At 65.6% G+C, this 57,126-nt stretch carries 46 protein-coding genes, 1 other RNA gene and 2 pseudogenes (1 of these 49 only partly in view); 26 read left to right on the plus strand and 23 right to left on the minus strand.

Translation table 11 applies throughout. The annotated features are described in order from the left end of the window. Positions 1 to 37: 37 nt before the first annotated feature. A complete protein-coding gene (locus RBB46_RS18075; RefSeq protein WP_306030423.1) occupies positions 38 to 295 on the minus strand; it encodes a hypothetical protein in 258 nt (85 codons plus the stop codon). A 213-nt stretch (positions 296 to 508) separates the two neighbouring features. On the opposite strand from RBB46_RS18075, the gene ettA reads away from it, so the two are divergent. Further along, positions 509 to 2,158 carry an energy-dependent translational throttle protein EttA gene (ettA, locus tag RBB46_RS18080; protein WP_306030424.1) on the plus strand — a complete coding sequence of 550 codons (1,650 nt, stop codon included), beginning with the start codon at positions 509 to 511 and terminating at the stop codon, positions 2,156 to 2,158. 197 nt (positions 2,159 to 2,355) lie between these two features. Then, positions 2,356 to 2,973, plus strand: coding sequence for an MOSC domain-containing protein (locus tag RBB46_RS18085; protein ID WP_306030425.1), 618 nt, complete (start codon positions 2,356 to 2,358; stop codon positions 2,971 to 2,973). A gap of 45 nt (positions 2,974 to 3,018) precedes the next feature. Here the strand turns inward: RBB46_RS18085 and RBB46_RS18090 are convergent, their stop codons facing one another. The 4 genes from RBB46_RS18090 to RBB46_RS18105 form a co-directional block, all read right to left on the minus strand. After that, positions 3,019 to 3,816 carry a hypothetical protein gene (locus tag RBB46_RS18090; protein ID WP_306030426.1) on the minus strand — a complete coding sequence of 266 codons (798 nt, stop codon included), beginning with the start codon at positions 3,814 to 3,816 and terminating at the stop codon, positions 3,019 to 3,021. A gap of 125 nt (positions 3,817 to 3,941) precedes the next feature. Then, positions 3,942 to 4,262: a DUF2293 domain-containing protein gene (locus RBB46_RS18095; RefSeq protein ID WP_306030427.1), complete on the minus strand. Its 321-nt coding sequence runs from the start codon at positions 4,260 to 4,262 to the stop codon at positions 3,942 to 3,944. Beyond that, entirely contained in the window at positions 4,259 to 4,906 is a 648-nt protein-coding gene (locus RBB46_RS18100; RefSeq protein ID WP_306030428.1) for a PAS and helix-turn-helix domain-containing protein, read from the minus strand. The genes RBB46_RS18095 and RBB46_RS18100 overlap by 4 nt, the downstream gene beginning before the upstream one ends. Continuing rightward, on the minus strand, positions 4,899 to 5,864 hold the full coding sequence (locus RBB46_RS18105; protein ID WP_336623177.1) for a LysR substrate-binding domain-containing protein: 966 nt from the start codon (positions 5,862 to 5,864) through the stop codon (positions 4,899 to 4,901). Before RBB46_RS18105 ends, RBB46_RS18100 begins: the two co-directional genes overlap by 8 nt. Before the next feature lie 136 nt (positions 5,865 to 6,000). Here RBB46_RS18105 and RBB46_RS18110 point away from each other — a divergent pair. Both RBB46_RS18110 and RBB46_RS18115 read left to right on the plus strand, forming a co-directional pair. After that, positions 6,001 to 7,437: pseudogene (locus RBB46_RS18110) on the plus strand (catalase); the annotation flags it as partial. 262 nt (positions 7,438 to 7,699) lie between these two features. After that, a complete protein-coding gene (locus tag RBB46_RS18115; protein WP_306030430.1) occupies positions 7,700 to 8,770 on the plus strand; it encodes an acyltransferase in 1,071 nt (356 codons plus the stop codon). A 75-nt stretch (positions 8,771 to 8,845) separates the two neighbouring features. Here the strand turns inward: RBB46_RS18115 and metH are convergent, their stop codons facing one another. The 5 genes from metH to RBB46_RS18140 form a co-directional block, all read right to left on the minus strand. After that, positions 8,846 to 12,577, minus strand: coding sequence for a methionine synthase (gene metH / locus RBB46_RS18120; protein ID WP_306030431.1), 3,732 nt, complete (start codon positions 12,575 to 12,577; stop codon positions 8,846 to 8,848). Between the two features lie 8 nt (positions 12,578 to 12,585). Next, positions 12,586 to 13,503, minus strand: a complete 918-nt coding sequence (metF, locus tag RBB46_RS18125; RefSeq protein ID WP_306030432.1) for a methylenetetrahydrofolate reductase [NAD(P)H] — start codon at positions 13,501 to 13,503, stop codon at positions 12,586 to 12,588. 1 nt (position 13,504) lies between these two features. Continuing rightward, entirely contained in the window at positions 13,505 to 14,515 is a 1,011-nt protein-coding gene (locus RBB46_RS18130) for a metalloregulator ArsR/SmtB family transcription factor (RefSeq protein WP_306030433.1), read from the minus strand. Positions 14,516 to 14,848: 333 nt separating this feature from the next. Beyond that, positions 14,849 to 17,152, minus strand: a complete 2,304-nt coding sequence (locus tag RBB46_RS18135) for a mechanosensitive ion channel family protein (RefSeq protein WP_306030434.1) — start codon at positions 17,150 to 17,152, stop codon at positions 14,849 to 14,851. 124 nt (positions 17,153 to 17,276) lie between these two features. Beyond that, on the minus strand, positions 17,277 to 18,359 hold the full coding sequence (locus RBB46_RS18140; RefSeq protein ID WP_306030435.1) for a DUF2336 domain-containing protein: 1,083 nt from the start codon (positions 18,357 to 18,359) through the stop codon (positions 17,277 to 17,279). A 308-nt stretch (positions 18,360 to 18,667) separates the two neighbouring features. On the opposite strand from RBB46_RS18140, the gene tsaA reads away from it, so the two are divergent. The 3 genes from tsaA (at position 18,668) to RBB46_RS18155 (ending at position 21,837) form a co-directional block, all read left to right on the plus strand. Further along, a complete protein-coding gene (gene tsaA, locus RBB46_RS18145) occupies positions 18,668 to 19,171 on the plus strand; it encodes a tRNA (N6-threonylcarbamoyladenosine(37)-N6)-methyltransferase TrmO (protein ID WP_306030436.1) in 504 nt (167 codons plus the stop codon). Between the two features lie 196 nt (positions 19,172 to 19,367). Then, positions 19,368 to 19,982: an FMN-dependent NADH-azoreductase gene (locus RBB46_RS18150; protein WP_306030437.1), complete on the plus strand. Its 615-nt coding sequence runs from the start codon at positions 19,368 to 19,370 to the stop codon at positions 19,980 to 19,982. Between the two features lie 769 nt (positions 19,983 to 20,751). Further along, the gene (locus RBB46_RS18155; protein ID WP_306030438.1) at positions 20,752 to 21,837 is read left to right on the plus strand and encodes a DUF2336 domain-containing protein; all 1,086 of its coding nucleotides are present in this window, start codon (positions 20,752 to 20,754) and stop codon (positions 21,835 to 21,837) included. Between the two features lie 77 nt (positions 21,838 to 21,914). Here the strand turns inward: RBB46_RS18155 and RBB46_RS18160 are convergent, their stop codons facing one another. From RBB46_RS18160 to RBB46_RS18175, 4 genes are all read right to left on the minus strand, one after another. Next, positions 21,915 to 23,177, minus strand: a complete 1,263-nt coding sequence (locus tag RBB46_RS18160; protein ID WP_306030439.1) for an amidase — start codon at positions 23,175 to 23,177, stop codon at positions 21,915 to 21,917. A gap of 196 nt (positions 23,178 to 23,373) precedes the next feature. Then, the gene (locus RBB46_RS18165; protein WP_306030440.1) at positions 23,374 to 23,853 is read right to left on the minus strand and encodes a BA14K family protein; all 480 of its coding nucleotides are present in this window, start codon (positions 23,851 to 23,853) and stop codon (positions 23,374 to 23,376) included. Positions 23,854 to 24,060: 207 nt separating this feature from the next. Continuing rightward, complete coding sequence (locus RBB46_RS18170) at positions 24,061 to 24,564, minus strand: BA14K family protein (RefSeq protein ID WP_306030441.1); 504 nt, start codon at positions 24,562 to 24,564, stop codon at positions 24,061 to 24,063. Positions 24,565 to 24,744: 180 nt separating this feature from the next. Then, a complete protein-coding gene (locus RBB46_RS18175) occupies positions 24,745 to 25,260 on the minus strand; it encodes a BA14K family protein (protein ID WP_306030442.1) in 516 nt (171 codons plus the stop codon). Between the two features lie 196 nt (positions 25,261 to 25,456). Here RBB46_RS18175 and RBB46_RS18180 point away from each other — a divergent pair, with 196 nt between their 5' ends. From RBB46_RS18180 to RBB46_RS18190, 3 genes are all read left to right on the plus strand, one after another. Further along, positions 25,457 to 26,266 (plus strand): HugZ family protein, encoded by an 810-nt coding sequence (locus RBB46_RS18180; protein ID WP_306030443.1) that lies wholly within the window; start codon positions 25,457 to 25,459, stop codon positions 26,264 to 26,266. Between the two features lie 69 nt (positions 26,267 to 26,335). Next, complete coding sequence (locus RBB46_RS18185; RefSeq protein WP_306030444.1) at positions 26,336 to 27,304, plus strand: alpha/beta hydrolase; 969 nt, start codon at positions 26,336 to 26,338, stop codon at positions 27,302 to 27,304. A gap of 73 nt (positions 27,305 to 27,377) precedes the next feature. Then, on the plus strand, positions 27,378 to 27,764 hold the full coding sequence (locus RBB46_RS18190) for an MAPEG family protein (protein ID WP_306030445.1): 387 nt from the start codon (positions 27,378 to 27,380) through the stop codon (positions 27,762 to 27,764). A 57-nt stretch (positions 27,765 to 27,821) separates the two neighbouring features. On the opposite strand, the gene RBB46_RS18195 is transcribed toward RBB46_RS18190, so the two are convergent. The 7 genes from RBB46_RS18195 to RBB46_RS18225 form a co-directional block, all read right to left on the minus strand. Next, complete coding sequence (locus tag RBB46_RS18195; protein WP_306030446.1) at positions 27,822 to 28,856, minus strand: TIM44-like domain-containing protein; 1,035 nt, start codon at positions 28,854 to 28,856, stop codon at positions 27,822 to 27,824. A gap of 196 nt (positions 28,857 to 29,052) precedes the next feature. Then, a complete protein-coding gene (locus tag RBB46_RS18200; protein ID WP_306030447.1) occupies positions 29,053 to 29,397 on the minus strand; it encodes a hypothetical protein in 345 nt (114 codons plus the stop codon). A gap of 92 nt (positions 29,398 to 29,489) precedes the next feature. Then, on the minus strand, positions 29,490 to 33,092 hold the full coding sequence (locus tag RBB46_RS18205; RefSeq protein WP_306030448.1) for a hydantoinase B/oxoprolinase family protein: 3,603 nt from the start codon (positions 33,090 to 33,092) through the stop codon (positions 29,490 to 29,492). A 159-nt stretch (positions 33,093 to 33,251) separates the two neighbouring features. Further along, on the minus strand, positions 33,252 to 34,559 hold the full coding sequence (locus tag RBB46_RS18210; RefSeq protein WP_306030449.1) for a TRAP transporter large permease: 1,308 nt from the start codon (positions 34,557 to 34,559) through the stop codon (positions 33,252 to 33,254). Positions 34,560 to 34,565: 6 nt separating this feature from the next. After that, positions 34,566 to 35,099 (minus strand): TRAP transporter small permease, encoded by a 534-nt coding sequence (locus tag RBB46_RS18215; protein ID WP_306030450.1) that lies wholly within the window; start codon positions 35,097 to 35,099, stop codon positions 34,566 to 34,568. Between the two features lie 226 nt (positions 35,100 to 35,325). Then, entirely contained in the window at positions 35,326 to 36,315 is a 990-nt protein-coding gene (locus RBB46_RS18220) for a TRAP transporter substrate-binding protein (RefSeq protein WP_306030451.1), read from the minus strand. A 103-nt stretch (positions 36,316 to 36,418) separates the two neighbouring features. Next, complete coding sequence (locus RBB46_RS18225) at positions 36,419 to 37,681, minus strand: FAD-binding oxidoreductase (protein ID WP_306030452.1); 1,263 nt, start codon at positions 37,679 to 37,681, stop codon at positions 36,419 to 36,421. A gap of 221 nt (positions 37,682 to 37,902) precedes the next feature. On the opposite strand from RBB46_RS18225, the gene RBB46_RS18230 reads away from it, so the two are divergent. Together RBB46_RS18230 and RBB46_RS18235 are read left to right on the plus strand one after the other, a co-directional pair. After that, on the plus strand, positions 37,903 to 38,616 hold the full coding sequence (locus RBB46_RS18230; RefSeq protein WP_306030453.1) for an aspartate/glutamate racemase family protein: 714 nt from the start codon (positions 37,903 to 37,905) through the stop codon (positions 38,614 to 38,616). Positions 38,617 to 38,687: 71 nt separating this feature from the next. Further along, entirely contained in the window at positions 38,688 to 39,242 is a 555-nt protein-coding gene (locus RBB46_RS18235) for a winged helix DNA-binding protein (RefSeq protein WP_306030454.1), read from the plus strand. A gap of 35 nt (positions 39,243 to 39,277) precedes the next feature. Here RBB46_RS18235 and RBB46_RS18240 read toward each other — a convergent pair whose 3' ends face one another. Beyond that, complete coding sequence (locus RBB46_RS18240; protein ID WP_306030455.1) at positions 39,278 to 41,548, minus strand: bifunctional diguanylate cyclase/phosphodiesterase; 2,271 nt, start codon at positions 41,546 to 41,548, stop codon at positions 39,278 to 39,280. 89 nt (positions 41,549 to 41,637) lie between these two features. On the opposite strand from RBB46_RS18240, the gene fumC reads away from it, so the two are divergent. The 6 genes from fumC to RBB46_RS18270 all read left to right on the plus strand — a co-directional run bounded on the left by fumC (position 41,638) and on the right by RBB46_RS18270 (position 46,771). Then, positions 41,638 to 43,047: a class II fumarate hydratase gene (gene fumC, locus RBB46_RS18245; protein ID WP_306030456.1), complete on the plus strand. Its 1,410-nt coding sequence runs from the start codon at positions 41,638 to 41,640 to the stop codon at positions 43,045 to 43,047. Between the two features lie 128 nt (positions 43,048 to 43,175). After that, positions 43,176 to 43,877 carry an SDR family oxidoreductase gene (locus RBB46_RS18250; protein ID WP_306030457.1) on the plus strand — a complete coding sequence of 234 codons (702 nt, stop codon included), beginning with the start codon at positions 43,176 to 43,178 and terminating at the stop codon, positions 43,875 to 43,877. Between the two features lie 15 nt (positions 43,878 to 43,892). Then, positions 43,893 to 44,591, plus strand: a complete 699-nt coding sequence (locus RBB46_RS18255; protein ID WP_306030458.1) for a DnaJ family molecular chaperone — start codon at positions 43,893 to 43,895, stop codon at positions 44,589 to 44,591. Positions 44,592 to 44,628: 37 nt separating this feature from the next. Beyond that, on the plus strand, positions 44,629 to 45,255 hold the full coding sequence (locus tag RBB46_RS18260; RefSeq protein WP_306030459.1) for a LysE family translocator: 627 nt from the start codon (positions 44,629 to 44,631) through the stop codon (positions 45,253 to 45,255). 22 nt (positions 45,256 to 45,277) lie between these two features. Continuing rightward, on the plus strand, positions 45,278 to 46,033 hold the full coding sequence (locus tag RBB46_RS18265) for an N-acetylmuramoyl-L-alanine amidase (RefSeq protein WP_306030460.1): 756 nt from the start codon (positions 45,278 to 45,280) through the stop codon (positions 46,031 to 46,033). 237 nt (positions 46,034 to 46,270) lie between these two features. Then, positions 46,271 to 46,771 (plus strand): transglycosylase SLT domain-containing protein, encoded by a 501-nt coding sequence (locus RBB46_RS18270; RefSeq protein WP_336623178.1) that lies wholly within the window; start codon positions 46,271 to 46,273, stop codon positions 46,769 to 46,771. 20 nt (positions 46,772 to 46,791) lie between these two features. Here the strand turns inward: RBB46_RS18270 and RBB46_RS18275 are convergent, their stop codons facing one another. Further along, on the minus strand, positions 46,792 to 47,478 hold the full coding sequence (locus RBB46_RS18275; protein WP_306030461.1) for a pyridoxamine 5'-phosphate oxidase family protein: 687 nt from the start codon (positions 47,476 to 47,478) through the stop codon (positions 46,792 to 46,794). A gap of 90 nt (positions 47,479 to 47,568) precedes the next feature. Here RBB46_RS18275 and RBB46_RS18280 point away from each other — a divergent pair, with 90 nt between their 5' ends. The 8 genes and pseudogenes from RBB46_RS18280 to RBB46_RS18315 form a co-directional block, all read left to right on the plus strand. Beyond that, positions 47,569 to 49,026, plus strand: a complete 1,458-nt coding sequence (locus tag RBB46_RS18280) for a PLP-dependent aminotransferase family protein (protein WP_306030462.1) — start codon at positions 47,569 to 47,571, stop codon at positions 49,024 to 49,026. A gap of 32 nt (positions 49,027 to 49,058) precedes the next feature. Further along, positions 49,059 to 49,456: RNase P RNA component class A (rnpB, locus tag RBB46_RS18285), an RNA gene on the plus strand. A gap of 461 nt (positions 49,457 to 49,917) precedes the next feature. Beyond that, positions 49,918 to 50,376 carry a division/cell wall cluster transcriptional repressor MraZ gene (mraZ, locus tag RBB46_RS18290; protein WP_306030503.1) on the plus strand — a complete coding sequence of 153 codons (459 nt, stop codon included), beginning with the start codon at positions 49,918 to 49,920 and terminating at the stop codon, positions 50,374 to 50,376. Beyond that, complete coding sequence (rsmH, locus tag RBB46_RS18295; protein WP_306030463.1) at positions 50,373 to 51,404, plus strand: 16S rRNA (cytosine(1402)-N(4))-methyltransferase RsmH; 1,032 nt, start codon at positions 50,373 to 50,375, stop codon at positions 51,402 to 51,404. The genes mraZ and rsmH overlap by 4 nt, the downstream gene beginning before the upstream one ends. After that, the gene (locus RBB46_RS18300; protein WP_306030464.1) at positions 51,401 to 51,757 is read left to right on the plus strand and encodes a hypothetical protein; all 357 of its coding nucleotides are present in this window, start codon (positions 51,401 to 51,403) and stop codon (positions 51,755 to 51,757) included. Before rsmH ends, RBB46_RS18300 begins: the two co-directional genes overlap by 4 nt. 10 nt (positions 51,758 to 51,767) lie before the next feature. After that, on the plus strand, positions 51,768 to 53,480 hold the full coding sequence (locus RBB46_RS18305) for a penicillin-binding protein 2 (protein ID WP_306030465.1): 1,713 nt from the start codon (positions 51,768 to 51,770) through the stop codon (positions 53,478 to 53,480). Between the two features lie 79 nt (positions 53,481 to 53,559). Beyond that, positions 53,560 to 55,011 (plus strand): annotated as a pseudogene (locus RBB46_RS18310) (UDP-N-acetylmuramoyl-L-alanyl-D-glutamate--2,6-diaminopimelate ligase); the annotation flags it as partial. A gap of 606 nt (positions 55,012 to 55,617) precedes the next feature. Beyond that, positions 55,618 to 57,126, plus strand: partial view of a UDP-N-acetylmuramoylalanyl-D-glutamyl-2,6-diaminopimelate--D-alanyl-D-alanine ligase gene (locus RBB46_RS18315; protein ID WP_306030504.1) — the 5' portion only. The gene runs 39 nt beyond the window's last position; the window shows 1,509 of its 1,548 coding nt (coding positions 1–1,509); it begins with the start codon at positions 55,618 to 55,620; the stop codon falls past the right edge of the window.

A 57,126-nucleotide genomic window follows, 5' to 3' on the forward strand; every position in this document is an offset into this window, starting at 1 on the left:
TGGAGACGCCGCGCCGCGTTGAACGCGTTCATCGCCGTCAGCAGTTGTTGGGGCGCTGCGGACCAAGGTCGATCTGGCATTCGTTGGTGAGAGCGCCGATCGCGGCACCACCGGCGACGCCGACGGCCGCGCCAAGAAGGACGGGCCCTCCGGCCAACGCCAGTGCGCCGGCGCCGGCCGCGCCGCCGATGGCGCCGCCCGTGACGCCGCGTTCGAAGCGGTTGGAACCGCAAGCGGCAACCAAGAGTGAAAGTGCGAGAATGCCGGCAAGGCCGGCCGGTCTCGGGATACGCATGTTACATTCCTTCCTGAGCACCCAGCCAGGATCAACATGCGCTGTCATCGTGAACGGGGGGTAAACGCGGCTGGCTGCTGCGTCTCGACGCGGCCCGCTGGAAAGTGTCGGGTGAAGCGCGCCAAAGTCCGGAGTTTTCCTTGCCCCGGACGCTGCCATCGACTAAGAAGCGGCCAGTTCCCCCTCATTTCAAGCATGGAGCGGCAGGCACCTATGGCGCGCCAGTTTATCTATCACATGCACGGTCTGTCGAAGGCCTATAACGGCAAGAAGGTCCTCGACGACATCCATCTGTCCTTCTATCCGGACGCCAAGATCGGCATTCTGGGTCCCAACGGCGCCGGCAAGTCGACCCTTCTGAAGATCATGGCCGGCCTCGACAAGGAATATTCCGGCGAGGCCTGGGCCGCAGAGGGCGCCAAGGTGGGTTATCTGCCGCAGGAGCCGCATCTCGATCCGACCAAGACCGTCCTGGAAAATGTCACCATCGGCGTTGCTCACAAGCAGGCGATTCTCGATCGCTACAACGAGCTGATGATGAACTATTCCGACGAGACGGCGGACGAGGGCGCCAAGCTCCAGGACATCATCGATGCCGAGGATCTGTGGAATCTCGAGAGCAAGGTCGAGATGGCGATGGAAGCGCTGCGCTGTCCGCCGTCGGACAGCCCCGTCGACAACCTGTCGGGCGGCGAGCGCCGCCGCGTGGCGCTGTGCCAGTTGCTGCTGTCGGAGCCCGACCTCTTGCTCCTCGACGAGCCGACCAACCATCTCGACGCCGAGACCGTGCACTGGCTTGAGCGGCACCTGCGCGAGTTCAAGGGCTCGGTGCTGATCATCACCCACGATCGCTACTTCCTCGACAATGTCACGGGCTGGATTCTGGAGCTCGACCGCGGTCGTGGCATTCCCTACGAGGGCAACTACTCCGCCTATCTGGAGAAGAAGACCAAGCGCATGGAGCAGGAGGGCCGCGAGGACATGGCCCGCTCCCGCGCCATCGCCCGCGAGCGCGAGTGGATGGGCATGTCGCCGAAGGGACGGCAGACCAAGTCCAAGGCGCGTATCCGGGCCTATGACGACCTGCTTGCCAAGCAGGAAGAGCGCATGCCCTCGATCGAGCAGATCCTCATTCCGGTGGGCGAGCGTCTGGGCAACAACGTCATCGACCTGCAGAACGTGTCGAAGGGCTTCGGAGACCGGCTGCTCATCGACGACCTGACGTTCAAGCTGCCGCGCGGCGGCATTGTCGGCGTCATTGGCCCGAACGGCGCCGGCAAGACGACCCTGTTCAAGCTGCTGACGGGGCAGGAGACGCCGGATTCAGGCGAGGTCGTCGTCGGCGACAGCGTGCATCTGGGCTATGTCGACCAGTCGCGCGATGCGCTCGATCCGAAGAAGACCGTGTGGGAGGAGATTTCCGACGGTCACGAGATCATTTATCTCGACGGCAAGGAGATCAACTCGCGGGCCTATTGCTCGTCCTTCAACTTCAAGGGCCCGGCCCAGCAGGCCAAGGTCGGCGATCTCTCCGGCGGCCAGCGCAACCGGGTGCATCTGGCCAAGGTCTTGAAGCAGGGCGCCAATGTGCTGCTGCTTGACGAGCCGACCAACGACCTCGACACGGAGACGCTGGCGGCGCTCGAGGACGCGCTGGAGAACTATGCCGGCTGCGCCGTCGTGATCAGCCACGATCGCATGTTCCTCGACCGGCTCGCCACGCACATGCTCGCCTTCGAGGGCGACAGCCATGTCGAGTGGTTCGAGGGCAACTTCGAGGATTACGAGAAGGACAAGGTGCGCCGCCTCGGTGCCCATGCGGCCGATCCGCGTCGCATCAAGTACAAGCCGCTGACGCGCTGATTTCGTCAGGTCTTGCGACAAAGGACGGCGGTGCCTTCGGGCGCCGCCGTTTTTGTTTGCCGAACCGGGAAAGGCGGAGGTTGCACGAGGAAAGCCAAACCGGCCGCTCTTTCCCCGGGCACGGACTCGTTGTAAGCCTCGGTTGCATGGTCGGTCGGACCGCAAGCCGGCCGCTGAAGAAACAGGAAGACCAGGCGATGGCAACGGATCTGTTCGGACGCGAACACATGGACGAACTTCAGATCGTGCCGGCACGCAAGATCGCGGCAACCGCGGTCAAGGTGTTTGCCACCAAAGATCCGGAAGATTTCCGCACCACGTGGACGGCGGCCTTGAAGCTCGGCTTCGAAGGCGTCCCGGGCGGCCGTCATGCCGGCCACACGCGTCGGTCGGGTGCGCGCGAGCCCTGGTATCCGCGCGGCACGGAGATGTGCAACGAGCGGCAGGTGTCCATCCTGTCGGTGGAAGAACTCGCCGAGGTTGCCGCCGACATGGATCTGCCGCGCATCGAAGCCGAATGGATCGGCGGGAACGTCCTGACCGAGGGCCTGCCGCGCCTTTCGCTGGTGCCGCCGCGCACGCGGCTCGTGTTCGCCGGCGGCGCGGTGCTGCGGGTCGACGGCGACAACGTGCCCTGCCGCATCGCTGGTGCCTCCATCGGCGAGCACTATCCCGAACGCGAGGGCATCGACCTGCTGTTTCCCAGGACGGCGCGCCGCCGCCGCGGTCTCGTCGCGTATGTCGAGCGCCCCGGGGTCATCCGCCCCGGTGAGGCGATCACCGCCCATGTCCCCGAGCATTGGCTCTATCGCTGAGGCGGTGACCTGCCGCCTGTCTCTGGCCGGTTCCCCGGATCGTGGCTACTCGCGTCCCGACAGCAGGTTGTTGGCCGCCGACCACACATTCGGTGAGATGTCGCAACCGAGCCCGGAAAACTGCGAGAGATTTTGGCCGACCTGGTAGGGCCCTTCCTCGATCGGGCATTTGCAGGTGGTCAGTCCGTCCTCGTTGGTGGTGCAGGGCGCGGTCATGCAGCCGGCGTAGCGACCACTCGATTGCGGGCAGTCGGTCGAGGCGAACGGGTGATTGAAGGAATAGACGAAGCTGAAGGTCGAGATCAGCTTGGTCTCCGGCTGGTCCGGATAGAGCGTCTGGGTGGTCCCTTTCGCGATACTGCCGAGATAGTCGCAGACCGGAGCCGGCTTGCACGAAGGGTCGTTGCCCAGAACCGCGCATTTCTGCTGATTGACCATGTTCAGGCAGTTGCGCCCGAGTTCGCCGCATTGCGCGACCGTTTCCCGTCGCACCTGCGGGTTGAGGATAGAGTGAATCAGCACGTAGTTGTATTCGGCCGGGCCGATCGCCTTTTCGGTGATCGCGTAACAGGTACAATCGGCTCCCTTCGCATCGCTGCCGGATACGGTGCAGGGCAGGGCAGGCGAGGCGACGTTGCCGTAGCGCGGTGTCGGCTGATCCGGGCCTGAATAATAGCACAGTGCGTAAGGATTGCCCTTGCAGGCGAGGAAGGCCGTCGGACTGGCGAAATCATCGGCCCAGGGTGGGGGCAGGTTCTGGGCGGCGGCCCCGGGCGCGGCAAGCGCAAGAACGAACAACGCCGGCAGGATGGCCGGTATTCGGACGAGGTATCGCAGCAGCATGAGAAAACACCCCCGGGTTCCGAACGGCCAGGATGGCCGAAGTCCTTCCCAGGATACACGTTTTCGGGTGATGTCATAATAAAACACCCTCATTGGTTGTTTTGCCGGGGCCGCCCTCAGGTCTCTCAATCCTCGCTGATCTCCTCTTCGTCCGCGCTAACCTGGCGTGTCGCCCCCCAGGAAAGCAGTGTCTCGTTGATCGCATCGAGCGCGAAAAAGCGCGCAGCGTCGCGCTCGTATCCCTCGTCGAGCAGCGCGTCATAGTCGCTATGGGCATGGCGGACATGGGCAACGAGGGCCAGCCACAGGGCGGTGGAAGGGGGCAGGTGACGCAGATGCGGGGCCTGTGCATCGGCCAGGACCGGCTCGGCATCGGCGAAGGGGATGCGCGGCACGAAGAGCCGCAGTGCCTTGCGGATTTTCTTCTGGCGCTGTGTCCCGCTCACGGCAGGCGGCCGGCAAGGGTGGCGAGCCCGGCGCGGCTGGTGACGCCGAGCTTGGCATAGACGGCCTTGCGATGGGTGCGCAGGGTGTTGGTGCTGATGCCCAGGCGAGCGGCGACCTCCTCCTCCGCACGCGCCGGCATGGCAAGTTCGGCGGCGACGGAGGCCTCGCGGGTGGTCAGCCGGAAGGCGAGCCTCAGCCTGTCGCGAAGTGACGCGATGCGGGCATCGGGCAGCGCCGGATCGAGCAGGGTCAGCACGAGCAGCAGGGACGGCTGCGCTGCCCGCTCTCCCTCCTTGCCCTCGCCCGGCACGCGCTGCAGTTCGGCATAGACGGGATGGGCGGGGCCGCACCCGGCGGGAATGGCGAAGGCGACCGGCTCGCCCGTCCCGCTGTGCAGCTGCCTCCAGGCGGAGGCGAAGGCCTGCTGGGCCTGCGGGTTAGTGAATTCCAGTCGCCGACCGGCCGGCTCGTCCGTGGCGGGCAACCCGCTGGACATGCGTGTCAGCTTCTCGGCGGCCGTGTTTGCGGCGATGATCCGGGCTTGCGGGTCGATGATGAAGGCGGCGCGGTCCTGCCGGTCGAGCAGTGCAAGGACGAGTGCGAGCCCGGTGTTGACAGTGTCGACGGGCGCGATGTCAGGCATTGATGCCGATCGCCGCCGTGTCGTCGGGCTGCGGGCCGGTTTCGGGCACGGGTGCGATGGCCGGCGCTTCCGTCGCGGCCGTGATGCAGGCGCCCAGTGCCTCGAAATCGTGTCCGCGCGGTGATGACTTGCGCCAGGCCAGGCCTACCGTACGCTGCGGCTGTGGATCGGCGAAACGCAGCAGCGCGACACGGTCGTCGCGCACCTCGACGGACGCGCACAGTTCGGGCAGCAGCGTCACGCCATAGCCGGCCGCGACCATCTGCATCACCGTCGAAAGGCTGGTCGCGCCGAAGCCGGCACGGCCCGACGGGCGCAGGCCCTCGCAATAGTTGAGCGCCTGGTCACGCAGGCAGTGCCCTTCCTCGAGCAGCAGCAGCGCCGATCCCTCGACCGTGGCGGGATCCACCCGGCGGCGCTCGTCAAGATCAGAGGTGGACTGGACTGCGAGCAGGAACCGGTCCTGGAAGAGCGGCAGCGTTTCCAGGTCGGCGCCGTCAATCGGCAGGGCGGCGAGGATGACGTCGAGATCGCCCTGCATGAGTTCCTGTACCAGCGACTGGGTCAGGGTCTCGCGCACCTGCAGTTCGACGCGTGGATGGGCCCGGTTCAGCGTCGGCAGGATACGCGGCAGCAGGTACGGGGCGATGGACGGGATGATGCCGAGGTTCAGAGGCCCGCTCAAGACCTCGCCAGTGCTGCGGCCGTAGTCGACAAGGTCTCGCGTCTGCGACAGGATGTTGCGTGCGCGTCGAGCGATCTCGCGCCCCTCCGCCGTCAGCCGCAATGCGTTCGGCCGCCGTTCGAACAGGGCGACGCCAAGCGTTGCCTCGAGTTCGCGGATCTGCATCGACAGCGCAGGCTGCGACACGGCGACCGCATTCGCGGCACGGCCGAAATGCAGGTGGCGGGACAGGGCCTCGAAATAGCGCAACTGGCGAAGGGTGATCATCGACATTAGATAAACTTATCGGGAACAACTTTCAATGCGATTGGCCCTGATCGTCATCCTTGTGGCATGGTTCGCGCGTTGATTCCAACTGACCGTCGGCGAGATCGGCGCTGGCGGGATTTGATTTAGAGGGAGACTGATCATGAGTGGCAAGAAGCCCGTTTTGACGACGACGGCCGGCGCGCCGATTACGGACAACCAGAATTCCCTGTCGGCAGGCCCGCGCGGTCCGCTGCTGCTGGAAGACTACCAGCTGCTGGAAAAGCTGGCCCACCAGAACCGCGAGCGCATTCCCGAGCGCGTGGTGCATGCCAAGGGCTGGGGCGCTTTCGGCACGCTGACGATCACCAACGACATCAGCAAGTATTCGCGGGCCAAGATCTTCTCGGAAGTGGGCAAGAAGACCGAGATGATCGCGCGCTTCTCCACGGTGGCCGGCGAACAGGGCGCCGCCGATGCCGAGCGCGACGTGCGGGGCTTTGCGCTGAAGTTCTACACCGAGGAAGGCAACTGGGACCTCGTTGGCAACAACACCCCGGTGTTCTTCGTCCGCGACCCCTACAAGTTCCCGGACTTCATCCACACGCAGAAGCGCCATCCGAAGTCGAACCTGCGCTCGCCGACCGCGATGTGGGATTTCTGGTCGCTGTCGCCGGAGAGCCTGCACCAGGTCACCATCCTGATGTCGGACCGCGGCCTGCCGCCGAGCCCGCGCTTCATGAACGGCTACGGCTCGCACACCTACAGCTTCATCAATGCGGACAATGAGCGCTTCTGGGTGAAGTTCCACTTCAAGACCATGCAGGGTCACAAGTTCCTCACCAACGAGGAAGCCTCCCAGGTGGTCGGCGAAACCCGCGAGAGCTATCAGGAAGACCTGTTCGGCTCGATCGAGAAGGGCGATTACCCGAAGTGGCGCATGTGCGTCCAGATCATGCCCGAGGCCGATGCCGACAAGCATGACTACAACCCGTTCGACCTGACCAAGGTGTGGCCGCATGGCGACTACCCGCTGATCGAGGTCGGCATCATGGAGCTGAACCGCAACCCGGAGAACTATTTCGCCGAGATCGAGCAAGCGGCCTTCTCGCCCTCGAACAAGGTTCCGGGCATCGGCTTCTCGCCCGACAAGATGCTGCAGGCGCGCGTGTTCTCCTATGCGGATGCGCATCGCTACCGCCTCGGCACCCATTACGAGGCGCTGCCGGTCAACCAGCCCCGTTGCCCCGTCCACCACTACCACAAGGACGGCAACATGAACTTCATGGGCCAGCAGACCGGCAATGTGGATGCCTATTACGAGCCGAACACGATGAACGGCGCGGCCGAGGCGCCGGAATACCGTGAGCCGCCGCTCACGATTTCCGGAGATGCCGACCGCTTCAACCATCGCGAGGGCAATGACGACTACGTCCAGGTGCGGGCGCTGTTCAACCTGTTCGACGATGGGCAGAAGGCGCGCCTGTTCTCCAACATCGCGGCCGCGATGGGTGGGGTGCCGCAGGCGATCGTCGACCGTCAGCTCGTCCATTTCGACAGGGTTCACCAAGACTATGGCGACGGGGTGCGCGCCGCGCTGGCGGCCGCTGCCGGTGCCCGCGACGCGGCTGAATAAACCGAGCCTCGCCATCATGGCGGGGTGAGACGAGAACAGGGCGCAACGGTTCCGGCCGCTGCGCCCTTTTTTGTGGCAGACGGGTGACAAGGGCCGGACCGCCGACCGGCCGAACGTCGGGGGAACCGGGTGGTACGAGCGCGCAGGGCGTTTCAACTCCCCTTAACCGCATGAGGCCATACTCGTCTCGAGTGCGAGGGACCTGAAGCAAGGGGAGGCGAGAGACATGAGCGATGCCGCGCGCAGGCCGGGGCTCGACCTGATGCGGGTGCTGGCCGTCGCCGCCGTCGCCTGGTTCCATTTCGGCTTCCGCATGCAGGCCACCGGCGAGGCGGGGCCGCTGGTCACCGGCGATCCCGGCATCTTCGCCCGCTATGGCTATCTCGGCGTTTCGGTCTTCTTCGCCATTTCCGGCTATGTGATCTCGATCTCGACCGAAGGGCGCGACCCGTTCGGCTTCGCCGTTGCCCGCGTTGCCCGGCTATGGCCGACCTTCATTCTTTGCATGAGCCTGACGGCACTGGTCACGCTCGCCGTGCCGGGGTTCGCCTTTTCGGTCACCCTGCCGCAGTATCTCGCCAACCTGACGATGCTGCCGCCTTTCCTCGGCCAGCCCTATGTCGACGGCGCCTATTGGTCGATCGTCGCCGAGATCCTATTCTACGCCTGGGTCGGGCTGTTGATGACGGTCCGGCTGTGGGCCCGCTTCCAGGTGCAGGTGGCGCTGGTCTGGCTGGCCATTGCCGCGCTCGACCAGGCGCTGATCGGCAGCGACCTTCTGCGGCGCCTTTTCCTGACCGATTTTGCCGGTTTCTTTGCCTTCGGCATGATGTTGCGCGCACGTGAGCGCGGTGCGGCGGGCGCGTCGGTCGTGCTCGTCGCCGCCTTTGTGCAGGCAATCGCCGGAGCGGCCGTCTTCGCCGAGGGGCTGGAACGTCTCTACGAGGGCGAACGCTTTTCGCAGCCGCTCATCGCCGTCGCGGTCGCGGTTGCGCTGGTGGCGCTTGCCCTGGCCACACGACCGTCGCGCGTCGGACTGCCCGCCGGCCTCGTCGCGATCGCCGGACGGGCGACCTATCCCTTCTACCTGTTGCACCAGCATATCGGCTATGCCGCCTTCCTGCTGCTGATGCCGTTGCTGGGCTTCGCGGGCACGGCCTTCATCCTGCTTGCCGGCGTGGCGCTGGTCGCATTTGCCGTCACGCTTGTTGTCGAGACGCCTGCGGCTCGCCTCGTCCGCCGGCTCGGGGAGGGCGTCCGGGCCCGCACGCTGGCTCTGGTGCGCCGCCCGGCCTGACGGTTCTCGTCTAGCGGCGAAAGAAAAAGGGCGCACCCGAAGATGCGCCCTCTCGCGTCGCGGAGACGATGCAGCCTATTCGGCCGCCTCCATCTGGTGCGGGTCGTAGTTGAGGATCGGTGCCAGCCAGCGCTCGGCCGTTGCCAGGTCCCAGCCCTTGCGCCGCGCATAGTCCTCGACCTGGTCGCGTTCGATCCGCCCGACGCCGAAATAGTGGCTGTCGGGATGGGCGAAGTAGAGCCCCGAAACCGAAGAGCCGGGCCACATGGCGTAGCTTTCGGTGAGCTCGATCCCGGCATTGGCCGTGGCATCCAGAAGGTCGAACAGCGTGCCCTTTTCCGTATGGTCGGGCTGCGCGGGATAACCCGGCGCCGGGCGGATGCCCTGATACTTCTCCCCGATCAGGTCCTCGACCGAGAGCGCCTCGCCTGGTGCATAGCCCCAGAACGAGGTGCGAACCATCTGGTGCAGCTTCTCGGCGAAGGCTTCTGCCAACCGGTCGGAGAGTGCCTGCGCCAGGATCTTGTTGTAGTCGTCGCCGGCCGCGACATAGCGGGCGATGATGTTGTCCTCGCCATGGCCGGAGGTGACGGCAAAGCCGCCGACATAGTCGGGGATGCCGCTGTCTTCGGGTGCGACGAAGTCGGCCATCGCCACATTGGCGCGGGCGCCTTCGGCGCGGGCCATCTGCTGGCGCAGCGTGTGCAGGAGGGCACGCTCGTCGGACCGACTCTCATCGCCGAACAGCACGATGTCGTCGCCTCGGCCTGCCGCCGGCCAGAAGCCGATCACGCCCCTTGGCTGCAGCAGCTTGTCGCGCACGATCTCGTCCAGCATCTGGCGGGCGTCGTCGAACAGGGCCTTGGCCGCCGGGCCGTAGCGGTTGTCGGTCAGAACGGCCGGATAGCTGCCCTTGATCTCCCAGGTCGAGAAGAACGGCGTCCAGTCGATGACCGCGGCAAGGTCTTCCAACGCGATATCGTCGATCACCTTCGTCCCCAGGAACGACGGCGCTTTCGGCCGGTAGGTCTCGAAGGACGTCCGGAAGCGGTTCTTGCGCGCCTCGGTGATGCTGGTGCGGCGTGCATTGCCGCGCGAGCGGGCGTGTCCTTCGGCGGCACGGGCGTAGTCCGCCCGGATCTCGCCGATATAACTGTCGCGCTGGCTCTCGCCGAGCAGCTTGGAGACCACGCCGACCGCGCGGCTCGCGTCGGTGACATAGACCGCCTGCGAGCGCTTGTAGTTCGGGTGGATCTTCACCGCCGTGTGGATCAGGCTCGTCGTCGCGCCGCCGATCAGCAGCGGCAGGTCGAAGCCCTCGCGTTCCATCTCGGCCGCCACGTGGCACATCTCGTCGAGCGAGGGCGTGATCAGCCCGGACAGGCCGATGATGTCGACCTTTTCCTTTTTCGCGGTCTCAAGGATCTTCGCCGCCGGCACCATGACGCCGAGGTCGATGACGTCGAAATTGTTGCACTGGAGCACGACGCCGACAATGTTCTTGCCGATGTCATGGACATCGCCCTTGACGGTGGCCAGCAGGATCTTGCCGGCACTCGGCATGTCCTCGATGCCCTGCTCGCGCTTCTCGGCTTCCATGTAGGGCATCAGGTAGGCGACCGCCTGCTTCATCACGCGCGCGGATTTCACCACCTGCGGCAGGAACATCTTGCCGGCGCCGAACAGGTCGCCGACGATGTTCATGCCGGCCATCAGCGGCCCCTCGATGACATGCAGCGGGCGCTCGGCCTTGGCGCGCGCCTCTTCCACATCGGTCTCGATATAGTCGGTGATGCCGCTGACCAGCGCATGACTGAGGCGTTCCTCGACCGGCAGGTCGCGCCAGGCCAGGTCCTTGACGGTCTGCTTGCCGCCCTGGCCCTTGTAGCGTTCGGCCGCCTCCAGAAGCCGGTCGGTCGCATCGGAGCGGCGATTGAGGACGATGTCCTCCGAAAGTTCGCGAAGCTCCTTGTCGAGATCGTCATAGACGGCCAACTGGCCGGCATTGACGATGCCCATGTCCATGCCCGCCTGGATGGCGTGGTAGAGGAACACCGAGTGCATCGCCTCTCGCACGGACTCGTTGCCGCGGAACGAGAAGGAGAGGTTCGACACGCCGCCGGAGACATGCGCGTGCGGCAGGTTCTGCCGGATCCAGCGGGTCGCCTCGATGAAGTCGACGCCGTAATTGTCATGCTCGGCAATGCCGGTGGCAACGGCGAAGATGTTCGGGTCGAAGATGATGTCTTCCGGGGGGAAGCCGACCTCGTTGACGAGGATGTCGTAGGAGCGCTGGCAGATCTCGGTCTTGCGCGCCTGGGTGTCGGCCTGGCCCTTCTCGTCGAAGGCCATGACGACGACGGCCGCCCCGTAGCGGCGTACCAGCTTGGCCTGGGCGACAAAGGCTTCAACACCTTCCTTCATCGAGATCGAGTTGACCACGGCCTTGCCCTGGACGCATTTCAGGCCGGCCTCGATCACTTCCCACTTGGAACTGTCGATCATCACCGGAACGCGGGCGATGTCCGGCTCGGCGGCGATCAGGTTGAGGAAGGTGACCATCGCCTCCTTGGAGTCGAGCAGGCCCTCGTCCATGTTGACGTCGATGATCTGGGCGCCGCTCTCGACCTGCTGGCGGGCGACATCGAGGGCGGTCGGATAGTCGTCGTTCTTGATCAGCTTGCGGAAGCGGGCCGAGCCGGTGACGTTGGTGCGTTCGCCGACATTGACGAAATTGGTCTCCGGCGTGAGCACGAAGGGCTCCAGGCCGGAAAGCCGCATGTGGCGCGGCGGCGCGGCGACCGTGCGCGGCGGATGCGCGGCGACGGCGTCCGCGATTGCGCGGATATGGTCCGGCGTTGTGCCGCAGCAGCCGCCGACGATGTTGACAAGGCCGCTCCGGGCGAATTCCCCGACCAGCGCCGACATTGCCTCCGGGCTCTCGTCGTACTCGCCGAACTCGTTCGGCAGGCCGGCATTGGGATAGGCGCAGACCAGAGTGTCGGCGATGCGGGCGAGCTCCGCCACATGGGCGCGCATTTCCTTGGCGCCGAGCGCGCAGTTGAGGCCGATGGAGAACGGCTTCGAGTGCCGCACAGAGTACCAGAACGCTTCCGGCGTCTGGCCCGACAGCGTGCGGCCCGAAAGGTCGGTGATCGTGCCGGAGATCATCACCGGCAGCTGGACGCCCTTCTCCTCAAGCACTTCGTCGATGGCGAAGAGGGCGGCCTTGGCATTGAGCGTATCGAAGATGGTCTCGACGAGCAGCAGATCGGCCCCGCCGTCGATCAGGCCGCGCACGGCCTCCGCATAGGCCGTCTTCAGCTCGTCGAAGCTGACCGCCCGGTAGCCCGGATTGTTGACGTCCGGGGAGATCGACAGGGTCCGGTTGGTGGGGCCGAGCGCGCCGGCGACGAAGCGCGGCCGGTCCGGCTCGCGGGCGCTGACGATGTCGCAGGCCTCGCGCGCCAGGCGGGCACCTTCCAGGTTCAGCTCGTAGGCGATCTCCTCCATCGCATAGTCTGCCTGGGCGATGGTGGTGGAGGAGAACGTATTGGTCTCGACGATGTCGGCGCCGGCTTCCAGATAGGCGACATGGATGTCGCGGATCGCGGGGCCTTGCGTCAGGTTGAGAAGGTCGTTGTTGCCCTTCACGTCCTGGTGCCAGTCCTTGAAGCGGTCGCCGCGATAGCCGGCCTCGTCAAGCCGCAGGTCCTGGATCATCGTGCCCATGGCCCCGTCGAGGACGAGGATGCGTTTTGCTGCCGCGGCCTTGAGTGTCGCCGCAGCGTTGGTCTTGCTGGTCATGATGTCTCTCAGGCCGCCTGCTGTTCCAGGGGAGCCGGGCGCAGGCCCAGCATGTGGCAAATCGCGAAAGTCAGGTCTGCACGATTCATCGTGTAGAAATGGAAGTCGGTGATGCCGCGGTCGACCAGATCGAGCACCTGCTCGCAGGCCACCGCCGAAGCGACCAGCTTGCGGGTTTCCGCATCCTGGTCGAGGCCGGCGAAGCGCCTGGCCAGCCAGTGCGGGATCGAGGTGCCGCATTTGGCTGAGAACACCATGGTCGTCTCGAAATTGACGATCGGCAGGATGCCGGGAACCACCGGGATGGAGATGCCGGCCGCACGCACCTTTTCCAGGAAGGTCTCGAACAGGTTGTTGTCGAAGAAATACTGGGTGATCGCCCGGGTCGCGCCGGCATCGACCTTGCGCTTCAGGTTGTCGATCTCGGACGCCCAGTCTGGGCTTTCCGGGTGGCGCTCCGGATAGGCGGAGACGGAGACCTCGAAATCCTCTGAGACGCGGCGGATGCCGGCGACAAGGTCCGAACCGTAGGCATAGCCCTGCGGGTGCGGATTGTAGATCGCGCCCAGCCCCTCGAGCGGGTCGCCGCGCAGCGCCACGATGTGCCGCACGCCAAGCTCGTGATAATCGCGCACGACGGCGTCGACCTCCTCGCGCGATGCACCCACGCATGTCAGGTGGGCGGCCGGGGCAAGGCCGGTCTCCTTGATCAGCCGCTCGACGGTGCGATGGGTGCGCTCGCGGGTGGAGCCGCCGGCGCCGTAGGTGACGGAGACGAAGGAGGGCGACAGCGGCTCAAGCCGCTGGACGGCTGCCCACAGCGAGGCTTCCATCTTTTCGCTCTTCGGCGGGAAAAACTCGAAGGAGACGGAAACCCCCGCACCTTCGTCCAGCTCGAAGCGGCGGAATTTGTCGATGGAAGACATGTCAGGCGACCTCCTGGGTCAGGTTCAATTCGGGTAGATCGGAAACGATGCGCGGATCGCGGGCGAGCCAGATCGTCACGGTGAGCCGGTCGGTCTCGCCGGCCTCGGCGTTGAGATCGCGGACCTCGACCACGTCGAGCCCGGCCTCGTGCAGCCAGCGATCCATCTGCTCGTGCGAAAAGCCGAGACGGCGATGGGCGTGGGCGTCACGCAGGAATTCCAGCTCGTGCGGGGCGAAGTCGACGATCAGCAGACGTCCGGCGGGACGCAGAACGCGGGCGGCCTCCTCGATGGCCCGGCCGGGATCGTCGAGGAAATGCAGCACCTGGTGCAAGGTAATGAGGTCATGACTTTCGGCGGGCACGTTGAGCGCGTAGATGTCGCCCTGGCGAACCTGCACGTTCCTCAGACCCTGGCGGGCGAGGTTGGCGCGCGCCACCGTCAGCATGTCGTGGCTGGCGTCGAGGCCGACAGCCTGCTCGTACTGGCCGGCAAACAGGGAGATCAGGCTGCCGGTGCCGGTGCCCAGATCGAGAAGCGAGCGGAAGGGGCGATCGCCGACAAGCTCGCGAATCGTCGCCTCGACGGCCGCCTCCGGCACGTGCAGCGAGCGCTCCTGGTCCCAGGTCTGGGCACGGGAGGCGAAGAAGGCCGCCGCGGCTTCCGCCTTGGCGCGGCGCGTGGCGGCCAGGCGCACCCGATCGCCGGCGAGCACCGTATCGTCCGGGTCGAGCCGCGACAGGAGCAGGCGGGCGAGATCGCCCATGGCACCGTCGCCGAGCCGATAGAAAACCCAGGCACCTTCGGGAAAACGCTGGACGAGGCCGGCCTCGGTCAGGAGCTTCAGGTGGCGGGAAATGCGTGGCTGGCTCTGGCCAAGGATGACAGTCGCGTCCTTGACCGTCAGCTCGCCGTCGGCCAGCAGCGCCAACAGGCGCAAGCGCGTGTCCTCGCCGACCGTGCGCAGGCCTGCAAGAAGCTGTTCGGCGCTCAGGAGCGGCTCCCTGGTCATTGGTGTCCTCGCTGCCCGGGTTTCGGGGTTGATCTCCTAGGAAGATATAAAGATATCTTTATACCTGTATTCGACGAAAATCAAGAGTCGATCCGGTCGTCACTGGGGACAGTCAGGATGAGCCTGTCGTGGAACGATGGCGCGCGCGCTCGAAAGCGGGGGGAGGGTATGCGTTCACGCAGGCGGCGCGATGGGTGTTCCGCGGCAGCAAAGGCTCGCGTCCTGACGGTGCGCGGGGCACACGCCCCGGGGTGGCGCGCCGGGCGGAACCATGGTGGACGCTTGCGGGAATGAGGCGTGAGGCTGTGGCGTGCTCCGAAATCGGAAATCCTGCTACCGTCCGTCGGCGGCTCCCGCCCCGGAGGGGGCCTGGCCCTGCTGCGGGTCGAGGGCCGGCAGCACGGCTCCGGCGATCGCTTTTTTCTCCGCTTCGGAGAACTGGCGCGTGTCGCCGGGCTCCTGGGCGACGCGCACCGTGACTTCGCGGTGGGCGAAGTGGATGCCGGCGGCCTCGCACAGATCGCGGATGCCGGAATAGACCACCTTGCGAAGTTCGAACTGGTCGCCCGGCCGGGTCATGAACTTGACCCGGACGATCATGGCGGAGTCCTCGAGCGCGGTGACGCCCTGCGATTTCACTGGCTGCAGGAATTTCGGGCCGTAGTCGGGATGCTCGAGCAGCTCCTGGCCGAATTTCTTGATCAGCTTGCGCATCTTTTCCACGTCCGTGTCATAGGTGACACGGAAGGCGAGCTTCATGACAGCCCAGTCGCGGGAGAAGTTCTTGACGAACTTGATCTCGCCGAAGGGCACGGTGTTGAGCGGGCCATTGTGGTGGCGCAACTGCATCGAGCGGATGGAGATCTTCTCGACCGTTCCCTTCACGTCGCCGATGTCGATGTACTCTCCCTTGCGGAAGGCATCGTCGATCAGGAAGAAGGCACCGGAGAAGATGTCGCGTATCAGCGTTTGCGCCCCGAAGCCGACGGCGAGGCCAACGACGCCGGCACCGGCGAAGATCGGCGCGATGTTCACGCCGAGCTGCGACAGCGCCACCATTCCGGCGATGACGACGATCGAGATCAGCAGGAAGTTGCGGAAGATCGGCAACAGGGTGGCGAGCCTGCTTTCGCCGGCCCCGCCCACTTCCGCGTCCTCGCTGGGAGCCGCGTTTCCGCCCTCGAGCCGGATCTGGTGATCAATGGCGATCTCGACCGCCCGGTAGGCCATGTAGCCGAGGAAAACGATAACGCCGATCTCGAACAGGTTGGCGACGATCGAACTGTCGTCGGAGATGCGAATGCCCCAGCGCAGGATCAGGTAGCCGAGCGCGATCACCAGCGACAGGATCATCGCACCATGGTCGAGCAGGTCGCGATAGGGCGAACGCCGGTCTTCCGCCTCGATCGCTTCGGCCGCGGCCTGGGCGCGGTTGGCGTCCTGGTCGGGCATTTCGCCAGCGGTTTCATCGGCCCGGGCGATATCGTCCAGGAGCTTTTGCCGGCCGGTGTCGCTGTCGAGGCGGGGCAGGAGCATCCGGTCGATCAGCAGGAGAAGGACGCCGTAGGTGGCGGCCCAGATCAGCACGGAGATCACGGGCGCGCCGACCAGTCCCAGCGCGGCCGGCTTGTCGAGGAGGACACGGCTGCCGGAGACGAGGAAGGCAGCGAGGAAATAGACCAGGAGAGCCGGCAGCCAGACAAGCGAGACGATACGCCGGGCAAGGCCGGTGCCGCCGCCTTGCCCGGCATCGTCGTGAATCAGCCGGTTGAAGGCGGCCCGGTAGACGACAATCACTCCCGACAGGGTCAGGCAGGTGAGGCCGACCGTGGCAAGAACCACCAGCCTGTGGGCGTTCTCGTCGAGGCCCATGGCTTTCATCCACTCGCACAGGGCGACCATGGCGGCCGTCAGCGCGCCGACCCCGAGGATCGAACGGTAGAGGCCCATGGCCTCCCGGTCCGTGAGATCGAACATCCTGAATGCCGGGCTGCGCGGCGCCAGAACGGCGTGGAGAACGAGCCGCAGGCCGAGAACCAGCACCACGGATTCCAGCGCGATGAAGACCGAGACGCGGGCGGCCGGATGCCCGGAAACGAAGATCAGCGTGACCATCGTGGCGGCCGCCGCGAAGGCGAGCACCGCGAAAGCCATCAGCACGGCCGTGGCAAGAAGGCAGGCAATCCTTGCCGACCGGTCGCGGGGGGGCGTTCCGTAGACGGTGCGGAACTTCTGTCGTCCCCAGCGCTCTGTCAGCCGCAGCGCGCCGAAGCCGGCAACGATCGCCAGGGCAAGCACGATGGCAACGGTCCAGAGCCAGTCGGTCGTTCCGTCGGGGGAACGACTGGCCAGCATCTGGCGGGCAAGTACGGGAAAGTCGGAAAGGGAGGCAACCGCACGGCCCAGTGCGTCGCGCACCTGCAGGGCCAGGCGGACATGTTCGCGATCGCCGGCCATTTCCATCATGGAAACGGCGTTGTCCTGGGCGGTGACGGGTGTTGCCAGGAGACAGAAGAGCAACGCCCAGGCAGCGCGCGCACGGCGTGAAAGGGAAAGGAGGCGTCCCCGGAGGCGCAGACCCTGGGCCCCGCCTGCGGCGCGCAGGACCGGTGCCGATGTGCCGCGATGTTCCTGCATGTGCCATTCCCCCGAACCAGCCGCGCCGGCCCAAGCGGGTCGGCGAGGCGAATTCGATCCCAGACGCGCCGCGAAGGCAAGCGGCAAGTCCGGGTGGGACGGTTCAATTTGTCTGGCGGGTGCCTCAGCAGGCGACCCGGCTGTGCCACTGGTTCACCAGCATCCGTGCCGACTGCGGATTGATGCCCTTGAAGCGGGCAACGATCCGGGCACGGTCCGGCTCGCGCAGGCGGTAGCGCCAGGGACCGACCTTAAGCAGTTTTTCCACTGTCGATACATCGAGGTTTGCGGCCTTGGCGACGATCAGGAACGGATCGGTGTCGGATCGCACCATCCAGTGCTTGGCTTCCTCGATGCCGATGTCACCGATCATCGCGAACGTCGCGACGGCCTCCGCGAAGCGGTCTTCCTCCGCGAAATGAACCAGCGTGTCCTCATCGATGCCCGGCCCCCGGGCGAGCGTCATCACGCGCCCCATTGCCGTTTCGAAGTCGTAGCGCCCCAGCCAGAAGTCGTTGGAGAGTTTCTGGGCCGCCACGCGCGCTGCCTGGGGCACTTCTCCATCCGCGCCCGTGTTCGCCTCGAGGAGGCGCATGCGGACCCGTTCGCTGGCAAGGGACGCAAGCGTCGAGACGGCCTGCTCGTCGAGATCGGAACGGTTTGCAAGGGCCATCTGCAGGTCCTCGTCCAGGCCCGATGCCTGGATAAGGCCAAGCACACCCTTGCTCGACAGGCTCGCGCCGCCGTTGCGCGCGACCGTCTGGTGCACGGCGGAGCCGCCGGTTTCGACCAGGACGTCGGTGACCATGTCGGAGAGGATTTCGCGAGCGGCGATCGCCACGCGGTGGTCCTCGCTCCGCTTCATCGAGATCTCGACAAGGTCGGTGTCGCGCAAGATGGTCGAGTTTTCCAGAACCGGCTTGGCCACCTCGATTTCGTCATTGGCGAGGCGGCGGATCGTTGCCTCGGGGGCGCGGCGCAGGGATGCCAGGCGGCCCGCGATGAACGCACGGGCTTGCATCTCGACCATGTCGGACAGGCGCACGAGGACGGAATCGTAAACCTCGATCTGCTCCTCGGAGCATTTTTCGGAGGTCAGCGAGAACAGGGTCGCCACGTTGCGCGCCAGCTCGTTGCGGCGCGACATGTCGTTCTCGTTGGCCAGTGCCTCGAAGTTCACGAGCTCCGTAGTAGACATGTTTGACATTGCTATTTCCCTGAGCGATTGGCTTCGTCGGTCTGAGGTAGCATGAGTCGAATAAACAAAAATTCAGAGCGACATCTAATTAATTATCTTTATTTTCAAAGACTTTAGATAAATTTTGAGCCTGTTTTGATTAAAATGCCGAGGACTGGAAAATTGCCCGGACTGCACTTGTCGTTGTCCCTCGGCCAGTCGTGACGGCAGGCCGTTTGAACCCTATCCGGGACACGGGAACTACGTGCTGCAACGGACCCTGAAAAAATGCGAGCGAACCATGCGACATTGCCGGCAGGGGCCGGGAAAGAGGTATCATGAGCGACAAGACGGCAATGCCGGCGCGCGCCGGAGAGATCGAACTTGAGAGGGATCCGGCGGGGCTTGCCGCGGATGCCGGTATCGTTTTCATCGGCCATGTCGAGACCCCCTGGAAGACGCGCGGGGAGTGCCCGCGCAATGGCCGCCAGAGCCGCGAGATCTGCCGGGTGGTGCTGAAGCCGGATTATCTGGAGGGACTGACATCGGTCGAGACCTGCAGTCATCTCTTCCTGCTCTACTGGATGCATGAGGCGCGCCGCGATCTCATTGTCCAGGCGCCGAGATTCGCCAGCCGGGCCCATGGTTGTTTCGCGCTGCGCACGCCGGTCCGGCCGAACCCGGTCTCGCTTTCCGTCGTCGAGCGTCTGGACATGACCGATGACGGTTTCCTGGTGCGTGGTCTCGATTGTCTGCACGGTACGCCGCTGGTCGACATCAAGCCGTATTTCGCCACCACCGACAGCGTTCCGGGGGCGGAGGTGGGCTGGCGCAAGGACTGAGCCGGCATCGCTTTATGCCGGCGTCCGACTTCTGCCATCGTCATCCGTTGACGCTGGACTTCCCTGCCTTCGGCCCGAAGACGCAGGACGCTGAAAGGTTCGTTCACAAAAAGAGGCCTAATCGCAGTTCCTGCATCGACATATCTTCGGTTTCACAGAACGGCGCATGCCTGCGCCCCCCTATCCGGAGAATGTCATGAGCAAGTCCCTGACCGTCCTGAACGTCGAATCCTCCGCACGTCGCGACGGTTCGATCACCCGCCGGCTCGCCGATCGCGTCATTGCCGGCCTTGCCGAGGGAAGCGTATCGGTTACCACCATCTCCCGCGATGTCGCGGCGGGCCTTCCGGTTGTCGACGAAGCCTGGGTCGGCGCCAACTTCACGGATCCCTCCGAGCGCTCACCCGAACAGAAGGCGCGTCTTGCCCTGTCCGATACGCTGGTGGCCGAACTCAGGGCCGCGGATGTGCTGGTCCTCGGCGTTCCGGTTTACAATTTCGGTATTCCGGCGGCGCTGAAGGCCTGGATCGATCTTGTTGCCCGTGCGCGTGAGACGTTCAGCTACAGCGAGGCAGGTCCTGTCGGCCTGCTGAAAGGCAAGAAGGCGATCATCGTGCTGGCTTCGGGCGGCACCCAGGTCGGGTCGGAGATCGATTTCGCCTCGGGCTATCTCAAGCATGTGCTCGCCTTCATCGGCATCACCGACGTCTCCGTGGTGGCCGCCGACCAGCTTATGGTTGCCGGCGAGACCCGCGTCCACGAGGCGGAGCAGCAGGCGGATGTGACCGCCAACCGGCTGATCGCAGCCTGAGGCCGCCGGCCATCGCGGCACGAACTCAAGCAGTGCGGAGTCAAAAAGCCCGGGCAGGGATCTGCCCGGGCTTTGATATTGGTTGCGCCCCGATCCGACACCGACACAATCGGGTTGCAGGCGTGCCGTCGTGCCTGCGCGGTCAGGTGCGTCCGTTGCTGCGTCGATATCGCAGCAGACAAAATTCCGAAAATTCCTGCCTCGGGTTGTTCTTTTTGTTGGCAAGCGGCTCGAATCTACGCAGGAGCCGCCTTGTCGCGCCGGGGCTTCCGGCGCTTGTTGTTCTGTCCTAGATCGCGCCAACCACAATGGCTGCGACAAAGACGAAAGCCGCGCATACGGCGAAGAGATTCATGTTGCGGACAAGTGTCATTTCGTGGCCTCCCGCAGTCTCTCGATACGTGAACAATAAGTTACCGCGCCAAGCCGGCAAAGCGAAAAAGATGCTGCGTTGCATCGTGGCCGCGAAAAGGTTTTGCGGCCCTGTCAGGATTCGCAGTGGAGCGGGGGATTTGCAGGCTGCCGGCGCCGTTTCGATTGCCGATATGTCGCAAGGGCGATCGCAGGGGACAAGTGCTGCGCCAACAAGTTGTTGTGCGGTGCAATATCAGACCTACGTAAACTTCCGTAGGATGAAGGTTCAAAAAGGGACGAAAACTCATGTACTTACGGCTTTCGTGGCGGAAAACTGCGGTTTCTACGGACGGGTTAACGGGAGAGAAACCGGTTCGACCTATGTTTTCTTGTAGATGAACGAGAAGGGTCGACGATGAACGCTGTGCAACTGACAGAGTTGGCACGCGAGGGTTCCGCGGAAAGCTCAGGTGAACTGGTGACGGCGCTGACCGATCTTTTCCTGCGTGCCGGCGAGGACGAGCGCGATCGCGTCAGCCTGATCTTCGGCGATGTGGTCCTGCGGGTGCTGGACAGACTTCAGGTCGAGGCCCGGACCGGCATGTCGGAAAAGATCTGTGTCGAGGCCGGTGCGCCGAAAAATCTCCTGAAGGCGCTTGCCGCCGACGAGGACATCGGGGTTGCAAAACCCGTTCTGGAGCGCAACCGGACACTTGCGGACGATGAGCTCGCCGAAGTGGCGGGCACGGTCTCCGGTGCGCATCTGTCGCTGATCTGCAAGCGCCAGGGACTCAAGCCCGTCCTCACCCGCGTCATCGCCCAGCGTGGCGATCCGGCGATCCTGTGCCAGATGCTGGGCAATGCCGGTGCGGCGATCGGCGCGGACAGTTTCGACCTGCTGGTCGCCCGGGCCCGCAAGGACAGCGACCTGCAGAATGCCTTGTGCGAGCGCAAGGACCTGCCCGAGACCGCGGCCGAGCGCCTGGTGCCGTTCCTGTCGAAGGAGCAGGCACAGCGTATCCGCGAGCAAAATGCCAACCCGACGCTGGTCAAGGCGATTGCCGAGCGGACGAAGAACGAGGTCGAGATACAGCTGCGCGAGTTCCAGGGCGCCAAGTCGAAGACGGCGACGCTCATTGACGGGGCGATCGACGGATCCGTCCCCATGGACGTAGCTGTAGGGGCGTTCGCCGACAAGGAACGGGCCTTCGATCTCGGCCAGCTTCTCGCCCGCAAGGTCGGCTGGCCGGAGAACGTGGTGGTGCCGCTGGTCTATCGTGAAGAGGAGCAGCCGCTGTTCTTCCTCTGCCGGCTGAGCGGTGTCTCGGACGAGGCCTATGTGAAGATTGCCCGCATGCGCGGCAAGCGGATGCGACTGTCATCTGCGGCAGCGAGCGAATCCTCGCGCAAATACGCAGCTCTCTCGCTCGAGGAGGCGGTCGCCTCGTTCAAGGCGATGGCGAAGAAGCTGAAGCTTCCCGTCGCGCCGCCGGGCGCCTGAAGCGCCTGGCTGCAGATGCAAGGACCCCTCGTGCCTTTCCGAAGCGTTGCGATGATCGTCCTTGCGGCGGGTGCCGGTCAGGCGTCTCCCCTGGCGACGAAATTCCCTTCCAGCCAGTGCGCGGCTTGTAGTGTCGCACGATCGCGGCCGTAGGCCCCGACAAGCTGGATGCCCAGCGGCAGGCCCGCCGCATTGTGCAGGCCGGGCACATTGACCGCGGGCGCGCCCATCAGGGTCCAGACGCGGTTGAAGACGGACGAGCCGGTCGAGGCCAGTCCGGCTGGGGCGGCGCCGGGTGCAGAGGGCATCATCAGCACATCGACCTGGGACATCAGGTCTGCCTGGGCCCGACGCGCTTGCGCGGCGATTTCCTGGGCCGCGTCATAGGCCTCGGCGTCGATCGTTGCTCCTTCCTGCAGCGTCTCGCGCAGGACCGGGCTCAGCATCCCGCTTGCCTTGTCGAACTCGGCGGCGAGCGCGCGCGTCGCCTCGTAGTCCTGGATCACCTTGTGAGCGGCGAAGGCCTCTCGGAAAACCGGCGGCAGCGATACGCGTTGCAAGGGCGCGCCGGCACGCTCCGCCAGCGCGCGCGCCGTGTCAAGGGCGGCGAGCATGTCGTCGTCGGCCTGTGCCCAGGGTTGGGGCTCGATCAGCCCGATCCGGGGCGGCGTGGGCACCATCGTGTCGACCCGCCAGTCGCGGCCGGCCAGGATACCGGCGCCGAAGGCAACATCGGCAATCCCCTTGCCGAACAGGCCCAGCGTGTCGAGCGTCCAGGAGAAGATCTTCACCCCGACCACCGGCAGGTGGCCGAAAGACGGCTTGAAACCGGCGATGCCGCAGAACGCCGCCGGCCGCACCACGGAACCGCCGGTCTGGGTGCCGAGCGCCAGGGGGAAGAACCCCGCAGCGATACCGGCGGCCGAGCCCGAGGACGACCCGCCCGGCGTGTGGTCGAGATTGCCGGGATTGCGCGTCGGTCCGGGTTGAAAGAAGGCGAACTCCGTCGTCACGGTCTTGCCGATGATGGCGGCGCCGGCGCGGCGCGCCAGCGCGACGATGGCGGCGTCGACGGCAGGCCGATGGTCCTTGTGGATGGGCGATCCGTAGGCCGTCGGCATGTCGCCGGTGTCGATATTGTCCTTGATCGCCATGGGCAGGCCCATCAGCGGACCGGTTGCCGCCTGTCCCGCCCGGAGTGCGGCCTCGACATCCCGAACCACGAAGGCGCGGACGTCCGGCTCGCGGATCTCGACCCGCTCCGCGATTTCCCGGTAAACATCGTCGAGTCGACGGCTTCCGGAATGGAGGGCTTTCGCGAGTTCAAGGGCTGACAGCATTGGATTCTCCAGATCGCGGAACCGTGATCTTGCAACTAAATGCCGGTGTTTCAAGTGGTTTCGCCGTCAGGTCGGCCGTGCGAGAAACAGGTTGTGCCCGCAATGCAATCTTGTCGCGAAGAAAAGCGTTCACGCAACGAAACAGACCGGCACGCATGCGTGCCGGTCTTCCGGTCTTTGCCGCAAGGCTGTGCCCTCACCTGCAAAGGCGCTGCTGGCCCGAATAGGTGGTGTAGGTGCCGGTGCGGGGATTGAAGCTGCGATACCGCGAGGAACAATAGGCATACCACGCCGGGGTCCAGGGCCGCAGGCCGCCGCGATTGACGACCGGAGGCGGTGCGGGTCGGTAGCGCCGGTCACGATAGTCCCGGCGATCGCGATAGCGCCGGTCATTGCGGTACCCCCGGCGATCACGGTAGCTCCAGCCGTCGCGGTAGTTGCGACTGTTCTTGCGAATTCCGCCACCCGGCATCTCGTGCGGATAAAGGTAATCCGGATCGGCATGATCCTCGCGGCCGGGCACCGTCTGGGCGAGGACCACGCCGGCCGGAAGGCCTGTCGCGACACTGCTGCCGTAGCTGCCCCCGGCGGGGCTGGCAAGGGAAGCTGCCGGCAGAACCATCGCGCCGGCGAGGACGGCTGCGAAGACGTGAAACGCGAGATGCTTGAAAACCATGTTTCGGTTCCCTTCAGGACTGCGAGGCGGTTTCGCCATGGAGGCGATGCCAACGTTCAGCTTTGGCCGCTGCCGGCGATGCCAGTCGAACTGGTATTCGGTCGCCGACTGCCATGGCCCGAGGGAATGCCCGGGATGCCGGTTCGGCTTTAGCTTCAACGGACCAGCAGCCAGGAAGGTTCCATCCTTCCTGGCCGTTCGGTCTGATTACCGGCAGACGCGCTGTTCGCCGGAATAGGTGGTGTAGGTGCCGGTCCGCGGATTGAAGCTGCGGTACTTCTCGGCGCAGTAGCGATACCATTCGCCCGAATAGGGCGCGGGATAGGCATCATACTCGACGACCGGTGCTGCCGGGCGGTAGCCGGCGCGTCGGTCGGCCGGGTCGAAATACTCGACGCCGCCACCGTAGTGACGGGGATAGCGCGGATCGTAGATGATCTCGGGCTCTGCCCGCGGGGCGCTCAGCGCGCCGCCGATGATGGCACCGGTGGCAAGGCCGATGACACCCAGGGCGACCGCCGCGCCGACGTCGTTGCCGCGGTGGTTGCCGCCGCGATGGCGACGGTGGCGGAAGGTCTTGTGATGGCCGCCGTGGTTGCGCCAGTTGCGGTGACCGTCACCGGCCTCCGCGACGGAAACCGCCGCCGGCAGAGCCATCGCGCTGGCCAGGGCAACTGCGAGAACGCGGGAGGTGAGACGCTTGAAAGCCATGGGTCAGGTCCCTTCGGGGCTGCGAGAGTGTTTCAGTATCGCGACAATGCCATGCTCAGCTTGAACCCTTCATGAGATGCCCGTTCATCTGGCGTTCAGGTTCGAATTCCCTCCTCGCCGCAGGAAAATCCCCGTCACCCCGGCCCGAAGCCCGTCTCGTGCATCCGGCGGATGCCGAGGCTAGCGACAGAACCGGTAGCGACCCGAATAGGCCAGGAAGTATCCGGTCTCGGGATTGAAGCTGCGGTACTTGCGTGCGCAGTAGCTGTACCATGCTGGCGTCCAGGGGGCGTATCGGCCGCGATAGACACGGCGAACAGGCGGGTCGATGTATTGGGGGCCGCCAAGCGCCTGACCGAGGATGGCGCCGGTCGCGAGACCAAATACTGCCGCCGCGCCGTTGCCGCCATACCCGAAATAGACGCCGCTGCGACGATAGGGGCGGTATCGGCGATGATGCCTGTAGCGCCAGTCCCTGTGCCCCCAATGGCGGGGACGATAGTGCCTGTGGCGGTAATGGTGCCGGCGTCCGCCAACATAGACGAGCGATGCGCCGGGGAGGGCGGGGCGGATGTGGTCGGCCGCTGCAGCCGTGGGCGTTGCCATGTTTGCCGCCAGCGCCATCGCGGTGGCAAGCGTGCCGCCAAGGAGCCAGCGGGCGAGTTTGTGCGGCACAAGGCCGGTTGCCCTTTTCATCGGGATTCCTCCTTCCAGGCCGGTTGACAGTGACCCTTAACGATTGCCTCCAATGTGGCGAGAGGATGACCCGCCATGTCGAGGTGGAAGGCGTGTCCGCGTTGCAAAGACCGCGGTTGCAAGGCAAAAGTCGGAGCAGCCACGCACCCGATGCGCAAGCCAGAAACACGATGACCTGACAATGCCGAGGTGTTCCATGGCCGCATCCGACCGACCGACGACAGACAATCCCGAGGTGGGGTCCGCTCCGGCAGACCGTCCCCAGACGATCCGGCCGACGGATGACGAGGCACGGGGCCTTGCCCGCAAGCTGATGCGGACGGCCCGCTACGGAGGGCTGGCCGTTCTCGATCCGCAGGACGGCTCGCCCTTCGTCTCTCGCGTGGCTCTGGCCACCGAGATGGACGGCACGCCGGTGATGCTCGTCTCGACCCTGTCGCAGCACACCAGGGCCCTGGCCGACGACCGACGTTGCTCGCTTCTCGTCGGGGAGCCGGGCAAGGGCGACCCGCTCGCCCATCCGCGCCTGAGCATCGTGGCCGAGGCGGAGAAGGTGGACGCGGGCGATCCGGCCCTTGCCGATATCCGCCGCCGCTACCTGGCCCGGCATCCGAAGGCGAAGCTCTATGTCGATTTCCCCGATTTCGCGTTCTACCGGGTGCGCCCGGTGCGCGCGAACCTCAACGGCGGCTTCGGCAAGGCCTATCTGCTCTCGCCACGGGATCTTCTGGTCGAGAGTGCGGGGCTGGCCGGGCTCGCAGCGATGGAGGCCGGGGCAATCGCGCATATGCACGAGGACCATCTTGATGCCGTGCAGCTTTATGCCGAAAGGCTTGCCAAGGCCGGCGAGGGGGCATGGCTACTGTCGGCGATCGATCCGGAGGGGCTCGATTTCGTCGACGGCGACAAGGTCGCCCGGCTCGTTTTCTCACCGCCGCTGGAAAGCGCGGGGGACCTGCGTCCTCGGCTGGTCGCCCTTGCGAAACAGGCAAGGGGTGTTGAATGATCACCCTTGCACGCATTTGAACCGCCCGGGATTCGCCGGGCCGAACCGGGAAGAGGGTGCCGGACAGGGATGGCCGAGATATTGAACGCCGACAGCAGGATTTGTGACAGCACGGTCGGGCGCACGGCCATCCTCGCGGGACGGGGGCGACAGGCCGCACGACTGCTGGCCGGCATGCTCGCCGCCGCTGTGCTGCTTGGTGCCGGGCCGGCCGCAGCCTACCGGCTGGAATCCTTCAAGGACCGACTGTTCGACTATCCGGGCCTGCTCGCGGGAAAGCCGGACGACGCCTTCGTCATCGTCGACTATGACAAGCGCCGCGACATCCACCGGCGGGACAAGGTGTGGGAGCGCGAGGTTTTCGGCGAATACGTGTCGATGAAGCCGAGCAGCACCCAGGAGGATCTGACCCTGCAGGCGAACGGGCGGACGATCTCCTACATGCGCGTCGGCGAACCGCGCGGCGCCAAGGCGGTGGTGATCTATGTGCACGGCCAGGGCGGAAACCGCTTCCAGGGGATGAACGACGTCAGTTTCGGCGGCAATTTCAACCGGATCAAGAACCTGATGGTGCGCAATTCCGGGCTCTACATCACGCTCGACGTGAAGGATTTCAAGGAGCGGGGCGCCGCCGACGTCAAAGCATTGATACAGCATTACACGCAGCGCTCGCCGGGTGCGCGGGCCTATGTCGCCTGCGGCTCGATGGGGGGCTTCCTGTGCTGGCGGCTGGCCCAGGACAGCGGCGCGGCGCGGATGATGGGCGGCATCCTGCTGATGGGTTCGACATGGGACGAGGGCTTCTTTTCCAGCGCGACCTTTCGCGCGGGAGCGCTGCCGATTTATTTCGGCCATGGCAGCTGGGACGAGGTGTATGACTGGAAGCGGCAGGCGAAGTTCTTCGAGCGGCTGAAGGCGCGCGCACCGAAATATCCGGCGCGCTTCACCCTGTTCGAGACAGGCACCCACGGTACTCCGATCCGGATGACCGATTGGCGACTGATCCTCAACTGGATGTTTGCCGTAACCGGCAGGTAGGTACCCGCGTCCTCGTCTTCCGTGTTCGGCGGCAGGGGCGGGCGGGCCTCACAACAAACCGGGAGCCTTGCAAATGCTCGCCATAACCTCCGTCTACGCCGCGGTGTTCGCGCTGTTCTTCCTGTTTCTCAGCGCCCGGGTTGCCCGATGCCGGGCGAAGACGCTGACGGCCCTTGGCGATGGCGGCCACCCGGAACTGTTGCGACGCATCCGCGTCCAGGCCAATTGCGCCGAGTATGGTCCGCTGGCGTTGTTGCTGATGGGTATGTCGGAAATCCAGGGCGCGCCCGGCTTGCTCGTCCATGGGCTGGGCGCGGCGCTGCTCGGCGGACGGCTTCTGCACGCCTACGGGCTGTCGCAAGTCAAGGAGCGCCTCGTCTTTCGGGTCAGCGGCATGATCCTGACATTTTCCAGCATATCGATTGCCGCGCTGACGCTGCTGTGGCTGGCGTTCGGCTGACATGAAAACCGCCCCGGACGGGGCGGTTTTCGATCGCGCGCGGAGTATCGGAAAGGCCTACTCGGTGCCCTGAATGGCGGCAAGGATCCATTCGCCGCCCTTTAGGCGGCGGAAGGTCCACAGTTCGGCGCTTTCCTGAGGTTCTTCCAGGCTGCCGGAGAGAACCTGACCGGAGTTGCGGTCGAGGACGGCGTCGATGGCGGAGAAGCGCATGGCGACCGTCGCATAATCGTCTTCGCCTTCGCTCCACGCCTCCGACAGGTCACCCTGCAGAAGCTTCACGTCCGAGACGCTGTTGCGCTTGCCGGCGGAGGCAAGCTCGCCCAGTTCCTCTGCGAGGAAAGACATGGCCTCGGGCGTCGTCAGACGGCGCAGTGCGGCGTAGTCCTCGCGTCCGTAAGCTTCCTGAACTTCGCCAAGCATCTCCTCGAAGCGGTCGAAATCGGCTCCGTCCAGCTCGAGGGGTGTTTCCATGACCGGGGCCTGCTGGAACGGGGCGGCCGCGCCGCTGCCCGTCCCCATGGCGGCACCAGTGCCGCCGGCGCCGCCGAAGCTGAACGGGGTGCGTGTCGCATCCCCGGGGTTGCCGCCGAAATCCGGGCGGGAGCCGCCGGCCGCCGCGGCTGCCGGTTGCTGGCGCCGGGCGCCGAAGAAGCGCATCGCCAGGACGACGAGGAAGCCGATCAGGGCCACCTGCAGGATCAGCCCGAGGAAGCCGGCAAAACCGCCGAGGCCGCCGCCGAAGAGCATGCCCAGCAGGCCACCCATCAACAGGCCGCCGAGCAAGGCGCCACCCATGCCGCCGAAGAGGCCACGCGAGGGCTGCGCCGCCTGCTGCTGACGGGCGGCGGCGCCGGGCACTGCCTGCTGGCCCTGTGCTGGCTGCGGCGTCATCGTGCGCTGGACCGGCGAGGCGGTGCCGGGGGCGGTGTTGGTCGGGGCGGGGGCGGAAAAGGTGCGGGCGCCGCGGCTGCCGAAGCCGCTGCTGCCGGCTCGCCGGGCTTCGGCAAAATCGACGGCGGCAAAAAGGGCCGCGATTCCAAGGGCAATAACGGCTGTCGTCTTGCGCATCCGGCGGGCGGCAGCTTGCATCAGGGATTTCCTCCACGAGGTTCAGGTCGAGAACAACGACCGTCATATGGGAGGCCGCCGGGCGCATTGCCAGCACGAACGACGCTTCTTTCTACTTGTTTCCGCAGGAAAAAAGGGCAGCACCATCCGGTGCTGCCCCTTTCCGTCCATTGCCGGCGGTTTTCTCAGTCGGCGCGGCGCAAGCCGATGGACGGGGTCACTTCCAGACCACGTCGTTGTTGCGGACGGTGATGGTCGTCGTGTTGCAGTAGTCGACGTCGGTGTCGACGAAGGTGCCGTCGGTGAACTCGATGCGCGTGCGTACCGTGCAGTCGCCTTCATTGGTGCCGAAATCCATCTCGAAGACTTCTCCCGGCGCGATGATCTCTTCCAGCCAGTTGTCGCTCCACGTTCCGTTTTCCTGAGTGCGGAAGGTGGTGACATTGGCGGTCGAGCGGTTTTCGAGGTTGAAAAGCCACTCGGTCGCCCGGGCCCCGCCGGGGACGGAGACGGCGAGGGCGGACACGGTAAGGAATGCGGCAAACACCAGCTTGTGCTTCATCTGAAGACCTCAGGAAAAGGCGCGGCCCAATCGCCGGCGGGCGACGATACAGCCGCGCCTGAAACCTGAGAAGCCGGATTATTTTTCCTCGTTCAGACCTTGCCCCAGCCACCTGCTGTCGGGGTTATGACGGTGACCGCCTCGCCCGCCTTCAATACCGTCTGGTCGCAACCGGCCAGTTCCTCGATCGTGCCGTCGAGACGGCGCACCAGGGTCTGCCCGAGTTGCCCGTCCTCGCCGCCCTCCATGCCCTTGGGGGCAATGGTGCGGTGCGAGGAGAGGATCGCCAGTTCCATTTCCTCAAGGAAACGGATGGTACGCTTGGTGCCGTTGCCGGCCGACCATTTGCCCTTGCCGCCAGAGTGCTCGCGAATGTGAAAGTCCTCGAGCAGGACGGGGTAGCGGAACTCGAGCACTTCCGGGTCGGTCAGGCGCGAGTTGGTCATGTGCACGTGAACGCCGTCGGTGCCGTTGAAGCCGGGGCCTGCAGGCGAGCCCGAGCACAGCGTCTCGTAGTACTGATAGGTGTCGTTGCCGAAGGTGAGGTTGTTCATCGACCCCTGGCTGTTGGCCATCGCCTTCAGCGCGCCGAACAGGGCGTTGGTGACGTGCTGGCTCGTTTCCACGTTGCCGGCAACGACGGCGGCCGGGTAGGTGGGCTTGAGCATGCAATTGTCGGGGATGACGATGTGGATCGGGCGCAGGCAGCCGGCGTTCATCGGGATGTCGCCTTCCACCATGACGCGGAAGCAGTAGAGGACGGCCGCCCGGGTCACCGGTTCGGGCGCGTTGAAGTTGTTCGGCTTCACCTCGCTGGTGCCGGTGAAATCGACGGTCGCCTCGCGCTTTGCCTTGTCGACCGTGATCTTCACCCTGATCTCCGAACCCTGGTCGGTCGGATAGGTGAACTCGCTGTCGCTCAGTGCCTCGATCACCCGGCGCACGCTCTCCTCGGCATTGTCCTGGACATGGCCCATATAGGCCTGCACCACATCGAGGCCGAAATGGGCGACCATCTTGCGCAGTTCCTTGACGCCCTTCTCGTTGGCGGCGATCTGCGCCTTCAGGTCGGCGACGTTCTGGGTGACGTTGCGAACCGGCCAGGCATGGTCGGTGAGAACCTCGACAAGCGCCTCCTCGCGGAAGCGGCCGCGGTCGACGAGCTTCAAGTTGTCGATCAGCACCCCTTCCTCGTCGACGGTGGTGGCGCGCGGGGTCATCGAACCCGGCGCCGAGCCGCCCACATCGGCATGGTGGCCGCGGCTCGCCGCCCAGAACAGGATCTCGATGCCGTCATCGTCGAAGACGGGCGAGACGACCGTGATGTCGGGGAGGTGAGTGCCGCCATTATAGGGGGCGTTGAGCGCGAAGACGTCGCCTGGCGCGATATCGCCGGTGTTCAGCTTGATGACGGTCTCGACCGAGCGGTCCATCGAGCCCAGATGCACCGGCATGTGCGGTGCGTTGGCGACCAGCGCGCCGGAGGCATCGAAGACGGCGCAGGAGAAGTCGAGCCGTTCCTTGACGTTGACCGAATAGGCGGTGTTCTGGAGCGTCACGCCCATCTGCTCGGCGATGGACATGAACAGGTTGTTGAAGACCTCCAGCATCACCGGGTCGGCCCTGGTGCCGATGGCTTCTGCGCGTGCGAGCTTTTCCACGCGCTTCAGGACGACATGGTCCTTGGCGGTGATCGCCGCCTGCCAGCCCGGCTCGATGACGATGGTCTGGTGCGGTTCGACGATCAGGGCCGGACCGGTGACGGTGTTCCCGGGCTTGAGGTCGGCGCGGGCGAAGAAGCCGGACTTGTGCCAGGCGCCGTCCGCGAAGATCTCGCCGGTGTCGGTCGGCTCGGGCGAACCGGAGGCAAGCGGCAGGTCGGCCTCGTCGATGCCGGAGCCGCCGCCGACGGATTCCACCTCGAGCGCCTCGACGACGATCGGCTTGTTCTCGTAGACGAAGCCGAACTGGGCGCGGTGGGCATCGGCGAAGGCATCCGTCATCGCGGGAATGTCGCCCTGAACATAGGGAACGGCGATGGGCGTGTCGGTGCCCTCGTAGCGCAGCAGGGCGCGCGGCAGGTCGCGGACCCCGTCTTCGGGAACGCCTTGGCCGGTAACCTCCGCGCGGGTCTCCTTGCGCAGCCGGGTTGCCAAAGCCTCCAGATCGGCGAGCATGGATGCTTCCAGTCGCCGCACGACCGCCTGCTGGCGGGTGGCGCGGATGTCGGCAAGGCCCATGCCATAGGCGGAGAGAATGCCGGAAAGCGGATGGACGACGACCGTCGTCATGCCGAGGCTGTCGGCGACGGAGCAGGCATGCTGGCCGCCGGCGCCGCCGAAGCAGGTCAATGCGTATTCAGTGACGTCATAGCCGCGCTGGACGGAGATTTTCTTGATCGCGTTGGCCATGTTCTCGACGGCGATCTTGAGGAAGCCGTCGGCGACCTCGGCCGCCGTGCGGCCATCACCGATCTCTTCGGCCATCGCCTCGAACTTCGCCACCACCGCGTCGCGGTCCAGCGGTTCGTCGCGTCCGGGGCCGAAGATCTTCGGGAAGAAGGCGGGCTGGAGCTTGCCGACCATGACATTGGCATCGGTGACGGCGAGCGGGCCGCCACGGCGATAGCAGGCGGGGCCGGGATTGGCGCCGGCCGAGTCCGGACCGACCTGGAAGCGCCCGTCGCGGTAGTGGAGGATCGAACCGCCGCCGGCCGCCACCGTGTGGATCATCATCATCGGGGCGCGCATGCGAACGCCCGCGACCTCGGTCTCGAAGGCGCGCTCGTACTCACCGTTGAAATGCGAGACGTCGGTCGAGGTGCCGCCCATGTCGAAGCCGATAACGGCATCGAAGCCGGCCATCTTCGAGGTCTCGACCGCACCGACGACACCGCCGGCGGGGCCCGAGAGGATCGCGTCCTTGCCCTGGAAGAGGTCGGCGGCGGTGAGGCCGCCGGAAGACTGCATGAACATCAGCCGGCAGCCGGTGCCCTCGATCTGGAGTTCGCTCGCCACCTGTTCGACATAGCGGCGCAGGATCGGCGAGAGATAGGCGTCGACGACGGTCGTGTCGCCGCGCCCGACCAGTTTCATGAGCGGCGAGACCTCGTGGCTGACGGAGACCTGCGGGAAGCCGACGCGGCGGGCGAGTTCGGCGACCGCGGCCTCGTGCGCCGGGTAGGCATAGGCATGCATGAAGACGATGGCGACCGAGCGGATGCCACTGTCATAAGCGGCCTTCAACTCGGCCTCGACGGCGGCAAGTTCGGGAGCCTGCTCGATGGTGCCGTCGGCGCGCACGCGCTCGGCGACCTCCACGACGCGCTCATAGAGCAGTTCCGGCTTGATGATCTCCTTGGCGAAGATGTCGGGCCGCGCCTGGTAGCCGATCTCCAATGCGTCGCGGAAGCCCTTGGTGGTGACCAGCAGGGTGCGATCGCCCTTGCGCTCCAGCAGCGCGTTGGTGGCGACCGTGGTGCCCATCTTGACGTTGGCGATGTTCTCGGCCGGGATGCGCTCGCCACCCGCGATGCCCATCAACTCGCGGATGCCCTGGATGGCGGCGTCGCGATAGGCTTCCGGGTTTTCCGACAGGACCTTGTGCGCCTTGATGTCACCCTCTGGCGTCCGCGCAACGATGTCGGTGAACGTGCCGCCACGGTCGATCCAGAAATCCCACTTGCCGGTCGTCATCTTGCGTTCTCCGCTGGTCTTTTCGTTTGCGGCTTCGCCTTCGGCGCCACCGTCGTCGATATCGAGATCTCGACATCAACAATTTATCGAGAAAATGTCAATGTTGTTTTGTCTGCTTCCGCCCGAAACGGCGGCCGGGCTGTCCCGGCCGCCGCGTGCTCACGGTCGGTTGCGCATGTTTTCCGGCAGCCAGGTGGCGAGGTCCGGAACGCCGATCAGCAGGAACACCATGGCCACCATGATCGCGAACATCGGCAGGGCCGCCTTGGCGATATAGGTCATCTCGTGCCGGGTCATGCCTTGCAGCACGAACAGGTTGAAGCCGATCGGCGGCGTGATCTGCGCCATCTCGACGACCACGACGATGAAGATGCCGAACCAGATCAGGTCGATGCCGGCGGCGCGCACCATCGGCTCGACAACGGCCATGGTCAGCACCACCGAGGAGATGCCGTCAAGGAAGCAGCCGATGATGATGTAGAAGACGAGCAGGGCCATCAGCAGCTCGAAGCGGGAGAGCTCGAGGCCGCCGATCCAGGTTGCCAGTGCCCGCGGCAGGCCGGTGAAGCCCATCGACAGCGACAGGAATGCGGCGCCCGCAAGGATCAGGGCGACCATCGCGGAGGTCCGGGTCGCGCCCATCAGGCTCTCGCCGAAGGTCTTCCAGGTGAGCGAACCTTGACCCAGCGCGAGCGCAAGCGCACCGACGACACCGATGGCGGCGGCCTCCGTCGCTGTTGCCAAACCGACATACATCGATCCGATGACCGCGAGGATGAGCAGGATCACCGGCAGCAGGAAGCGGGAATTGGCAAGCTTCTCGGCGAAGCTCATCTCGGGCTCGGGCTGCGGATGATAGTCCTTGGAAAGCTTGGCGTAGACGACGATGTAGCCCATGAACAGGGCGGCCAGCACAAGGCCCGGCAGGATGCCGGCCATGAACAGCTTGGTGATCGATTCATTGATCGTCACGCCATAGACGATCAGTGTCAGCGAGGGCGGGATCATCAGGCCGAGCGTCGCGGCGCCGGCCAGGGTGCCGATCACCATCTTCTCGGGATAGTCGCGCTTGCGAAGCTCCGGCACCGACATCTTGCCGACGGTGGTGAGCGTCGCGGCCGAGGAGCCGGAGACAGCGGCAAAGACCGTGCAGCCGACCACGTTGGTGTGCAGCAGGCCGCCGGGAAGTTTGGCCATCCAGGGTGACAGGCCGCGGAACATGTCCTCGGACAGGCGTGTGCGGTAGAGGATCTCGCCCATCCAGATGAACAGAGGCAGGGCGGTCAGCGTCCAGGACGACGAGGCGGCCCAGATCACGGTGATCATGGCATCGCCGGCCGGGCGCGAGGTAAAGAGTTCCATGCCGACGAAGGCGACACCGAGCAGGGCGAGGCCGACCCAAACGCCGCTGCCGAGCAGCAGGAACAGCACGAAGAGGAAGAGGACGATCGGAGCGAAGGTTTCCATGGCGACTTATTCCCCGTGGCTTTGTTCGACGGTGTCGGACCTGATGCCGGGATCGCCGAGGAAAAGGACGCGGACGAGATGGTCCGTCATGGCGATGGCGAGCAGCACAGCGCCGGCGGCCATGGCGGTCTGCGGTATCCAGAGCGGGGTGGCGTCCTGCCCCTGGCTGATGTCGTTGAGCTTGCGTGACCAGTAGACCGCCTTGATCGCGTAGTAAGCGAGATAACCGGCAAGCGCGGAACCGATGGCGAAGCACCACACTTCCAGCCAGCGGCGACGCTCGCCAAGCGCTGAAAGCAGGATGCTGACGCGGATATGGGCGCCCCTGTTGAGCGCGTGGGCGAAGGCGAAGAACGAGGCGGAGGCCATCGCGTAGCCGGCATAGCTGGTGGCGCCGGGGAAAGTCAGTCCCGTCCATCTGGCAATCATCTGCGCGACGATGATGGCCAGGATGGAGATCAGGCACAGGGCGGCAAACACCCCGCCAGTGAAATACAGGCCGTCGAGAAGGCGTCGCAGCCCTCGCCCGAATGCGGTCATGGTCGTGTTCCGTGTGTTTGCCGGTGCTGGCCGGATCCGGTAGTGCCGCTCGCAGGACAACGGACGTGGGCCCGCTTCACCCTTGCGGGAGCGAACGCCAATGCCGGAAACAGGAGGGGGAGCGCCATGGGCTTTGCTCCCCCGTCCCGCTCTGCTTTCGGACAGGTTGCCCCTGCGGGGTTGTGCCGGACCGGTTGTCAGGCAGATGGAGCGGCGATAACGCCGCTTACATCGCCTTGTAGGCGTCGACGATGGCCTTGCCCTTGTCGCCGGCGGCCTTCAGCCATTCCTCGGTCATCGTCTCGCCGACCACGGCGAGGTCGCTCTTCAGCTTGTCGCTCGGCTTCTGCACCTTCATGCCGTTCGACTTCAGGCCGTCGAGGGTGAAGGTGGTGTAGTCCTTGGCCTTCTGCAGGCCTTCCGCCTCGGCGGTGGCGGCGCAGTCGGTGAAGACCTTCTTCGTTGCGTCGTCGAGACCGGCCCAGGTGTCCTTGTTGACCATGATCGAGTTGCGCGGCAGCCAGGCATCGACCTCGTAGAAGTGCGAGACGTTCTCCCAAAGCTTGCTGTCGTAGCCGGTGGCACCGGAGGAAATCATCGACTGGGCAACACCGGTGGCGAAGGCCTGGGAGACCTCGGCCGCCTCGATCTGGACGGGGAGCATGCCGGTCAGTTCGGCGAGCTTGGCGGTGGCGGCGTTGTAGGCGCGGAACTTGACGCCCTTCATGTCGTCGACGGAGTTGACCTCCATGTTGAAATACATGCCCTGGGGCGGCCACGGCACGCTGTAGAGCAGGACGAGGTTCTGGCCGTCGAGAGCCTCTTCCACGGCGCCCTGCGCCGCCTTCCACAGGTTCACGGAAGCGTCGAAGGAGGTGGCAAGGAAGGGAATGCTGTCGATGCCGAACAGCGGATCCTCGTTGGCATGGGCGGAGAGCAGGCGCTCGCCGATCGGTACCTGGCCGGTCTGTACGGCGCGCTTGATGTCGGCGCCGCCGAACAGCGAGCCGCCCGGATGGGTGACGATCTCGATCTCGCCGCCGGTGCCCTTGGTCACGCAGGCCGCGAAGGCGGCGGCATTCTCGGAGTGGAAATTGGTCGCCGGATAGGCGAGCGGCATGTCCCACTTTTCGGCGGCAAGCGCCGGCGTGGCGGCGGATGCGGCAAGAAGCGCGGCGGTTACAATGCCGGTGGTGGTCTTCAAAAGGTCAGTCATCTTCACTCCTCCATGTCTCCGGACCCTGATGTTGTTTTGGGTCCCGGAGTGTTCACGATCTCTGGTCGGTGTCTGGTCCCGGCAGGACGTCGAAGGTCTCACTCTAGACAGCGAAACGCTCCGGCGAATAGGGGGCCAAGTCGATATTCGGCCTGCGACCGCTCACCAGGTCGGCAATCAGCCGGCCGGTCCGAGGACCGCCGGTCAGGCCGACATGATGGTGGCCGAAGGCCATCAGGACGTCGCCATGGCGTGGCGACGGCCCGATCACGGGGATGGAATCGGCCGGCGCCGGCCGGTGTCCCATCCATTGTCTTGTGGAGCGCCAGGAGAGCCCGGGCATCGCCTTGCGCAACTGGCGTTCCAGCAGTTTGAAGGGCGCTTCCGCCGGTCCTGCCTCCAGTCCGCCGAACTCGACGATGCCGGCAAGACGGATCCGGCCCTCCAGCGGCGTGGCGACGAACTTCGCCGAGGCGAACATCGCCGGCGCGCGGGGGAAGCCGCTCGGCTCCTCCAGTTCCAGATGATAGCCGCGCTCGCTCTCCAGCGGGACAGAGATGCCGAGCTGGCGGGCCAGGTCCTTCGACCAGACGCCTGTGGCGAGCACGGCACGGTCACAGTCGAGCGGGCCGCCATCGGTGGCAAGCCCGGCGAGCCGGCCGTTGTCGAAGCGAAAGCCCTCGATGGAGGCGCGCAGCACGCGCCCGCCCAGCGTTTCCAGGTGGGCGGCAAGGTCCTTCACATAGCGGCCCGGATCGCGGATGACGCCATGATCGGAAAGGCGGACGGCGAAGCGGTTCTCGGGTCCGAGCAGCGGATCGTAAGCGGCAACCGCGTCGCCTTCGATCTCCTCCCAGGCAAAGCCGGCCGCACGGCGCAGGTTCCAGCCGAAGGCGTCCGCCGCGAAAGCCGCGCGGTCGCGGTAGACATAGAGGTAATCGGACGGGGCCAGCCAGTGTTCCGCCGGAGTGCCGGCGGCGAGCGCCTGATGGTCCTCGAGGCTGTTGCCGATGATGGGAAAAAGCGCGCGCGAGATGCGGGCGGTCTCCTCCGCCCGGCAATGGGAGAGATAGCGTGCGAGCCAGGGCAACAGGCGGGGCAGATAGGACCAGCGCAGGAAAAGCGGGCTGTCGGGGTCGAGCAGCATCCGCGGCGCCTTGGCGGGCAGGCCGGGGACGGTGACGGGGACCACGGCGCAGGAGGCGAGCACGCCGCCGTTGCCGTGGGAGGTGCCTTCGCCGGGCGCGCTGCGGTCGACAAGCGTGACGTCATGTCCGTCGCGAGCCAGCGAGAGCGCTGTGCTCACGCCGACGATGCCGGCGCCGATGACGACAATCCTCAACCGTTCGCTGCCGTGCTGCTGCACCAAGTCTCTCCCCAGAAGCTTGGCATAAGTGTCATGCGGGCAGGTCTTATTGTCAACGATTTATCGACAAATTGTTTGTAATATTGCCAACCAGTGGCATCTGACGCGGATGCGCGGTGGCCGAACCATGTTGAGGGGCAGTCGAGCAGAGCCCTTGACGCAGGGTTGCCGGAGCGCCCTTTCTGTGAATTCCGGGTGGCATGCCCGACGGGAGGATCGACATGAAAGTTGAAGGCGGCAAGGCGCTTTATGGCGCGGCGGTGGGGATACTTATGCTGGAGGCGCGGTTTCCGCGTATTCCCGGCGATATGGGCAATGCACTGACCTGGTCGTTTCCCGTCCACTACCGGATCGTGCGCGATGCGACGCCCGACCGGGCCGTGCGGCAGGGCGCGCGGGGCCTTCTGGATGCGTTCATCGCCGCCGGGCGGGATCTGGTCGCCGACGGCGTCGACGGCATCACCACCAATTGCGGGTTCCTGTCACTCTTCCAGCGCGACCTGCAGGCGGCGCTGGGCGTACCGGTGGCGGCGTCCTCCCTGATGCAGGTGCCGCTGGTCGACCGCTTGCTGCCTCCGGGAAAGCGGGCCGGCATCCTGACGATCTCGGCCGCCTCGTTGACGACCGCGCACCTGGAGGCGGCAGGCTGCGCGCCGGACACGCCGGTGATGGGGACGGAGGGCGGAAGCGAATTCACCCGCGCCATTCTCGACAACGAGACAAGCCTCGATGTGGAAGCGGCACGTGCCGACAATATCGAGGCGGCGCGCCTCTTCGCCGCGCGTCACCCGGAGATCGGGGCCATCGTGCTCGAATGCACCAACATGGTGCCCTATGCGGCGGATATCCGCGCGGCGACGGGTCTGCCGGTTTACTCCATCGAGAGTTTCGTCACCTGGTTCCACTCCGGCCTCGTCCCCAGGCGGCATGGCTAAGCCCGATGGAGAGTTGCCCCGATGCGGCTGCCTGCCGTAGCTTGGGGAGACATAATCCAGGCGGGAATTTCATGACAGACAGTTCACAGGCCGAAAGCCAGGGCGAAGACATTGCGCGCGGCGGCATCGGCCCGGTCGTTTCAGCGGCCCACCTGGCCTCCGGCGCCATGCCGGCGCTTTCGGAGGTCGAGTTTGCGGTGACGATGATGGTCAACGCCTATCATCGCTGGATGGTGCGCTGCATGGCGGCTGCAGGCGCTCCCGGCATGAGCCCGCTCGACACATTGGTGCTGCACTCGGTCAATCATCGCGGCCGGCCGAAGTCGCTCGCGGATATCTGCCTGGTGCTCAATATCGAGGACACGCACACAGTCACCTACGCGCTGAAGAAGCTCGCAGCGGCCGGTCTTGTCGAGACCGGCAAGCGCGGCAAGGAGAAGACGGTGGCGATCACCCGGGCGGGCGAGAAGACCTGCATGGAATACCGGCGGCTGCGCGAGGCACTGCTGGTCGGGCCTGTGAAGGGGCTCGGCATGGACGAGGTGGAGCTGTCGCGGCTGGCCGCAACACTGCGCTCGGTTTCGGGGCACTACGACCAGGCCGCGCGCGCCGCTGCCGCAATGTAATCCGCACTATCGATCGCGGCCGGGCGCCGCGGTTCTCACGCGACGTTGCTGCGGCGTTCGGGTGCGGCCTCTTCCCCGGTGGTTGCCTCGGTTTCCGGCGAAATGCCGTCGGCAGTGTCCAGGGCGCCAGGCTCCAGTTCCGGCAATGCGGTTTTCGCCTCGCCAAGAGCGGGCGGCAACAGCAGCGCGTCTCGCTTTGCCTGCTGGGCCAGCGCTGCATTGTGGTGGGCGGTCTTGTCCGACAAGTCCATCGGCCGACCGAAGAGGAACCCTTGCACCTTGTCGCAGCCGGCGGCGCGCAGCAGGGTCACCTGGTCCTCGTTCTCCACGCCCTCGGCGGTGATGGTGACGCCGAGCGAGCGTCCAAGGCCGACGATGGAGGCGATGATCGCGTCGGTCGTGGGGTTCTTGCCGACCGTGGCGACGAAGGAGCGATCAATCTTGATCGTGTCGAAGGGAAACCGGGACAGGTAGCTGAGGCTCGAATAACCGGTGCCGAAGTCGTCCATTGCCACGGACGCCCCCATCTGGCGAATACTGGAAAGCGTTTTGACGACGGCCTCCGTGTCGGAGATCAGAAGGCTTTCGGTGATCTCTATTTCCAGGCGCTCGGGCGCCAGGCCGCTTGCCTTCAGTGCATCTGCGACCCGCTGTTCCGTCTTGCCGGGACTGAACTGGGCCGGCGACACATTGACGGCAACCGTCAGCGAGGTGTCGCGCCAGTGGGCGGCTTCGTGGCAGGCCCGGTTGAGCACCCATGAGCCGATTTCCTCGATGAGGCCGGCGTCTTCGGCAATCGGGATGAACACGGTGGGTGAAATCGTGCCGCGCTCGGGGTGCTCCCAGCGCAGCAGGGTCTCATAGCCGGTCAGGCGCAGGTCCGAGAGCGAGAACTGCGGCTGGTAGAGCAGGCGGAACTCGTCCTGCTTCAAGGCGTTGCGCAGGTCCGCCTCCAGCATCTTGCGCTTCTGCGCGTCGGCATCCATGTCGGGCGAGTACCAGACATAGGTCGACCTTCCGGAATGCTTGGCGCGGTAAAGGGCAAGGTCCGCGCAATGGAGCAAGCGGGACGATCGCCAAGCGGCCTCCGTTGCCTGCGCGACGCCGATTGAGAGCGAAATGGGTATGTCCTTGCCGTCGATGCGGGTCGGCACCTTGGTTGCGGCGATCATCGTGGCGGCAAGCTTTGTGACGGCCTTGCGGGTGCTGTCGCGGGCGATCAGCACCGCGAACTCGTCGCCGGACAGGCGGGCTACCAGATGGTCGCCGAAGACACTGGACAGCCGGTCGGCAATCACCTGCAGGAAGAGGTCGCCCGCGGCATGACCATGCGTGTCGTTGACATCCTTGAACTTGTCGACGTCGATCAGCATCACGGCGATATTGGTCGCCTTGGCATGCGCCAGGCGCAAGGCCTCGTTGAGCTTGGTGCTGAACACCGTCCGGTTCGGCAGTCCTGTCAGGGCATCGTGATGGGCAAGGAACTGGATGGTCTTGCTGGCATGCAGCCGGTCGCGGAACCGGCTCCAGACGAAGAAGGCGGCAAGGCCCATGGCGGCGAAGACCATCGCCATCATCACCGCGACGCCGATGCGTATGACGTCGTTGAGGAACAGGCCGGTCATCTCCTGGTTGTAGGAGAGGATCATCGCGCCCGTGATGGTGTGGTGCTCCCGGATCGGCACCGCGAGCAACGTTATCCCGTCACGCCTGCCCAGGTAGTTCGAGGGCACGTCGACAGGCAGTGCGGTGTTGTCCAGGAGACCGGACAGAAGCCGGTTGACGCGCGGCATCAGCTGCGCGATCTGCGGTTCCGACAGGCGCGGCAGGATGATGCTGGTGTCAACAGAGGGAGCCTTTTCGTCGAACCAGGCGATTGCCACGGTGGCGACGAGTTCGTTGCCTTCCAGGTGGCTCATGAACTCCGTGACGGTCAGTTCCGTCGAGGGCGGTGCCGGCTGATGGCGAATGGCCGGTGCGCGTCGCGCGGCGCGTTCCCCGCCAAGGCTGTCGATGGAGAGCCGAAGGGGCTGTTCGGCGAGCGGCTGGGGGGTCTGTTCGGACGCATCGATCCGGCGCTGCTGCATGTACTCCTGCAGATCGCGCTCGATCCGGCGCGTCGCTTCCTGGGCGTCGCGCGTGTAGATGGCCTGCGAGAAGAATACATTGGCCGTGTGGATCGCCGAGGCAAAGCCAAGAACGACGGTAAACCCTGTCGTGATTCCGAGAAGTGTTCGAAAACTGCGCAAACCGCCATCCTCGCGCGCTGCCTGTCTGGCCTTGCCGCCTTGGTCCTGTCGGATCATCGCATTACAAAGTTTCCAGACATTGAATCGTGACAGTCGTGGCGGTGACCCTGCGGTGTTGCGTAAGCCGAAAAGACGGAGAAGCGACCATGGTCGATCAACAGATGCGCAGCGAAACGGATTCCATGGGGTCGGTCGAGGTGCCGGCGGATCGGTACTGGGGCGCGCAGACCGAGCGCGCGCGTCATCACTTCGCCATCGGACGGGATCCTTTTCCGCTGGAGATCATTCGCGCGGTGGCCGAGATCAAGCGTGCAGCAGCGACCGCCAATGCCGAAATCGGCGTGCTTGACGGGCGCCTTTCCGAACTCATCCGCACAGCGGCCGACGAGATCATCGCCGGGCGGCACGATGGCGAGTTTCCGCTGCATGTGTGGATGACCGGCTCCGGGACCCAGGCCAACATGAATGTCAACGAGGTGATCTCCAACCGTGCGATCGAACTCGCCGGAGGCGCGCGCGGGAGCAAGGACCCGGTTCACCCGAACGATCACGTCAACCGGTCGCAGTCCTCCAACGATGTGATCCCGACGGCGCTCAACGTCGCGGCGGCGGTGATGATCGCGTCCCGGCTGCTGCCGGCCCTGGCGAACCTGCGGGAGGCATTGGCCGGGAAGGCGCGGCAATGGCGCGATGTCGTCAAGATCGGCCGGACGCACATGCAGGACGCGGTGCCGATGACGCTGGGTCAGGAGTTCGCCGGCTATGTCGGAATGCTCGACGACAATGTCGAGCGGCTCGCCTTCGCGCAGAAGGGGCTGATGCGGTTGGCGATCGGCGGCACGGCGGTCGGGACCGGTCTGAACGCGCCGGCGGGTTTCGACATCAAGGTGGCAAGCGAGCTCGCCTCGCGCACCGGCCTGCCGTTCGAGGCGGCGGCGAACAAGTTCGCGGTGATGGGCGCACATGACGCGATGGTGATGGCCTCGGGCACGCTACGTGTGCTTGCCGTTTCGCTCCACAAGATCGCCAATGACATCCGTCTGCTGGCTTGCGGGCCGCGCGCGGGCTTTGCCGAGCTGGTGCTGCCGGAAAACGAGCCTGGCTCCTCGATCATGCCTGGCAAGGTCAACCCGACCCAGTGCGAGGCGCTGGCGATGCTCACGGTCCAGGTGATGGGCCTGGATGCGGCAACCGGATTTGCCGGCGCTGGCGGGCTGCTCGACATGAACGTCTACAAGCCGATGATCGGCGCGAACGTGATCGAGTCCTGCCGGATGCTTGCCGATGGCATGGAGCATTTCGCAAAGTTCGCGGTTGCAGGTATGGAAGCCAATGAAAGCCGGCTGCGCGAGACGGTCGACCGGTCGCTGATGCTGGTGACGGCGCTGACGCCGGAAATCGGCTACGACAAGGCGGCGGCCATTGCCCATCATGCCCATCACGAGGGGCTGACCCTGAGGGAGGCAGCGCTCGCGCTCGGGCATATCGACGCGGCGCGGTTCGACCGGATTGTCGATCCCGCCTCGATGACCGGCGAGATGCCGGATATCGGCTGAGGGCAGGCGGCGCGCCGCCGCGCCCCCCGGGCGTGGCTGATTTCAGGGTGAATGTGCTAGAACGCGATAACTGCGGCGGGGCGAGTCGGGATCGGCGCGCATCTGCCCGTCATTTGAAAGAGGTATCCATGGACGGTCGGGTGGTGCTTGTCACGGCTGCGGGCAGCGGCATGGGCGCGGAAATCGCGCGCAAGGTCGCAGGGCTCGGCGCGCGCGTCGCGATCCTGTCTGCCAGCGGCAAGGGGGCCGCGCTGGCCGAGGAACTGGGCGGGCTCGGCCATACCGGGTCGAACCTTGTTGCCGATGATCTTGCCGCGTTCGTCGCGGCGGCAGTCGAGCGCTATGGACGTATCGATGCGGTGGTGAACAGCGCCGGGCACGGTCCGAAGGGCGATATCCTGTCGATCACCGACGAGGACTGGCACCTGGGCATGGATTACTACCTGATGAACGTCATCCGCATGTGCCGGCTGGTGACGCCGCACTTCCAGCGCCAGGGCGCGGGCGCGGTGGTCAATATCTCCACCTATGCCACGTTCGAACCCGAGGCGATGTTCCCGACCTCTGGCGTCTTTCGCGCCGGACTGGCCGCTTTCACCAAGCTTTACTGCGACAAGTATGCTGCCGACGGCATTCGCATGAACAACGTCCTGCCGGGCTTCATCGACAGCCTGCCGGAGAAGGAGGACCGGCGCGAGAGGATCCCCATGGGGCGCTACGGCACGGTCAGCGAAGTGGCGGAAACCGTCGCCTTCCTGCTGTCCGACGGGGCTGGTTACATCACTGGCCAGAACCTGCGCGTCGATGGCGGCATCACGCGGTCGGTCTGAGGCTCCGGACAGGCGATGAACATCTGGTCTGCGATCAGTGCGGTGGCGGCGGCGATCGGTTCGGGCGGCGCCCAGATGGTCGACCGGATCGTCCAGTTCCTTGTCTCCGTCGGCGACGGGCGGGGTGACCGTGCCGTCGCCTTCACCGTTGCGATGATCGCGCTGTCGGCCAAGATGGCGAAGGCGGACGGCGTCGTCACGGGCGACGAGGAGATCGCCTTCCTCGACGTCTTCGACATTCCCGCCGGCGAGGAACGCAACGTCATCCGCCTGTTCAATCTCGCCAAGCAGGACGTCGCGGGTTTCGAGACCTATGCCGAACGGCTCGCGGCGCTGTTCCCGGGTGACGAGGACATTCGGGTCGATATCCTCGATGCGCTGTTCCACATCGCCAAGGCGGATGGCGTGGTACATGAACACGAAGTGGCCTATCTCACGAGAATTGCGGAGATATTCGGCCTTGACGCGCGTGCGTTCGACCAGGTCTTCGCCCGGCATGTCCGCGCCGAGGGAGACCCCTATCCGGTGCTGGGCATCGCGCGCGAGGCGTCCAATGACGAGATCCGGAGCCACTATCGGCGCATGGTCGTGGAGACCCATCCCGACCGGCTGATCGCGCGCGGCGTGCCGGAGGAATTCGTTCGCATCGCCAATGACCGCCTGGCCGCGCTCAACGTGGCCTATGCCAAGATCGCGGCCGAGCGCGGAATGTGACCGACAGAAGCAACATCCGGGGAAAGGGAGAGTGGAAATGATCGATGCGACGACGCTTGCGGCCTATGTGGCGATTGTACTGGGCTTCGTCTTCATCCCCGGCCCGGCGACACTGCTGACGGTTGCGAGGGCGACGAGTTCGGGACCCCGGGTCGGCATCGCGACCGGGGCCGGCATCGCCGCCGGCGACCTGGTGCATACGGTGATGGCGGTGGTCGGCCTGTCGGCGATCATCGCGACCTCGGCCATGCTGTTCTCGATCATCAAGTATCTGGGCGCGGCCTATCTGATCTATCTCGGCATCCGCGCCCTGTTCGAACGGCCGGCGACCGACCCTGCTGCCGGGATGCGAACCATCGGCGTGGGGACGGCGTTCCGTCAGGCCATCCTTGCCGAGGTGCTGAACCCGAAGACGGCCCTGTTCTTCCTGGCATTCCTGCCGCAGTTCGTGAAACCGGGGAACGGCTCTGCGGCGCTGCAGCTTCTCGTGCTCGGGGTGCTGTTCGTGCTGATCGGGCTGTTCAGCACGGTCGTTTTCGCGCTGGCGGCGGGCCGGCTTGGCAATTTCCTGCGACGCAACCCCACGATCCTGAAGTGGCAGGGCAAGGTGGTCGGCGGCATCTATTGCGCGCTCGGGCTCAGGCTTGCCCTGCAGGATCGCTGAGGGCACCACGGAAAGACATGCGATGAGCGTCAGGACGGATACCGGGTTGCCGGCGCGGCTGCGCCCTTCGCCGAACCACAACGAGCGGCAGGGGGAAGTGCGTCTGCTTGTCCTTCACTACACCGGAATGGCGACGGGGGAGGAGGCGGTGCGCCGGCTTTGCGATCCGGCCGCCGAGGTTTCCGCGCACTACGTGGTCGAGGAGGATGGCGGCATCCTGCAACTGGTGCCGGAAAGCCGGCGGGCCTGGCACGCGGGCAAGTCGTTCTGGAAAGGCGAGCGGGACATCAATTCCCGCTCGATCGGGATCGAGATGGTCAATCCCGGACATGAACACGGCTATCTTCCCTTCCCGGAGGCGCAGGTCGCGGCGGTGATCGATCTGTCCGCGGACATATGCGCCCGTCACGGCATTCCCGCCACCGGCGTGCTGGCGCATTCCGACGTGGCGCCGGAGCGCAAGGTGGACCCGGGAGAACTGTTCCCGTGGGATCGCCTGGCGGCGGCCGGCATCTGCCTGCATGTCACGGCGGAGCCCGTGTCGGGCGGGCGGTTCTTCCAGGAAGGCGACAGCGGCCAGCCGGTGGAGGCGCTGCAGTCGATGCTGGCGCTCTACGGTTTCGAGATGCCGATCAGCGGCACCTTCGATGCCCGCACGCGGCTGGCTGTCGCGGCGTTCCAGAGGCGACATCGGCGCGGGCGTGTCGACGGCATCGCCGACATGTCGACGATCACCACCCTGCACCGTTTTTTGCAGGAGGCGCCGAACCTCGGCTGACGCGGGGCGGCGATCGTGACGGCTTTCGCAACAGGGGCAGATCCTCGCCGCCTGCGGGCCACGGGAGCGGGACATCAGCGCCATGAAGCAGCCGCATTGTCCAGCATGTGCATATTTTAGCCCGATTGTGCCGATTTTTTTGTAACATTTCGTGATCAGCGCGGTCGGATTTTCGTCTTACCGCACCGTCATACCCCCGCCCTCTCAGCAATGACAAACAGTCTTGAAGGTCGGTACATGACGATTTCTCTCGCGCCGCGTCTCGTTTGCGCGCTCTTTCTGGCTCTTACCGCTGCGGCATGCCAGACCGCATCCGTTTCGACGACAACCGTCGATCCAAAGATCCTGGAGGCCGGCGGCCGCGCCGCGAAATACGATGCGATCATCCGTGCCGAGGCACGCAAGCACGGCGTGCCGGTGAAGCTGGCGCATGCCGTGATCAGTGTCGAAAGCAACTACAATGCCCGTGCACGCGGCCGCGCCGGAGAGATCGGGCTGATGCAGATCAAGCCCCAGACCGCTCGCGGCGAGGGCTTCCGCGGCAGCGCCAAGGCTCTTTACGACCCGAAGACCAACATCACCTACGGCATGCGCTATCTCGCCGGCGCCCACAAGAAGGCTGGCGGCGACGTTTGCGGCACCATCCTGCGCTACAATGCCGGGCACTTCGCCAAGCGGATGAACCCGGTCAGCAGCCGTTACTGCTCGAAGGTGAAGCGGCTCCTGGCGCAGGGCTGAGGCCCTCGCCCGCCCACCGCTCAGCGTCCAGACGGAGCGAGGGCGGCAACAGACGGGGAGGCGGGAATGTCTCCCGCCAGGCGCTCGTCCGAGGAAACTCCGGTGACGGTCTCGGCCAGCGAGACCACACCCGCCCAGATCGGCAGGCGATAGTCCTCCTCGTCATCGACGGGCGGTCCGTCGCGGCGCTTCATGGTGATCTGCTCGACATCAAGAGCCAGCACACCGGTGGCGCCGAATTCCTTCGCGGTCATGGGACGGACCTCATCCCAGCGACCGGGCAGCAGGCGGTTGGTCAGGGCCACGAGGGCTGCTTCCTTCTCCGCCGCGTTGACCACATGCCGGGCCTGCGCGTGGACCACCACCGAACGGTAGTTCATCGAGTGGTGGAAGGCGGAGCGGGCAACGACAATGCCGTCGAGCAGGGTTACCGTCAGGCAGACGGGCGCACGTTCCTCGATGCCCTTGACGATACGCGTCGCCTTGGCGCCGTGGATATAAAGCTTGCGCCCGATCCTGGCGTGCAGCATCGGGATGACTATCGGCCTTTCGTCGGCGACGAACCCGACATGGGCGATGCGGGCCTCGTCGATGACGGCCCATGCTTCAGACGGGTCCGTCACCTCGCGCTTGCCGACCCTGACGCGGGCGTGGCGAGGCAGACTGGCGCGGTGCTGGTGTCCGATGGTTCTTTCGATTTTCGTCATGACTGGCATTCCCGTGTTTCCCGGCGAGGAATGTGGCATTAAACTGGTTCCAAGGAAGATCCACTTTCAGGATTATCAAAGGACCAGAAAATGCTCGACGGCATTCTGTCGCTTGACCGCAGCCTCCCGGTTCCCTTGCCCGAACAGGTCTATCGCGGCCTGAGAGGGGCGATCGGCCAGGGGCATTTCTCGGCCGGCGCCCGGCTGCCGTCGAGCCGAACGCTGGCGACGTCCCTCGGCATCTCCCGAAATACGGTGAACGCGGCCTACGAGCTTCTGGCGGCGGAGGGCGTCGTGTCGGTGCGTCCCGGATCGGCTCCGCGCGTCGCGCATCACGGCGCGGCGCGACCGCAGGGCGGGGGCGGAGAAGGCGGCACGCGGGCAGTCGCGCTCTCGCGGCGCGGGCGCGAGATGAGTGCCGATCCCTGGGCCGGAACCGGCCGGCGGCGCGGCGGCCGGCTCGAGCCCGGCTCGCCGGCGCTTGACTGCTTCCCCAAGGATGTCTGGGCACAGACGCTCAGGCGTGCGGCGCGCACGCTTCGCGGCGGATCGATGTTCTATGAGGAGACGGCCGGATATCCGGCGCTGCGCGAGGCGCTGGCGGACTATCTGGCCCGGGACCGGGGAGTGCGCGCCACGCCCGACCGGGTCCTCGTCCTGCCGTCGACACAGGCGAGCCTGCAACTCGTCGCGCAGTGCCTGGCCGATCCGGGCGATGCCGCCTGGATCGAGGATCCGGGCTATCTTGGCGCGCGCGCCGCGTTTCGCGCCGCCGGGTTGTCGGTGCAACCGATGCCGGTCGACGGGCAGGGCGGCGACCCTTCGCCGCTTGCCGACGGACCGTCGCCGAGGCTGATCTACGTCACCCCGTCGCACCAGTATCCGCACGGTATGCGAATGACGCTCGCGCGTCGCGCCATGATCCTCGATGCGGCGCGGGCACACGGCGCCATTGTGCTGGAAGACGATTACGACAGCGAGTTCCTGTTTTCCGGACGGCCCCTCGCGGCGATGCAGGGGCTCGGCGCGGACGGCGAGGTGATCTACCTGGGCACCTTCTCCAAGAGCATGCTGCCGGGGGTGCGCGTCGCCTACATGGTGGTGCCGGAGCATCTGGCAGGCCCGCTGGCGGTGGCGCAGCGGGTGTCCGGCATGCTGGCCAGCGTGGTGACGCAGGCCGCGCTCGCCGATTTCATCGTGTCCGGCCGTTATCGGGCGCATCTGAAGCGCATCCAGGGGATCTACCAGACACGTGGAACCATCCTTGCCGGTGCATTGCGGGCAAGCCTCGGCGGATTGGCAAGCGTCGCCGATCCGGTGGGCGGGGTGCAGCTTGCCCTGAGGTTTCGCGATCCCGTCGACGATCTCGAGGTGGCCCGGCGCGTCAATGCGCGCGGCTTCGGTGTTGCGTCGCTGTCCTCCTATGGCATTCGCTACCGGCAGAGCGGCCTTGTCATCGGCTTCGCCGGACTGGCGGAGGGGGATGCGCGCGACTGCGCCGCGGCAATCGCGGCGGTGCTGGAGGAGGGCGACTTCGACAAGGCTTGACCGAACCTGTCCGGACGCCTACCAGTCGCGCGTCAGCCGGCCGGACGGCCGCTCCCGCAAGCGCGGAAACGCCGCGGGGGAGGAAAGTCCGGGCTCCACGGAAAAACGGTGCCGGGTAACGCCCGGCGGGGGCGACCCCAGGGAAAGTGCCACAGAAAGCAAACCGCCCCGGCTTCGGCCGGGGTAAGGGTGAAAGGGTGGGGTAAGAGCCCACCGCGCGACCGGTAACGGAAGCGGCACGGTAAACCCCACCGGGAGCAAAACCGAATAGGGGCGGTGCGGGATCCGCAAGGGTCCCGGCCCTTTTCCAGGCCAGCCGCCCGGGTTGGTTGCGTGAGGCGTCCGGCGACGGGCGTCCCAGATGAATGGTCGTCGCGTGCGGCATTCGTGCCGCGCCATACAAAACCCGGCTTACAGGCCGGCTGACACTTTTCCCTCCCGATCCTGAAAACGGATTTTCCTCCGCTTCACGTGGCGCACGCTCCTTCCAGCGATGCTCCGTGGCGCCCTTTCGCGCGCGATGTTCTTGAAACCGTTGGCTTTCAACCCCGCGCTCCCTCCCGCGCGGCCGGATTCGGCACCTCTCGCAGGATGCAAAGCCATCGCAACCCAATTTTAAGCTTAACCGTGGATAACCTTTGGACGGTGTTTCGCACACCGTTCGGGAGGGGGCCGAAACCATTGGATTCCATTGACGCCCATGAGGTCCCATGCTATCCCAGATCATCCCGTTTCGAGTTGTGGCGACGGGGCTAAGGCGGCGCACGGATTCGGTTCTTGTGCCGGCGTGCGGTCGGGCCGCAGGCACGGCGCATGGCGCCGATGTGTCCAGGGATCGGGAGTCAGGTGGTGGCCGAACGCAGCGCGTTCGGCGGTGGGGCGAGAGAATCGATGTCCGGCTTCGTGTCGCACTACACAAATCGACTCGACGCCAAGGGGCGGGTCTCCGTTCCTGCTTCCTTTCGCCAGGCTCTCACACGCGACGGTTTCGAAGGTCTCTACTGCTTTCCCTCGCTGCATCAGTCGGCTGTGGATGCGGGCGGGCATCAGCTCGTCAGCGAGATCCAGAAGCGTCTCGACGGCCTGACCACGCTGACCGAGGACCACGATGCCCTGTCAACGGCGCTGTTCGGCGCGAGCGAAACCCTGAAGATCGACGGAGACGGCCGGGTGATGCTGTCCGACATGATCCGCGAGCACGCGGAAGTGACCGACCAGGTGACCTTCGTCGGGCAGGGCTTCAAGTTCCAGATATGGGAGCCGGAGCGGTTTCGTGCGCATCGCGCCGACGCGATGAAGCGTGCGATGGCCGTTCTGTCCTCGCCGAAGCCTTCGGAGGCGGGGCGATGATGGCGTTGCCCAAGGGTGACGGCGCCCCGCGCCATGTCCCGGTTCTGCTGTCGGAAGTTGTTTCCGCGCTCGGTGACATCGAGGGATGCACGGTCCTGGATGGCACGTTCGGGGCTGGCGGCTACACCCGCGCGTTCCTCGATGCCGGTGCCGCTGTCATTGCCGTCGACCGGGATCCGGACGCAATCGCTGCAGGGCAGGCGCTTGCCGCCGGCAGCGCTGGCAGGCTGGCCCTCGTCGAGGGACGCTTTTCGGAGCTGGATGCGCATGCCCAGGCAAGCGGTCATGCGGGCGTGGATGCCGTGGTGCTCGATCTGGGTGTCTCGTCCATGCAGCTCGACGAGGCGGAGCGCGGGTTCTCCTTCCGTAGCGACGGACCGCTCGACATGCGCATGGAGCAGCAGGGGCTTTCCGCCGCCGATGTAGTCAACCAAATGCCGCAACGCGACCTGACCAGGGTGATCGGCATCCTGGGTGAGGAAAAGCGCGCATCTTCGGTGTCGCGGGCGATCGCCGAGCGGCGCAAGGAACGTCCCTTCGAGCGCACATCGGATCTCGCCGCGGTCGTCGAGAAGGTTGTCGGGCGCTCCTTCAAGGGCAAGCAGATCCATCCGGCGACACGAACCTTCCAGGCCCTGCGCATCTATGTGAACCGGGAGCTGGACGAGGTTGTCGAGGCCCTGGCCGCTGCCGAGCGCGCATTGCTTCCCGGCGGGCGGCTGGTCGTCGTCACGTTCCACAGCCTCGAGGACCGGATCGTCAAGCGCTTCCTGGCGGAGCGCAGCAGGACCCGCGCGGGCGGGTCGCGTCACCTGCCGGAAGCGGAAGTGCCGCCGGCGACATTCGAACTGATTGCCCGCGGCGCGGTCGATCCGACCGAGGCCGAGGTCGCCGCCAACCCCCGCGCCCGGTCCGCGAAACTGAGGGCCGCACGGCGCACCGACGCCCCGGCGCGCGAGATCGATCCCCGCGAGCTTGGCGCGCCGCGCGTCGTCGCGCCCGGGCAGTGGGAAGAGGTGAAACCATGAGCCGCTACACGAACATCGTCCTTGCCGTTGGCGTGCTGGCCGCCGCCGCCGCCGTCTACGACATGAAGCATGATGCGGAACGCTCGGCCGAACATGTCGCCGAGTTGCAGCGCCAGATCGATCAGGAGCGCGAACAGCTTCAACTGCTCAAGGCCGAATGGAGCCTTCTCAACGATCCCAGCCGCCTGCAGCGGCTGGTCGAGCGATATAACGAGCACCTGTCCCTGGAGCCGCTTTCGGTCGAACAGATCACCCGGATCGAGGATGTGCCGGTCAAGCCCGTGCATCTGGCTCCGATCGACAGCAACGCGACGCTCGGCGGTTATGCCGGGTCGGCGCCCGTGGTTCGATAGGAAGGGCGAGATGGCGGTGACTGATCAGCCCGTATCCTTCCTGCAGCGCCGTGCCGTCGGCGAACGGCATGTGCCGCGCGGACCCTCGACGCATGCGGTGCGCAGCCGGGTGCGCATGGCGATGGTCGTCTTCGCCATGGTTTACATGGCGATTGGCGGCCGGCTGGTGATGCTGGGGATGAGCGAGGAAGCGCGCTCGGTTTCCTATATCTCGGCGCAGGACAGCGTGGCCGCATCCCGGCCCGATCTCGTCGATCGCAACGGCCAGATCCTGGCAACCGACATCAAGACGGCCTCGCTCTTTGCCGAACCGCGCAAGATCATCGATGTCGACGAGGCGCTGGAGGGCATCGCCAGCGTGCTGCCGGAACTGGGTACGGATGCGGTGCGCAAGCGCCTGGCCAGCAATGCCGGCTTCATATGGCTGAAGCGCGAGCTGACCCCACGCCAGCGCACGATGATCCACGACCTCGGCATTCCCGGCGTCGGTTTCCTCGAGGAAAACAGCCGCTTTTATCCAGGCGGCCCGACCGCAAGTCATATCGTCGGATCGGTCAATGTCGACAACCAGGGCATCTCCGGCATGGAGCTTGCCGTCGACAAGGCCTGGCTTGGCGACCTGCAGCAGCTTGGCTTTGCCAGCGACCGGCCGATGGAGCCGGTGAACCTTGCGGTCGACCTGCGGGTCCAGCATGTGGTGCGTGACGAACTTTCCAAGGCGCTGGAGCGCTACCGGGCAATCGCGGGCGTCGGCATCATTCTCGATGTCGAGACCGGCGAAGTGGTGGCGATGTCGTCGCTGCCGGACTTTGACCCCAACGACCGCGCCCAGGCGCTGGAGAAGGATCGCCTCAACCGCGCGTCCGGCGGCGTCTTCGAGATGGGCTCGGTGTTCAAGGGTTTCACCGTCGCGATGGCGCTCGACAGCGGCCGGGTAACGATGAACGACAGCTTCGACGCAACGCGCCCGCTGCGCGTCGGCGGACGCACCATCGACGACTTCCACGGCAAGCGGCGGCTCCTGTCGGTGGCCGAGACCTTCATCTACTCGTCCAATATCGGCACCGCCAAGATGATGCTGAGCGCCGGCATCGACGAGCAGAAGGCGTTTCTCAAGCGGCTCGGCCTGACAACGCGAACCCAGACCGACCTGCCGGAAGTCGCGACGCCCCTTCTGCCGCCGAAATGGAACGAGCTTGCCGCGATCACCATTTCCTTCGGCCACGGTATCTCGGTAACGCCGCTGCAGACAGCGGTGGCGACCGCCGCGCTGGTCAATGGCGGACGCTTGATCCCGCCGACATTCGCTCCGCGCACCCGCGAAGAAGCGGCCGCGCTGGCCGAGCAGGTGGTGACGCCGCAGACCAGCGAAATCATGCGCTACCTGTTCAGGCTCAACGTCCAGTCGGGCTCCGGCCGGCGTGCTGAAGTGCCGGGCTACATGGTCGGAGGCAAGACCGGAACGGCGGAAAAGATCGAGAATGGCCGCTACGTATCCAACAAGCGCCGCAATTCTTTCCTTTCTGCGTTCCCTATCGACAAGCCGCGTTACGTTGTTCTGGTGGTTCTTGACGAGCCGAAGTCGGAGCGCGAGGGGATTGGCGCAACGGCAGGACTCAATACGGCGCCGCTGACGGCCGCCATCATTCGCCGCGCGGCACCGATGCTGGGTGTGCTGCCGAACTTCGGAGAACGGACGGAGACGGTATCGATTTCCTATTGACCGGGCCGGCAGGAACGGGGTCGCACCGCAGTTCCCGCCAGGTCCTGATGACGATGCACAACGGATATTGGCGCTAGACATGCTGTTGAAGGACCTCACCGGCGAACAGGTGCTCGCCGCACCCGAGTTCGAAGTCGAGATCGCCGGGTTGTCCGCGGACAGCCGCACCGTGACCGACGGGTTCGTGTTCGCGGCGCTGAAAGGCGCGCGCACGGACGGTACACGCTTCATAGAGGCTGCCCGTGCCTCGGGTGCCGGCGCGATCCTGGTCGGCCAGGACACGCCGCTTGCGGTGCTTGGCGAGGATGCCCCGACGTGTCCCGTCATCGTCAGCGACGACCCGCGCCGGACGCTCGCGCTGATGGCGGCCCGCTTTTACGAGCGGCAACCGGAAACGCTGGTGGCGGTTACCGGGACGAGCGGCAAGACATCGGTTGCCGTCTTCGTTCGGCAGATCTTCGCCCATGCCGGGTTCGAGGCCGCGAGCCTGGGTACGATCGGAACAGTGACAAGCCGGGGCGCGCTCTATGGCAGCCTGACGACACCGGATCCGGTGTCCCTCCACCAGACGCTGGCCCAGCTGGCGGACGACGGCATTACCCATGCCGCGCTGGAGGCGTCCAGTCACGGGCTCGACCAGCGCCGCCTTGATGGGCTTGAGCTGAAGGCTGCGGCCTTCACCAATCTCGGCCGCGACCATCTCGACTACCATCCGGACGTCGAGCACTACCTTGCCGCCAAGATGCGGCTGTTCGACACGCTCCTCGATGCCGAGCGGCCCGTGGTGCTGGAACCGGCCGCGCCGTACGCATGGCGGGTGGCGGCGGCGGCGCGCGAGCACGGGCACCGCGTCTTCACGGTCGGCGAGGGTGGCGAGGACATTCGGCTTCTCGACATCCGCCATGACGGCTTCGCCCAGATCCTGTCCCTTGAGACCGAGGCGGGTGCACGCGAGGTGCGGTTGCCGCTGGCCGGGCGCTTCCAGGTTTCCAACGCGCTGATCGCGGCGGGGCTGGCGATCTGTTCCGGTGTGCCGATCGAGGATGCGCTTGACGCGCTTGAAGTGCTCGAAGGCGCTCCCGGCCGGCTGGAACTGGTCGGCGAGACCGATGACGGCGCGCTTGTCTTCGTCGACTATGCCCACAAGCCGGACGCACTCGACACCGCGCTGGCCGCGCTCAGGCCCTTCACCAAGGGGCGGCTTCTGGTGGTGTTCGGCGCGGGCGGGGACCGCGATCCTGGCAAGCGTCCGCTGATGGGAGCGGCGGCGCATCGGCAGGCGGACATCGTCATCGTCACCGACGACAACCCGCGCAGCGAGGATCCGGCGACCATCCGAGCGGCGATCCTCGACGGGGCGCCGGATGCGCTGGAAATCGGCGATCGCCGCGATGCTATCGAGGCCGCCGTCGGGATGCTGCAACCCGGAGACGTCCTTTGCATCGCCGGCAAGGGGCACGAACCCGGGCAGATCGTTGGTGACGAAGTGCTGCCGTTCTCCGACCACGAGGTGGCGCGCGAGGCGCTCGCCGCTGTTGCCGAAAGCGATCTGTTCGGCGCGCTGGAGGATGACGGGCTCGGGCTGGATCTCGACCTCGACGATGCGCTGGAGCAGGCGCTCGCCGAGACGTTCGAGCCGGAGACGGAAACGACGGAAGAGGAAGAGCCGGCCGAACTCCTGATCCTGGGCGGCGATGTCGGAGAGGCCGAGGTCCGGGACGCTCCGGACGCAGAGAACGCGCCGGTCAAAAGGGCGGCATTTGCCGACGACGATTTGCTTGACGAGCTCTTCGCCGAGGAAGATTTCTCAGAAGCAGAAGCAGAAGCAGAAGCAGAAGCAGAAGCAGAAGCAGAAGCAGAAGCAGAAGCAGAAGCAGAAGCCGGCATGTTCCCTGAGGATGACGCCGGCGGCGAGATCCTCGACGCCGACACGGCGACGACCGCCGATGACACGGGTGACCTCGACGCGAACGAGGCCGCTGTCGCCGGAGAGCCGGAAACGGGCGGGGCGGACGAACTCCTTCCGGAGGATGACGTCTTTGCCGAAGAGGTCGACGATTTCCTCTCCGAGGATGTGGGCGAAGCCGACGACGCAACCGAACAGGCGGACGGGCCGACGGAGCGTGTCGCGGCGGCGATGCCGCCGCCAGCTGCACCGATATTCACCGCTGTTCCCCGTGCCACCGCTCCCCGTGCCATCGCTCCTCGTGCCGCCGCGATTTCCCTTTCGGCACCCGGCGAGCCGGTCGAAGCGGAACCGGATCGGCCGCTGTGGCGCCTTGACGAGATGGTCGAGGCCACAAGCGGCGAGTTGCGCGGCGCCGATATTCCTGACATCTCCGGCATCTCCATCGACAGCCGCAGCATTGCTCCGGGCGAGGCCTTCGTCGCGATCGCAGGCGAGCGTTTCGACGGCCATGACTTCGTCGGCAAGGCGCTTGCCGGCGGTGCCGGTCTTGCCGTCGTGGCGCGGGACAGGCTGGACCGACTTCCCGCGGACGGGCGCTATCTCGTCGTCGACGATCCGCTGGCGGCGCTGCGCGACCTGGGCCGTGCCGCGCGGGCCCGCAGCCGGGCGCGGATCGTGGCGGTCACCGGATCCGTCGGCAAGACCAGCACCAAGGACATGCTGAAACTGGCGCTCGACCCTTCGGGACGCACGCATGCCCCTGTCGCTTCCTTCAACAATCACTGGGGCGTGCCGCTGACCCTCGCAAGGATGCCGGCGGACACGGAGTTCGGTGTTTTCGAAATCGGCATGAACCATCCCGGCGAGATCACGCCGCTGGTGCAGATGGTGCGTCCGCATGCGGTGATCGTGACAACGGTGGAAGCGGTTCACCTGGAGTTCTTCGGCTCGCTGGAACGCATCGCCCAGGCCAAGGCGGAGATCTTCCTCGGTCTCGAGCCGGGCGGTCTGGCGCTGCTGAACCGCGACAACAACCAGTTTGATCTGCTGACCTATCTGGCGAAGGCCGCCGGCATTCGCCGCATCGCCACGTTCGGCCGCGCCGGACCGGCGGACGTTGAGGCCGAGCGGATTTCGGCGCAGACCGGCTGCACCTCCATTTCCGGCCATGTGTTCGGCCAGAAGATCGCCTACAAGGTGGGCGCTCCGGGCGAGCACCTTGTGACCAATAGTCTTGCGGTGCTGGCCGCCGTTGCGGAACTGGGCGGCGACCTTGCCCGGGCAGGCATGGCGCTGGCCGCGTTTCGCGCACCGAAAGGGCGCGGGGAGCAGGCAAGCCTGCGCCTTGCCGAAGGGCGCGCGACGCTGATCGACGAGAGCTACAACGCCAATCCCGCATCGATGCGTGCCGCGCTCGGGCTGCTGCGGGAGACGCCGATCGAGCGCAACGGCAGGCGTATCGCCGTGATCGGCGACATGCTCGAGCTTGGCGATGCGGAACAGCAACTTCACGCAGCGTTGCGCGGGCCTGTTGCCGAATCCGGTGCAGATCTCGTTTACTGCGCCGGACCGCGCATGCACGCCTTATGGGAACTGTTGCCGAAGCACCAGCGCGGCGCCTATTCCGAGGAAGCGGCGAGCCTGCAATCGCTGCTGATCGAGGATATCCGGCCTGGCGACGTGATCATGATCAAGGGATCGCTCGGCACGCGGATGGGTCCGCTGGTCGAAGCGCTC

The sequence above is a fragment of the Stappia sp. MMSF_3263 genome (assembly GCF_030733745.1).
GTDB lineage: Bacteria > Pseudomonadota > Alphaproteobacteria > Rhizobiales > Stappiaceae > Stappia.

Bases quoted from the DNA above. Each gene is read 5' to 3' on its own strand.
- RBB46_RS18075 (WP_306030423.1), bottom strand. From the start codon at position 295: ATGCGTATCCCGAGACCGGCCGGCCTTGCCGGCATTCTCGCACTTTCA.
- ettA (WP_306030424.1), top strand. From the start codon at position 509: ATGGCGCGCCAGTTTATCTATCACATGCACGGTCTGTCGAAGGCCTAT.
- RBB46_RS18085 (WP_306030425.1), top strand. From the start codon at position 2,356: ATGGCAACGGATCTGTTCGGACGCGAACACATGGACGAACTTCAGATC.
- RBB46_RS18090 (WP_306030426.1), bottom strand. From the start codon at position 3,816: ATGCTGCTGCGATACCTCGTCCGAATACCGGCCATCCTGCCGGCGTTG.
- RBB46_RS18100 (WP_306030428.1), bottom strand. From the start codon at position 4,906: ATGCCTGACATCGCGCCCGTCGACACTGTCAACACCGGGCTCGCACTC.
- RBB46_RS18105 (WP_336623177.1), bottom strand. From the start codon at position 5,864: ATGTCGATGATCACCCTTCGCCAGTTGCGCTATTTCGAGGCCCTGTCC.
- RBB46_RS18115 (WP_306030430.1), top strand. From the start codon at position 7,700: ATGAGCGATGCCGCGCGCAGGCCGGGGCTCGACCTGATGCGGGTGCTG.
- metH (WP_306030431.1), bottom strand. From the start codon at position 12,577: ATGACCAGCAAGACCAACGCTGCGGCGACACTCAAGGCCGCGGCAGCA.
- metF (WP_306030432.1), bottom strand. From the start codon at position 13,503: ATGTCTTCCATCGACAAATTCCGCCGCTTCGAGCTGGACGAAGGTGCG.
- RBB46_RS18130 (WP_306030433.1), bottom strand. From the start codon at position 14,515: ATGACCAGGGAGCCGCTCCTGAGCGCCGAACAGCTTCTTGCAGGCCTG.
- RBB46_RS18135 (WP_306030434.1), bottom strand. From the start codon at position 17,152: ATGCAGGAACATCGCGGCACATCGGCACCGGTCCTGCGCGCCGCAGGC.
- RBB46_RS18140 (WP_306030435.1), bottom strand. From the start codon at position 18,359: ATGTCAAACATGTCTACTACGGAGCTCGTGAACTTCGAGGCACTGGCC.
- tsaA (WP_306030436.1), top strand. From the start codon at position 18,668: ATGAGCGACAAGACGGCAATGCCGGCGCGCGCCGGAGAGATCGAACTT.
- RBB46_RS18150 (WP_306030437.1), top strand. From the start codon at position 19,368: ATGAGCAAGTCCCTGACCGTCCTGAACGTCGAATCCTCCGCACGTCGC.
- RBB46_RS18155 (WP_306030438.1), top strand. From the start codon at position 20,752: ATGAACGCTGTGCAACTGACAGAGTTGGCACGCGAGGGTTCCGCGGAA.
- RBB46_RS18160 (WP_306030439.1), bottom strand. From the start codon at position 23,177: ATGCTGTCAGCCCTTGAACTCGCGAAAGCCCTCCATTCCGGAAGCCGT.
- RBB46_RS18165 (WP_306030440.1), bottom strand. From the start codon at position 23,853: ATGGTTTTCAAGCATCTCGCGTTTCACGTCTTCGCAGCCGTCCTCGCC.
- RBB46_RS18170 (WP_306030441.1), bottom strand. From the start codon at position 24,564: ATGGCTTTCAAGCGTCTCACCTCCCGCGTTCTCGCAGTTGCCCTGGCC.
- RBB46_RS18175 (WP_306030442.1), bottom strand. From the start codon at position 25,260: ATGAAAAGGGCAACCGGCCTTGTGCCGCACAAACTCGCCCGCTGGCTC.
- RBB46_RS18180 (WP_306030443.1), top strand. From the start codon at position 25,457: ATGGCCGCATCCGACCGACCGACGACAGACAATCCCGAGGTGGGGTCC.
- RBB46_RS18185 (WP_306030444.1), top strand. From the start codon at position 26,336: ATGGCCGAGATATTGAACGCCGACAGCAGGATTTGTGACAGCACGGTC.
- RBB46_RS18190 (WP_306030445.1), top strand. From the start codon at position 27,378: ATGCTCGCCATAACCTCCGTCTACGCCGCGGTGTTCGCGCTGTTCTTC.
- RBB46_RS18195 (WP_306030446.1), bottom strand. From the start codon at position 28,856: ATGCAAGCTGCCGCCCGCCGGATGCGCAAGACGACAGCCGTTATTGCC.
- RBB46_RS18200 (WP_306030447.1), bottom strand. From the start codon at position 29,397: ATGAAGCACAAGCTGGTGTTTGCCGCATTCCTTACCGTGTCCGCCCTC.
- RBB46_RS18205 (WP_306030448.1), bottom strand. From the start codon at position 33,092: ATGACGACCGGCAAGTGGGATTTCTGGATCGACCGTGGCGGCACGTTC.
- RBB46_RS18210 (WP_306030449.1), bottom strand. From the start codon at position 34,559: ATGGAAACCTTCGCTCCGATCGTCCTCTTCCTCTTCGTGCTGTTCCTG.
- RBB46_RS18215 (WP_306030450.1), bottom strand. From the start codon at position 35,099: ATGACCGCATTCGGGCGAGGGCTGCGACGCCTTCTCGACGGCCTGTAT.
- RBB46_RS18220 (WP_306030451.1), bottom strand. From the start codon at position 36,315: ATGACTGACCTTTTGAAGACCACCACCGGCATTGTAACCGCCGCGCTT.
- RBB46_RS18230 (WP_306030453.1), top strand. From the start codon at position 37,903: ATGAAAGTTGAAGGCGGCAAGGCGCTTTATGGCGCGGCGGTGGGGATA.
- RBB46_RS18235 (WP_306030454.1), top strand. From the start codon at position 38,688: ATGACAGACAGTTCACAGGCCGAAAGCCAGGGCGAAGACATTGCGCGC.
- RBB46_RS18240 (WP_306030455.1), bottom strand. From the start codon at position 41,548: ATGATCCGACAGGACCAAGGCGGCAAGGCCAGACAGGCAGCGCGCGAG.
- fumC (WP_306030456.1), top strand. From the start codon at position 41,638: ATGGTCGATCAACAGATGCGCAGCGAAACGGATTCCATGGGGTCGGTC.
- RBB46_RS18250 (WP_306030457.1), top strand. From the start codon at position 43,176: ATGGACGGTCGGGTGGTGCTTGTCACGGCTGCGGGCAGCGGCATGGGC.
- RBB46_RS18255 (WP_306030458.1), top strand. From the start codon at position 43,893: ATGAACATCTGGTCTGCGATCAGTGCGGTGGCGGCGGCGATCGGTTCG.
- RBB46_RS18260 (WP_306030459.1), top strand. From the start codon at position 44,629: ATGATCGATGCGACGACGCTTGCGGCCTATGTGGCGATTGTACTGGGC.
- RBB46_RS18265 (WP_306030460.1), top strand. From the start codon at position 45,278: ATGAGCGTCAGGACGGATACCGGGTTGCCGGCGCGGCTGCGCCCTTCG.
- RBB46_RS18270 (WP_336623178.1), top strand. From the start codon at position 46,271: ATGACGATTTCTCTCGCGCCGCGTCTCGTTTGCGCGCTCTTTCTGGCT.
- RBB46_RS18275 (WP_306030461.1), bottom strand. From the start codon at position 47,478: ATGACGAAAATCGAAAGAACCATCGGACACCAGCACCGCGCCAGTCTG.
- RBB46_RS18280 (WP_306030462.1), top strand. From the start codon at position 47,569: ATGCTCGACGGCATTCTGTCGCTTGACCGCAGCCTCCCGGTTCCCTTG.
- mraZ (WP_306030503.1), top strand. From the start codon at position 49,918: ATGTCCGGCTTCGTGTCGCACTACACAAATCGACTCGACGCCAAGGGG.
- rsmH (WP_306030463.1), top strand. From the start codon at position 50,373: ATGATGGCGTTGCCCAAGGGTGACGGCGCCCCGCGCCATGTCCCGGTT.
- RBB46_RS18300 (WP_306030464.1), top strand. From the start codon at position 51,401: ATGAGCCGCTACACGAACATCGTCCTTGCCGTTGGCGTGCTGGCCGCC.
- RBB46_RS18305 (WP_306030465.1), top strand. From the start codon at position 51,768: ATGGCGGTGACTGATCAGCCCGTATCCTTCCTGCAGCGCCGTGCCGTC.